52 protein-coding genes and 1 pseudogene (2 of these 53 cut by a window edge) are annotated in these 55,538 nt (G+C 74.4%); 27 read left to right on the top strand and 26 right to left on the bottom strand.

Annotated features, from left to right (window positions below; translation table 11 throughout):
• Positions 1-933: the 5' portion of an acyl-CoA carboxylase subunit beta gene (locus tag OG802_RS07375; protein WP_443055437.1), read on the bottom strand. Its footprint begins 642 nt before the window's first position; only the first 933 of its 1,575 coding nucleotides appear in the window; its start codon is at positions 931-933; its stop codon lies off the left edge, out of view.
• 294 nt (positions 934-1,227) lie between these two features.
• Here OG802_RS07375 and OG802_RS07370 point away from each other — a divergent pair, with 294 nt between their 5' ends.
• On the top strand, positions 1,228-2,310 hold the full coding sequence (locus OG802_RS07370; RefSeq protein ID WP_329408371.1) for a S1 family peptidase: 1,083 nt from the start codon (positions 1,228-1,230) through the stop codon (positions 2,308-2,310).
• 19 nt (positions 2,311-2,329) lie between these two features.
• On the opposite strand, the gene OG802_RS07365 is transcribed toward OG802_RS07370, so the two are convergent.
• Entirely contained in the window at positions 2,330-3,385 is a 1,056-nt protein-coding gene (locus OG802_RS07365) for a DUF3533 domain-containing protein (protein WP_329408369.1), read from the bottom strand.
• Between the two features lie 152 nt (positions 3,386-3,537).
• Between OG802_RS07365 and OG802_RS07360 the strand changes: the two genes are divergently transcribed.
• Both OG802_RS07360 and OG802_RS07355 read left to right on the top strand, forming a co-directional pair.
• Positions 3,538-7,158: a DNA polymerase III subunit alpha gene (locus OG802_RS07360; protein WP_329408367.1), complete on the top strand. Its 3,621-nt coding sequence runs from the start codon at positions 3,538-3,540 to the stop codon at positions 7,156-7,158.
• The gene (locus OG802_RS07355; RefSeq protein ID WP_329408365.1) at positions 7,155-8,159 is read left to right on the top strand and encodes a DNA polymerase Y family protein; all 1,005 of its coding nucleotides are present in this window, start codon (positions 7,155-7,157) and stop codon (positions 8,157-8,159) included. Before OG802_RS07360 ends, OG802_RS07355 begins: the two co-directional genes overlap by 4 nt.
• 12 nt (positions 8,160-8,171) lie before the next feature.
• Here the strand turns inward: OG802_RS07355 and OG802_RS07350 are convergent, their stop codons facing one another.
• Complete coding sequence (locus OG802_RS07350) at positions 8,172-8,546, bottom strand: cupin domain-containing protein (RefSeq protein WP_329416977.1); 375 nt, start codon at positions 8,544-8,546, stop codon at positions 8,172-8,174.
• Between the two features lie 138 nt (positions 8,547-8,684).
• Between OG802_RS07350 and OG802_RS07345 the strand changes: the two genes are divergently transcribed.
• Together OG802_RS07345 and OG802_RS07340 are read left to right on the top strand one after the other, a co-directional pair.
• Positions 8,685-9,128: a MarR family winged helix-turn-helix transcriptional regulator gene (locus tag OG802_RS07345; protein WP_329408363.1), complete on the top strand. Its 444-nt coding sequence runs from the start codon at positions 8,685-8,687 to the stop codon at positions 9,126-9,128.
• Between the two features lie 171 nt (positions 9,129-9,299).
• Positions 9,300-10,196 (top strand): esterase/lipase family protein, encoded by an 897-nt coding sequence (locus OG802_RS07340; RefSeq protein ID WP_329408361.1) that lies wholly within the window; start codon positions 9,300-9,302, stop codon positions 10,194-10,196.
• A gap of 84 nt (positions 10,197-10,280) precedes the next feature.
• Here the strand turns inward: OG802_RS07340 and OG802_RS07335 are convergent, their stop codons facing one another.
• Entirely contained in the window at positions 10,281-10,490 is a 210-nt protein-coding gene (locus tag OG802_RS07335; protein ID WP_329408360.1) for a hypothetical protein, read from the bottom strand.
• A 166-nt stretch (positions 10,491-10,656) separates the two neighbouring features.
• Between OG802_RS07335 and OG802_RS07330 the strand changes: the two genes are divergently transcribed.
• On the top strand, positions 10,657-11,133 hold the full coding sequence (locus OG802_RS07330; protein WP_329408358.1) for a GNAT family N-acetyltransferase: 477 nt from the start codon (positions 10,657-10,659) through the stop codon (positions 11,131-11,133).
• 56 nt (positions 11,134-11,189) lie between these two features.
• On the opposite strand, the gene OG802_RS07325 is transcribed toward OG802_RS07330, so the two are convergent.
• Positions 11,190-11,324: a hypothetical protein gene (locus OG802_RS07325; protein WP_329408356.1), complete on the bottom strand. Its 135-nt coding sequence runs from the start codon at positions 11,322-11,324 to the stop codon at positions 11,190-11,192.
• A gap of 151 nt (positions 11,325-11,475) precedes the next feature.
• On the opposite strand from OG802_RS07325, the gene OG802_RS07320 reads away from it, so the two are divergent.
• The gene (locus OG802_RS07320; protein WP_329408354.1) at positions 11,476-12,093 is read left to right on the top strand and encodes a class I SAM-dependent methyltransferase; all 618 of its coding nucleotides are present in this window, start codon (positions 11,476-11,478) and stop codon (positions 12,091-12,093) included.
• A 56-nt stretch (positions 12,094-12,149) separates the two neighbouring features.
• Here the strand turns inward: OG802_RS07320 and OG802_RS07315 are convergent, their stop codons facing one another.
• On the bottom strand, positions 12,150-12,653 hold the full coding sequence (locus tag OG802_RS07315; protein ID WP_329408352.1) for a DUF402 domain-containing protein: 504 nt from the start codon (positions 12,651-12,653) through the stop codon (positions 12,150-12,152).
• Positions 12,634-13,563: a GNAT family N-acetyltransferase gene (locus OG802_RS07310; protein WP_329408350.1), complete on the bottom strand. Its 930-nt coding sequence runs from the start codon at positions 13,561-13,563 to the stop codon at positions 12,634-12,636. Before OG802_RS07310 ends, OG802_RS07315 begins: the two co-directional genes overlap by 20 nt.
• A gap of 69 nt (positions 13,564-13,632) precedes the next feature.
• Here OG802_RS07310 and OG802_RS07305 point away from each other — a divergent pair, with 69 nt between their 5' ends.
• Positions 13,633-14,001 carry a GntR family transcriptional regulator gene (locus OG802_RS07305; protein ID WP_329408349.1) on the top strand — a complete coding sequence of 123 codons (369 nt, stop codon included), beginning with the start codon at positions 13,633-13,635 and terminating at the stop codon, positions 13,999-14,001.
• Between the two features lie 468 nt (positions 14,002-14,469).
• On the opposite strand, the gene OG802_RS07300 is transcribed toward OG802_RS07305, so the two are convergent.
• A complete protein-coding gene (locus OG802_RS07300) occupies positions 14,470-15,243 on the bottom strand; it encodes a DUF72 domain-containing protein (RefSeq protein WP_329408346.1) in 774 nt (257 codons plus the stop codon).
• Between the two features lie 45 nt (positions 15,244-15,288).
• The gene (locus OG802_RS07295; protein WP_329408344.1) at positions 15,289-16,383 is read right to left on the bottom strand and encodes a DUF5925 domain-containing protein; all 1,095 of its coding nucleotides are present in this window, start codon (positions 16,381-16,383) and stop codon (positions 15,289-15,291) included.
• 320 nt (positions 16,384-16,703) lie between these two features.
• On the opposite strand from OG802_RS07295, the gene OG802_RS07290 reads away from it, so the two are divergent.
• Positions 16,704-17,510 carry an SGNH/GDSL hydrolase family protein gene (locus tag OG802_RS07290; RefSeq protein ID WP_329408343.1) on the top strand — a complete coding sequence of 269 codons (807 nt, stop codon included), beginning with the start codon at positions 16,704-16,706 and terminating at the stop codon, positions 17,508-17,510.
• A gap of 15 nt (positions 17,511-17,525) precedes the next feature.
• Here OG802_RS07290 and OG802_RS07285 read toward each other — a convergent pair whose 3' ends face one another.
• From OG802_RS07285 to OG802_RS07270, 4 genes are all read right to left on the bottom strand, one after another.
• Positions 17,526-19,172, bottom strand: coding sequence for a serine/threonine-protein kinase (locus OG802_RS07285; RefSeq protein WP_329408341.1), 1,647 nt, complete (start codon positions 19,170-19,172; stop codon positions 17,526-17,528).
• A gap of 60 nt (positions 19,173-19,232) precedes the next feature.
• A complete protein-coding gene (locus OG802_RS07280; protein WP_329408339.1) occupies positions 19,233-20,960 on the bottom strand; it encodes a nickel transporter in 1,728 nt (575 codons plus the stop codon).
• Positions 20,957-22,885: a tetratricopeptide repeat protein gene (locus tag OG802_RS07275; RefSeq protein WP_329408337.1), complete on the bottom strand. Its 1,929-nt coding sequence runs from the start codon at positions 22,883-22,885 to the stop codon at positions 20,957-20,959. Before OG802_RS07275 ends, OG802_RS07280 begins: the two co-directional genes overlap by 4 nt.
• A 149-nt stretch (positions 22,886-23,034) precedes the next feature.
• Positions 23,035-24,543: a DUF4331 domain-containing protein gene (locus OG802_RS07270; RefSeq protein ID WP_329408335.1), complete on the bottom strand. Its 1,509-nt coding sequence runs from the start codon at positions 24,541-24,543 to the stop codon at positions 23,035-23,037.
• 211 nt (positions 24,544-24,754) lie between these two features.
• Here OG802_RS07270 and OG802_RS07265 point away from each other — a divergent pair, with 211 nt between their 5' ends.
• The 3 genes from OG802_RS07265 (at position 24,755) to OG802_RS07255 (ending at position 26,553) form a co-directional block, all read left to right on the top strand.
• Positions 24,755-25,297, top strand: coding sequence for a sigma-70 family RNA polymerase sigma factor (locus OG802_RS07265; protein WP_329408334.1), 543 nt, complete (start codon positions 24,755-24,757; stop codon positions 25,295-25,297).
• Positions 25,294-26,142 carry an anti-sigma factor gene (locus tag OG802_RS07260; protein ID WP_329408332.1) on the top strand — a complete coding sequence of 283 codons (849 nt, stop codon included), beginning with the start codon at positions 25,294-25,296 and terminating at the stop codon, positions 26,140-26,142. Before OG802_RS07265 ends, OG802_RS07260 begins: the two co-directional genes overlap by 4 nt.
• 126 nt (positions 26,143-26,268) lie before the next feature.
• The gene (locus OG802_RS07255; protein ID WP_329408330.1) at positions 26,269-26,553 is read left to right on the top strand and encodes a hypothetical protein; all 285 of its coding nucleotides are present in this window, start codon (positions 26,269-26,271) and stop codon (positions 26,551-26,553) included.
• Positions 26,554-26,588: 35 nt separating this feature from the next.
• Here the strand turns inward: OG802_RS07255 and OG802_RS07250 are convergent, their stop codons facing one another.
• From OG802_RS07250 to OG802_RS07240, 3 genes are read right to left on the bottom strand one after another with little or no spacing between them, the layout of a single operon-like run.
• A complete protein-coding gene (locus OG802_RS07250) occupies positions 26,589-27,842 on the bottom strand; it encodes a CaiB/BaiF CoA transferase family protein (RefSeq protein ID WP_329408329.1) in 1,254 nt (417 codons plus the stop codon).
• 33 nt (positions 27,843-27,875) lie between these two features.
• Positions 27,876-28,706, bottom strand: a complete 831-nt coding sequence (locus OG802_RS07245) for an ABC transporter permease (protein WP_329408328.1) — start codon at positions 28,704-28,706, stop codon at positions 27,876-27,878.
• Positions 28,703-29,647, bottom strand: a complete 945-nt coding sequence (locus OG802_RS07240; RefSeq protein WP_329408327.1) for an ATP-binding cassette domain-containing protein — start codon at positions 29,645-29,647, stop codon at positions 28,703-28,705. Before OG802_RS07240 ends, OG802_RS07245 begins: the two co-directional genes overlap by 4 nt.
• Positions 29,648-29,711: 64 nt before the next feature.
• Here OG802_RS07240 and OG802_RS07235 point away from each other — a divergent pair, with 64 nt between their 5' ends.
• Entirely contained in the window at positions 29,712-30,425 is a 714-nt protein-coding gene (locus tag OG802_RS07235) for a TetR/AcrR family transcriptional regulator (protein WP_329408325.1), read from the top strand.
• 3 nt (positions 30,426-30,428) lie between these two features.
• Here the strand turns inward: OG802_RS07235 and OG802_RS07230 are convergent, their stop codons facing one another.
• Genes OG802_RS07230 through hmgA form a run of 3 tightly spaced genes read right to left on the bottom strand, consistent with a single transcriptional unit; the run spans position 30,429 to position 33,732 of the window.
• Complete coding sequence (locus OG802_RS07230; RefSeq protein WP_329408323.1) at positions 30,429-31,577, bottom strand: type ISP restriction/modification enzyme; 1,149 nt, start codon at positions 31,575-31,577, stop codon at positions 30,429-30,431.
• A 35-nt stretch (positions 31,578-31,612) separates the two neighbouring features.
• Positions 31,613-32,362 carry a GntR family transcriptional regulator gene (locus tag OG802_RS07225; RefSeq protein ID WP_329408321.1) on the bottom strand — a complete coding sequence of 250 codons (750 nt, stop codon included), beginning with the start codon at positions 32,360-32,362 and terminating at the stop codon, positions 31,613-31,615.
• A 26-nt stretch (positions 32,363-32,388) separates the two neighbouring features.
• Complete coding sequence (gene hmgA / locus OG802_RS07220) at positions 32,389-33,732, bottom strand: homogentisate 1,2-dioxygenase (protein WP_443055194.1); 1,344 nt, start codon at positions 33,730-33,732, stop codon at positions 32,389-32,391.
• A gap of 158 nt (positions 33,733-33,890) precedes the next feature.
• On the opposite strand from hmgA, the gene OG802_RS07215 reads away from it, so the two are divergent.
• From OG802_RS07215 to OG802_RS07170, 10 genes are all read left to right on the top strand, one after another.
• Positions 33,891-34,439, top strand: coding sequence for a hypothetical protein (locus OG802_RS07215; RefSeq protein ID WP_329408317.1), 549 nt, complete (start codon positions 33,891-33,893; stop codon positions 34,437-34,439).
• 106 nt (positions 34,440-34,545) lie between these two features.
• The gene (locus OG802_RS07210) at positions 34,546-35,163 is read left to right on the top strand and encodes a TetR/AcrR family transcriptional regulator (RefSeq protein ID WP_329408315.1); all 618 of its coding nucleotides are present in this window, start codon (positions 34,546-34,548) and stop codon (positions 35,161-35,163) included.
• 84 nt (positions 35,164-35,247) lie between these two features.
• Positions 35,248-37,485 carry a molybdopterin oxidoreductase family protein gene (locus OG802_RS07205; protein WP_329408313.1) on the top strand — a complete coding sequence of 746 codons (2,238 nt, stop codon included), beginning with the start codon at positions 35,248-35,250 and terminating at the stop codon, positions 37,483-37,485.
• Between the two features lie 141 nt (positions 37,486-37,626).
• Positions 37,627-39,105 carry a CitMHS family transporter gene (locus OG802_RS07200; protein ID WP_329408312.1) on the top strand — a complete coding sequence of 493 codons (1,479 nt, stop codon included), beginning with the start codon at positions 37,627-37,629 and terminating at the stop codon, positions 39,103-39,105.
• Between the two features lie 19 nt (positions 39,106-39,124).
• Positions 39,125-40,411 (top strand): MFS transporter, encoded by a 1,287-nt coding sequence (locus OG802_RS07195; protein WP_329408311.1) that lies wholly within the window; start codon positions 39,125-39,127, stop codon positions 40,409-40,411.
• Between the two features lie 103 nt (positions 40,412-40,514).
• Entirely contained in the window at positions 40,515-41,282 is a 768-nt protein-coding gene (locus OG802_RS07190) for a hypothetical protein (RefSeq protein ID WP_329408309.1), read from the top strand.
• Entirely contained in the window at positions 41,269-41,994 is a 726-nt protein-coding gene (locus tag OG802_RS07185; RefSeq protein ID WP_329408308.1) for a class F sortase, read from the top strand. The genes OG802_RS07190 and OG802_RS07185 overlap by 14 nt, the downstream gene beginning before the upstream one ends.
• Before the next feature lie 236 nt (positions 41,995-42,230).
• Positions 42,231-43,574: an ABC transporter ATP-binding protein gene (locus OG802_RS07180; RefSeq protein ID WP_329408306.1), complete on the top strand. Its 1,344-nt coding sequence runs from the start codon at positions 42,231-42,233 to the stop codon at positions 43,572-43,574.
• Between the two features lie 87 nt (positions 43,575-43,661).
• Positions 43,662-45,050, top strand: coding sequence for an aldehyde dehydrogenase family protein (locus OG802_RS07175; RefSeq protein ID WP_329408304.1), 1,389 nt, complete (start codon positions 43,662-43,664; stop codon positions 45,048-45,050).
• Between the two features lie 14 nt (positions 45,051-45,064).
• Positions 45,065-46,147: a Zn-dependent alcohol dehydrogenase gene (locus OG802_RS07170; RefSeq protein WP_329408302.1), complete on the top strand. Its 1,083-nt coding sequence runs from the start codon at positions 45,065-45,067 to the stop codon at positions 46,145-46,147.
• A 778-nt stretch (positions 46,148-46,925) separates the two neighbouring features.
• Here the strand turns inward: OG802_RS07170 and OG802_RS07165 are convergent.
• From OG802_RS07165 to OG802_RS07155, 3 genes and pseudogenes are all read right to left on the bottom strand, one after another.
• A pseudogene (locus OG802_RS07165) lies at positions 46,926-47,849 on the bottom strand (DMT family transporter); the annotation flags it as partial.
• Between the two features lie 150 nt (positions 47,850-47,999).
• Positions 48,000-48,773 (bottom strand): ArsR/SmtB family transcription factor, encoded by a 774-nt coding sequence (locus OG802_RS07160; protein WP_329408301.1) that lies wholly within the window; start codon positions 48,771-48,773, stop codon positions 48,000-48,002.
• A gap of 47 nt (positions 48,774-48,820) precedes the next feature.
• A complete protein-coding gene (locus tag OG802_RS07155; protein WP_329408299.1) occupies positions 48,821-49,453 on the bottom strand; it encodes a TetR/AcrR family transcriptional regulator in 633 nt (210 codons plus the stop codon).
• 79 nt (positions 49,454-49,532) lie between these two features.
• Here OG802_RS07155 and OG802_RS07150 point away from each other — a divergent pair, with 79 nt between their 5' ends.
• From OG802_RS07150 to OG802_RS07140, 3 genes are all read left to right on the top strand, one after another.
• Positions 49,533-50,684: an acyl-CoA dehydrogenase family protein gene (locus OG802_RS07150; RefSeq protein ID WP_329416976.1), complete on the top strand. Its 1,152-nt coding sequence runs from the start codon at positions 49,533-49,535 to the stop codon at positions 50,682-50,684.
• A 58-nt stretch (positions 50,685-50,742) separates the two neighbouring features.
• Positions 50,743-51,030 (top strand): YiaA/YiaB family inner membrane protein, encoded by a 288-nt coding sequence (locus OG802_RS07145; RefSeq protein ID WP_190148644.1) that lies wholly within the window; start codon positions 50,743-50,745, stop codon positions 51,028-51,030.
• A 72-nt stretch (positions 51,031-51,102) separates the two neighbouring features.
• Positions 51,103-51,729, top strand: a complete 627-nt coding sequence (locus OG802_RS07140; protein WP_329408297.1) for a TetR/AcrR family transcriptional regulator — start codon at positions 51,103-51,105, stop codon at positions 51,727-51,729.
• Positions 51,730-51,750: 21 nt separating this feature from the next.
• Here the strand turns inward: OG802_RS07140 and OG802_RS07135 are convergent, their stop codons facing one another.
• A complete protein-coding gene (locus OG802_RS07135; RefSeq protein WP_329408295.1) occupies positions 51,751-52,212 on the bottom strand; it encodes a MaoC family dehydratase in 462 nt (153 codons plus the stop codon).
• Positions 52,213-52,343: 131 nt separating this feature from the next.
• Between OG802_RS07135 and soxR the strand changes: the two genes are divergently transcribed.
• The gene (gene soxR / locus OG802_RS07130) at positions 52,344-52,832 is read left to right on the top strand and encodes a redox-sensitive transcriptional activator SoxR (protein ID WP_329408293.1); all 489 of its coding nucleotides are present in this window, start codon (positions 52,344-52,346) and stop codon (positions 52,830-52,832) included.
• Between the two features lie 259 nt (positions 52,833-53,091).
• On the opposite strand, the gene OG802_RS07125 is transcribed toward soxR, so the two are convergent.
• From OG802_RS07125 to OG802_RS07115, 3 genes are all read right to left on the bottom strand, one after another.
• The gene (locus tag OG802_RS07125; RefSeq protein ID WP_329408291.1) at positions 53,092-54,159 is read right to left on the bottom strand and encodes an RNA ligase (ATP); all 1,068 of its coding nucleotides are present in this window, start codon (positions 54,157-54,159) and stop codon (positions 53,092-53,094) included.
• 144 nt (positions 54,160-54,303) lie between these two features.
• A complete protein-coding gene (locus tag OG802_RS07120) occupies positions 54,304-55,035 on the bottom strand; it encodes a 3-keto-5-aminohexanoate cleavage protein (protein ID WP_329408289.1) in 732 nt (243 codons plus the stop codon).
• Positions 55,036-55,180: 145 nt separating this feature from the next.
• A protein-coding gene (locus OG802_RS07115; protein WP_329408287.1) for a hypothetical protein crosses the window boundary here: on the bottom strand, positions 55,181-55,538 show its 3' portion. Its footprint extends 245 nt past the window's final position; the window shows 358 of its 603 coding nt (coding positions 246-603); its start codon lies off the right edge, out of view; its stop codon occupies positions 55,181-55,183.

The following is a 55,538-nucleotide window of genomic DNA, read 5'->3' as shown; positions in this document are numbered from 1 at the left end:
CTCCTGGATCTCCAGCAGTTCGCCGTTGTCGACGACCGCCCGCAGGACGTCGCGCATGTCGTAGGCCTGCGCGAGCCGGTCGGGCACGATCTCGTCGAGCGGCCGGCCCGCGCCCGCGGCGGCCGGGGCGTAGTGAGGCGGCGGTTCCAGGTTGTTGGCGGGCAGGTACGACAGCAGGTCGCGCACGGTGTCGAGGGCGTCGGCCTCGTCGGCGGCGAGGAAGTGGGCGTTGCCGTTGACGGTGTTGCTGGTGCGGGCGCCGCCGAGTTCCTCGGCTTCGGTGCGCTCGCCGGTGACCGCCTCGATGACGTCGGGTCCGGTGACGAACATGTGCGAGGCGCCGTCCACCATGACGGTGAAGTCGGTGATGGCCGGCGAGTACGCCGCCCCGCCGGCGCACGGCCCGAGCACGACCGAGATCTGCGGGATGACCCCGGACGCCTTGACGTTGCGCCGCACCAGCTCGGCGTAGAGGGCGAGCGAGGCGACGCCCTCCTGGATGCGGGCGCCGCCGCCGTCGTTGAGCCCGACGACCGGACAGCCGGTCTTCAGGGCGAGGTCCATCAGGGCGACCGTCTTCTCGCCGAACGCCTCGCCCATGCTGCCGCCGAAGACGGTGGGGTCCTGGGCGAACACGCAGACCGGACGTCCGTCGACCGTGCCGTAACCGGTGACCACGCCGTCGCCGTACGGCCGCCGGGCGCCGTCCCCGGTGGGGCGGCCCCGGACGAACTGGCCGGTCTCGGTGAACGAGCCCACGTCCAGCAGCAGGTCGATCCGTTCGCGTGCGCCGTGCTCGCCGCGTCTGCGCGGTCCGCCCGGAGCCAGCGCCCGGGCCCGCCGGCTCTCCAGGCCGGTGAGACGTTCGGCGGTGCCGTCGGGCACGCGCGTCGCCGTCCTCGGCCCCCGGGATGTCGTCGCCTCTGGCGTCACAGCCACCTCCGAAAGTGGCTTCGAATATGGCAGCGGCCAGGGGAAGGGCCGAGGGGATCGCCGCTTCGTGTGCGCGAGATGAGTCTCCCGGGCTGCGCGTTCGTCCCCGGGTGACAACACCCGGAAGGGGTGGTGAAGGAGCAGGGGGCGTGCGGTGCCCACCCTGTGCGCTTGTCGAGGTCGACCTTGTGCGCTCCGCGCGGGGTTGGGAAGAGTGGGCCGCCGCCGACCACCCCTCCGGCCCGCCGCGGCCTGCGACACCGCTGCGGACCGGCCCCCACAGGAGGACGCGAGTTGAAGCACCGACGGATATCCGGACGACGGGCGGTGGTCGCGGGCGCGGCCGCCGCCGCGCTCGTCACCGCGGGAGTCACCCTCCAGACCGCGAGCGCCGGCGAGCCGGCGAAGAGCCCGCGGCCGGCCGTCCTGTCGGCCCTCGCGGCCGGGAGGCTGGCCTCGACCCTGGGCGCGGACCTGGGCGACGACGCGGCGGGCACGTACTACGACGCCGAGCGTCACGCTCTCGTGGTGAACGTCCTGGACGAGGACGCCGCGCACACCGTCGAGGCCGCCGGCGCCCGGGCCAGACTCGTCGGGAACACCCTCGCCGAACTGACCGGCGCCCACGCCAGGCTGAAGGCGGACGCGAGCGTCCCGGGCACCGCCTGGGTGACCGACCCGACCACCGACAAGGTCGTGGTCTTCGCCGACCGCACGGTGTCCGACGCGCAGTGGGCCAAGCTCTCCGAGATCGTCGACGGGCTCGGCCCGGTGGCCGAACTGCGGCGCTCCAAGGGCGAGTTCACCCCCTTCATCGCCGGCGGCGACGCCATCGGCGGAGGCGGCGGGCGCTGCTCGCTCGGCTTCAACGTCGTCAAGGGCGGCAAGCCGTACTTCCTGACCGCCGGGCACTGCACCGACGCGATCTCCACCTGGTCGGACGCCTCCGGCGCGACGATCGGCGCCAACGAGGCCTCCAGCTTCCCGGGCGACGACTACGGCCTGGTCAGGTACACCGCCGACGTGCCCCACCCGAGCGAGGTGAACCTCTACGACGGCTCGGCCCGGCCGATCACCGGCGCCGCCGAGGCCACCGTCGGCATGAAGGTCACCCGCAGCGGCTCCACCACCCGCGTGCACTCCGGCACGGTCACGGGCCTGGACGCGACGGTCAACTACGGCAACGGCGACATCGTCGACGGGCTGATCCGGACCGACGTGTGCGCCGAGCCCGGCGACAGCGGCGGCTCCCTCTTCTCGGGCGGCAGCGCCGTCGGCCTGACCTCGGGCGGCAGCGGCGACTGCGCCTCGGGCGGGGAGACGTTCTTCCAGCCGGTGACGGAGGCCCTCGCGGCCACGGGGACCCGGATCGGCTGACGGCCGGCACGGCCGCGTCTCACGTCGCGTTCCGCGCGCCGCGCGTGCGCAGGACCGAGGCGAGCAGGGTGACGGCGACGCCCCCGACCGCCCACGCGGACAGCACCAGCAGGGACGCGGTCATGTCGTTGCCCTTGAAGTAGGCGATCGAGCGCGCCGCCCAGGTTCCCGCGCCGGGCGGCAGCGCCGGGCCGATCGCCTTCCAGAACGGCGGGAGCAGCGGGGGCGGCAGGGCGCCGCCCGCGCTCGGGTTGCCCAGGATCACCACGAGCAGGATGACGAGCCCGATGCCGGCGAGCCCGAAGACGCCCTGGAAGGCGAGCGTGGCCGCGCCGACGGCGAAGACGATCAGCGTCCCGAGCCCCCAGTAGGCCGCGACCCCGCCCGGCAGGGCGCCCAGGACCGGGCCGATGATCAGGGCGCCGCCGAGTCCGCCGACGGCGGCGACGACGGCCATGGCGAGCAGCCGGATCACCGCGCGCCGTGGGGTGGAGCGGCCGGCGCCCGAGCTGACGACCATGATCGAGGCGCAGAGGTAGCCGCCCACGCACCAGCCGACGGCCAGGTAGAAGGCCGTCAGTCCGTTGGCGTCCTCCTTGGCGGCGGGGACCACGTCGACGGTCCGCAGGGTGCGTGCCCGGGACTTCTCCAGGGAGGTGGTGAGCGTCGCCAGGGTGGCGGCCAGCACCTTGCCGCCGCCGGTGGCCACCAGGAGGGTGTCGGCGCCGTTCGCCGGGCCGACGACCAGGGCGCCGTCGATCTTCCGGTCGAGGATCTGCGCGCGCGCCGTCGCCGCGTCGGCCACCGCCCGCGGGTCGAGGGGGCCGCCGGGCACCTTCTCCAGCCGGGCCACCGTCTGCCGGGCGACGGCCTGGGGCGCCACCACGCCGAACGGCACGTCCTTGGGGCGCGGGTCGTGCAGGGCCCCGACGTAGGAGGCGATGAAGAGCAGATGGAGGGCGACCACGCCGACGACCAGCAGCGTGGCCCGCGGGGTGACGGCGTCCTTCACCTCGTCGAGGAAGGAGCCGCGGGAGGGGCCGCGGGGGGCGTCGGCGCCGGTGCTCTGTGTCATGTCCCCACGGTCCGGGGAGGGGCATGTTTCCGCAGGTGGGGGGCGTCCGAACGGCTGTCGTACATACGTTCGGAATTTGGTCTATGGTGGGGGTGGGAGAGTAGTGAACTGATGTTCGATTCGATCGGGCTCATGCGATGCGGGAGGTGCGGATGCCGGGGTTCACGCATCTGCACACCGTCTCCGGGTTCTCCCTGCGGTACGGGGCCTCGCACCCGGAGCGGCTGGCCGAGCGCGCCTCGGAGCGGGGCATGGACGCCCTCGCCCTCACCGACCGCGACACCCTCGCGGGCACGGTCCGCTTCGCCAAGGCCTGCGCGAAGGCGGGCGTGCGCCCGCTGTTCGGGGTGGACCTGGCGGTGACGGCGCCCGAGCGCCCGCAGGGCGACGCGTCCGTGCGCCGGGACCGCCGCCGCACTCCCGTGCGCGGCGGCGCCTTCGTCGACGAGTCGACGCCCCGCGTCACCTTCCTCGCCCGCGACGGCGCGAAGGGCTGGGCCGACCTGTGCCGGCTGGTCACGGCCGCGCACGCGCGCGGGGACGGGGACGGCGCGGCCCCGCCCGCGCTGCCCTGGGCCGACAACCACGGCGACGGCCTGACCGTCCTGCTCGGCCCGGCCTCCGACGTCGGCCGCGCACTCGCCGCGGGCCGTCCGGACCGGGCCGCGCGGCTCCTCGCCCCCTGGCGCGAGGCGTACGGCGACGCCCTGCGCCTGGAGGCCGTCTGGCACGGGCGCACCGGCACCGGCCCCGGCTCCCTGCGGCTGGCCGCCCGCACCGTCGGCTTCGCCGCCGAACAGCGGATCCGGCCCGTCCTCAGCAACGCCGTCCGGTACGCCGACCCCGGCCAGGGCCCGGTCGCCGACATCCTGGACGCGGCCCGCCGGCTCGTCCCCGTCGACCCCGCCAAGGAACTGGACTCGGGCGAGGCCTGGCTCAAGGGCGCGGACGCCATGCTCGGGGCGGCGCAGCGGATCGTGGAGGCCGCGGGCTTCCGGCGGGACGTCGCCCACCGGCTGCTGGAGCAGACCCGGGCCGCGGCCGCCGAGTGCCTGGTCGACCCCGAGGACGACCTGGGCATGGGCGCCGTCCACTTCCCCGAGCCGCGTCTCGTGGGCGCGGACCGCCGCACCGCCCAGCGGACGCTGGCCTCACGGGCGGCGGCGGGGATGGTGCTGCGCGGCTACGACCGCTCCGCGACGGCGCGGGCGTACTGGGAGCGGATGCACGACGAACTCGACATCATCGCCCACCACGGATTCGCCTCCTATTTCCTGACGGTCGCTCAAGTCGTGGACGACGTACGGAAGATGGGCATCCGGGTCGCCGCGCGCGGTTCGGGCGCGGGCTCCCTCGTCAACCACCTCCTCGGCATCGCCCACGCCGACCCCCTGGAGCACGGGCTGCTGATGGAGCGCTTCCTGTCCCGGGAGCGGGTCGTGCTGCCCGACATCGACGTCGACGTCGAGTCCGCGCGCCGGCTGGAGGTCTACCGCGCGATCATCGGCCGCTTCGGGGCCGAGCGGGTGGCGACGGTCGCGATGCCGGAGACGTACCGCGTCCGGCACGCGATCCGGGACGTCGGCGCGGCCCTGTCCATGGACCCGGCCGAGATCGACCGCGTCGCCAAGTCCTTCCCGCACATCCGGGCCCGGGACGCCCGCGCGGCCCTCGCGGAACTGCCCGAACTCCGGGCGCTGGCAGGGGAGAAGGAGAGGTACGGGCGGCTGTGGGATCTGGTCGAGGCTCTCGACGCCCTCCCGCGCGGAGTCGCCATGCACCCGTGCGGGGTGCTCCTGTCCGACGCCTCCCTGCTCTCCCGCACGCCGGTCGTGCCCACCAGCGGCGAGGGGTTCCCGATGGCCCAGTTCGACAAGGACGACGTCGAGGACCTCGGGCTGCTCAAGCTGGACGTGCTGGGCGTGCGGATGCAGTCGGCGATGGCGCACGCGGTGGCGGAGGTGGAGCGGGCCACGGGCGAGCGCGTCGACCTGGACGCGGTCGAGGAGGGCGACCCGGCGACGTACCGGCTCATCCGGTCCACCGAGACGCTGGGGTGCTTCCAGATCGAGTCGCCGGGCCAGCGGGACCTGGTGGGCCGGTTGCAGCCGGCCGCCTTCCACGATCTCGTCGTCGACATCTCCCTCTTCCGGCCCGGCCCGGTCGCCGCCGACATGGTGCGGCCGTTCATCGAGGCCCGGCACGGGCGCGCGCCGGTCCGGTACCCGCATCCCGACCTGGCGGAGCCGCTGCGGGAGACCTACGGCGTCGTCGTCTTCCACGAGCAGGTCATCGACATCGTCGCGATCATGACCGGCTGCGGGCGGGGCGAGGCGGACCGGGTGCGGCGCGGGCTGTCCGACCCGGAGTCCCAGGGGCGGATCAAGGTGTGGTTCGCCCAGCACGCGGCGGCCCGGGGCTATGACGCAGAAACGATTCAGCGGACCTGGGAGATCGTCGAGGCCTTCGGCTCCTACGGCTTCTGCAAGGCGCACGCGGTCGCCTTCGCCGTCCCGACGTACCAGTCGGCGTGGCTGAAGGCGCACCACCCGGCGGCCTTCTACGCCGGACTGCTCACGCACGACCCCGGGATGTACCCCAAGCGGCTGCTGCTGGCGGACGCCCGGCGGCGCGGGGTGCCGATCCTGCCGCTGGACGTGAACCGGTCGGGCGTCGCCCACCGTATCGAACTGGTGTCTGAATCAAGCCCGGTGTCTGCATCGAGGGAGTCGACGGCACCGACGAAATCCCCGAACACGGCCGGTCCCGGCGATCCGGCTGGTTCCGCCGGACGCTGGGGGCTGCGGCTGGCCCTCTCCGACGTCCACGGCATCAGCGAGGCCGAGGCGGCGCGGATCGCGGACGGGCAGCCGTACGCCTCGCTGGTGGACTTCTGGGAGCGGGCGCGTCCGAGCCGGCCGCTGGCGGGGCGGCTCGCCCAGGTCGGCGCACTGGACGCCTTCGGCGGCAACCGGCGTGACCTGCAACTGCACCTGACCGAGCTGCACCGGGGCGGACGCGGGGCGGGCGGCGGGCAGCTCCCCCTGGCCGGCGGGCGCCGGACGGCCCCGGCTGGCCTGCCCGACCTGACCTCCGCCGAGCGGCTCAGCGCCGAGCTGGGCGTGCTGTCCATGGACGTCTCGCACCATCTGATGGACGACCACGGCGACTTCCTCGCCGAGCTGGGCGTGGTCTCGGCCCGGCGGCTGCGGGAGGCGCGGCACGGGGAGACCGTGCTGGTCGCGGGCGCCAAGGCGGCCACCCAGACCCCGCCGATCCGGTCCGGCAAACGGGTCGTCTTCAGCACCCTGGACGACGGCACCGGCCTGGTCGACCTGGCCTTCTTCGAGGACTCCCACGACGCCTGCGCCCACACCGTCTTCCACTCCTGGCTGCTGCTGGTGCGCGGGGTGGTGCAGCGGCGCGGGCCGCGCAGCCTCAGCGTGGTGGGCTCGGCCGCCTGGAACCTCGCCGATCTGCTGGAGGTGCGCCGGGACGAGGGGCTGGAAGGGGTCGCGGCCCGGCTGGCCGCCCCGGAGGGTCCCGGCGCGGGCGCCCCCGGCGACGGCGACGGCCCGGCGCGCGGCCGGCTCGCCGGTTCGGACGGACCGCCCGCGCCGGCGGGCTCGGCCGCCCAGGACGCGATGAAGCGGCGTCGGCTCCGCATGCCCACGGGGTACGAGATGCACCCCTGGGCCGATCTGCGCCCCGCGGGCGAAGGGCCCGCGGTGGGAAGGAAGTTGTGGCACCAGAGTCCGGGGAGTGCGGGATGACCATCCTCTGCGTACGTTTCCAGCTCCCTCCGGCGCGCGAGGCCGCCCTGCCGGCGCTGCTCGGGCTGCTGGAGGAGTTCACACCGGTCGTCGAGGCGCTGCCGCCGGACGGAGCGCTGGCGGATCTGCGGGGCGCCGAGCGGTACTTCGGGCGCAGTGCGGTGGAGCTGGCCTCGGTCGTCCGGGTGCGGGCGCTCGCGCTGCACGGCGTCGACTGCGTGATCGGCGCCGGCCCCGGCCCGCTGACGGCCCGCATGGCGCTGCGGGACGCCCGGCCCGGGGTGACCCGCGCGGTCCCCGCGGACGGGGTGCGCGCGTTCCTCGCCGAGCAGCCCGTCACCGCGTTGCCCGGGGTCGGCGCGGCGACCGCCCGCGTCCTGTGCGAGTACGGCCTGGACACCCTCGGCCGGGTCGCCGCCGCACCCCTGTCCACGCTCCAGCGCCTGGCCGGCGCGAGGGCGGGCCGGGAGCTGCACGAGAAGGCGAACGGCGTCGACCGGGGCCGGGTGGTGCCGAACTCCGTGTCGCGGTCGCTGGCCGCGGAACGCCCCTTCGACCGCGACGAGGTGGACCCGGACCGGCACCGCCGGGCCCTGCTCTCGGCCGCCGGGGAACTGGGCGTCCGGCTGCGCGCGACGGGGAAGGTGTGCCGCACCCTGACCCTCACCGTGCGCTACGCCGGAGCCCCCCGCTCCCGGCCGGGCTCGATCGGCGGGACCGCCGCCTCCACCACCCGCAGCCGCACCCTGAAGGAGCCGACCGCGCATTCGGCGGCCCTGACCGGGGCGGCGTACGGACTGTACGAGGCGCTCGGCCTCCAGCGTGCCCGGGTCCGTGCGGTCGTCCTGCGCGCCGAGGCGCTGGGCCCCGCCGAACAGGCCTCCCACCAGCTCACCTTCGACCCCGTCGACGAGAAGGTCCGCCGGATCGAGGAGGTCGCCGACCGGGTGCGGGCGAAGTTCGGCCCCGACGCGGTGAAGCCGGGGACGCTGGCGGCGTGAGGGGCGGCGGGGTCAGTTGGCCCACGGGGGAGCGATCCGGGTGCCGTCGGCGAGTTCCGCCTCCAGTCCGATGGACGTGGTGACCCAGGACAGCGCGGTGTGGTCGGTCGGGTTCTCGACGGCCAGGGTCGCCCCCGGGTTGACGATCACCGTGTCGCCGGCCCTGATCCGCTCGGCGCGGCCGTCGAGGGTGAGGATCAGCTCGCCGACGAGCAGATGGAAGATCTCCTCCCGGCTGACGGTGTGCGCGGGCGCCCTGGTCCCGGCGGGGATCTCGCCCCGCCAGGCGCACAGCTCCTTGCTGCCGGTGAGGGGGGTGGCGTACGAGACGAAGCGGGCGCCGTGGATCTCGTGGGTGACGGCTTCGGCGGAGCGGACGACGGGCACGGGTGCCTCCAGGAAGGAAATGGTCGAGCAGGAGATGGTCGAGCAGGAGATGGTCGAGCAGATGGTCAAGAAGCTTGACTAAGTTCCTCTATGGTCAAGCTGCTTGACCATGTTGTCAAGGGTGTTTCAATTGCGGCCGTGCATGATTCCGAAGCCCTCGCCCTGTCCGCCGTCCTGCTCGCCGCCGCCGGGGAGCTGACCCGGCGCATCGACGACGGCGTCACCGCCCGCGGCTTCGAGGCGCGGCCCTCCTACGGCTTCGCCTTCACGCGGCTCGCCCGGGGCGGCGCGACGGTCACCGAGCTGGGCGTCCATCTCGGCGTCACCAAGCAGGCGGCGAGCCAGCTCGTCGAGGAGCTCGTGCGCCAGGGGTACGTCGAGCGCCGGCCGCATCCCGGGGACGCGCGCGCCCGGCTGATCGTGCTCACCGAGCACGGCCGCGACTGCACCCGGGCGGCGGAGGAAGCGGCCGCCGAGGCGGTGCGGGCCTGGGGCGAGGTGCTCGGCGAGGAGCGACTGAGCGCTCTGTACGCCCATTTGGCGCGCATCGCCCCCGAGGGCCCCATTCGCCCCGTCTGGTGATCGCCTATCAGTAGCAGCGGGCCGCCGTGGTTATCACTGGAAGTTTTTACCGACGCGTAACTTCACACTTCACTTACTCGCCCGTAACTTGACGAGTGAACAGCATCCTCGTGATCCGGATCACAGGCGTAAGGCCATCGCACCTCCCTTGATCCGCAAGGAGATCAACCGATGCTGCCCTGGAAGCGTGTGTTCCGACCGTTCGCCGCCCTGCTGCTGGCCGCCGCGGCCCTCACCGTCCCCGCCGTCTCCGCCGCCCACGCCGACCCCGTCGGCGCCGGCGCCGAGGCCGCCGCCGTCAACGCCGCGGCGAGCGGCTGGAACGACTACCGCTGCAAGCCCTCCGCCGCCCACCCCCGCCCCGTCGTCCTCGTGCACGGCACGCTCGGGAACTCGGTCGACAACTGGCTGGCCCTCGCCCCCTATCTCACGGTCCGCGGCTACTGCGTCTTCTCCGTCGACTACGGCCAACTGCCCGGCGTCCCGCTCTTCCACGGCCTCGGCCCCATCGACGCGTCGGCCGGACAGCTCTCCGCCTTCGTCGACAAGGTGCTCGCCGCCACCGGCGCGGCCGAGGTCGACCTCGTCGGCCACTCCCAGGGCGGCATGATGCCGCGCTACTACCTGAAGTTCCTCGGCGGCGCCGCCAAGGTCGGCGCGCTCGTCGGCATCGCCCCCGACAACCACGGCGCCACCCTCAGCGGACTCACCAAGCTGCTCCCGTACTTCCCCGGCGCCGAGGACCTGATCACGGCCGCCACCCCCGGCCTCGCCGACCAGCTGCCCGGATCGGAGTTCCTCACCAGGCTCAACGCGGGCGGCGACACCGTCCCCGGCGTCCGCTACACGGTCATCGCCACCAGATACGACGAGGTGGCGACCCCCTGGCGCAGCCAGTACCTCAGCGGCTCCGGCGTGCGCAACGTCCTGTTGCAGGACCTGTGCCCGGTGGACCTCTCCGAGCACGTGGCGATCGGGCTGCTCGACCGGATCGCCTTCCACGAGGTGGCCAACGCCCTCGACCCGGCCCACGCCACCGCCACCACCTGTGCGTCCGTGCTGAGCTGACACCGGGCCCGCCGCGGGCCCCGCGCCGCCGGGGCCCGCTCTGCAGGATCGTTCCGCCGGGGCCTGTCCGGCCTGAGCCGCCGGTCAGGCCCCGGAGTCGTGCGGCCGCCTCAGCGGCCGTGGCCGCCGGCCGCCGCCCGTCTGCGCACCGACGCGAACAGCAGCCCGCGCGACCCGGCTGACCGGACCGATCGTCGAGCCGTGCGCGGCCGCCGGCCCGGCGGCCAGCGCGGTCAGGGCCAGCGGGGCCAGACCGGCGGCGGCGACGGCGGCGGCCTTGCGGCGTGCGGGCATGAGAGGTCTCCTGGGAACCGGGGCGTCGGGCGGGCGGACGGTTGCGGCGAGAACCGCGCCGCAACCAGGAAACCGTGAAAACCCCTGCTGGAGACGGTTCGAGGCGATCTTTAGGGTCGCCTTAAGGAAGAGCTGAGGCAGAGATCAGACAGGGGGCGTCCACCGCATGACGAACGAGGAGATCAGGCCCGGCACGGCGGCCGACGTCCCGGCCGTGAAGGCCGTCACGGACGCGGCGTACACGCCCTACATCGAGCGCATCGGGCTGGTGCCCCGGCCCATGGAGGCGGACCACGCGGCGGACGTCGCCGTGGGGAAGGTGTTCGTCACCGGCGCCCCGGCCGCGGACGGTGCGCCCGGCCGCGCGGTGGCCGGTCTCGTGGTCGTCGAGGCGTGCGCGGACCATCTGTTCCTCGACAGCATCGCCGTCCACCCCGAGGTCCGCGGCACAGGTGTCGGGGGGCGGCTGCTGCGCTTCGTCGACGCACACGCGCGTGCCCTGGGCCTGCCCGAGGTCAGGCTGTACACGCACGTGATGATGTGGGAGAACCAGAAGATCTATCCGCGCCACGGCTACGAACTCGTGGAGCGGCGGGCGGACGGGGCGTACGAACGCTTCCACTACCGCAAGCGGCTGGACTGAGAGCGTCCTCGGGCGGGCCGGCGCCGCCAGGGGCGCGCGCCCGGGCCGCCGGAACGTCAGCCGTCCGGCCACCAGGTGCGCGCGATGTCCTTGCGCACCTCCGGGCGTCCGGCGGGCCGTTCGTCGGCCTCCTCGCGGATCCTGCGGGTGTCCGTCTTCTTCAGGGGCTTCTGCACGGTCGTGCGGCGCATGGCTGCCTCCTTGAGGAGCTACCGAGTTCCGCGTTCTCACGGAGGTAGACCCTTTCGGGGAGAGTTCCTCATCGTCCCCCGGTCTGTCAGTGGCGGGTGTCACGATTCGACCGTCATTCGAGTGTCAGTGGCAGGTGTCACTGTGGGGCACATGAGTGAGAAGAGTGACGCGACGACTTCGCCCGGTGTCGACTGGGACGCGGCGGCTGCCGCCTTCGACGAGGAGCCCGACCACGGACTGCGCGACCCGGACGTGCGCGCCGCCTGGGCCGGCCGGCTGCGGGCCTGGCTGCCGGACCGCCGCTGCGACGTGCTCGACCTCGGCTGCGGCACCGGCAGTCTGTCGCTCCTCGCCTCCGAACAGGGACACCGGGTGACGGGAGTCGACCTGTCCCCGGCCATGATCGGCCTGGCCCGCGCCAAACTCGCCGGCCGCGACGCCGCGTTCCTGGTCGGTGACGCCGCTGCGCCGCCCGTCGGGGAGGAGCGCTTCGACGTCCTGCTCGTCCGGCACGTGCTGTGGACCCTGCCCGACCCCGCCCGGGTCCTGCGCCACTGGCGCGCCCTGCTGCGTCCGGGAGGGCGGCTCGTGCTGGTCGAGGGCCTGTGGGGGACCGTCGCACCGGTGGGCATACCGGCGGACCGGCTCACCGCGCTGCTCGCCCCGCTGAGCGACCACGTGCGCGTGGAGCCGCTGTCGCAGGACGTCCGCCTGTGGGGCGGCCCCGTGACCGACGAGCGGTACGCGGTGGTGGCCCTCGTCTCATGAACCAGTTCAAGCGTTGAGGTCCTGAGCGGCTTGACCTGACGGCCCCGACAGGCCGCTCAGGCCAGGAGCGACTCCAGGCCGCCTTCCACGCGGGCGAGCGCCTCCAGTTCGTCCAGGGCGGCCATCGCGGCGGCGGCCGCCGCGGGGTCCCGCCGCGTGAGCCCGCTCTCGGCGAACTCGTCCTCGTCCAGCCGCCGTACGTCGCTGCCGTCGGCGGAACGCCACAGGTCCAGGTCGAGATCCTCCACGACCAGCTCACCGCCGGACAGGACGGCCGGGCGGGTGACGTCGCAGTACCAGCCCTTCAGGCCGCCCGCCGCGTCGCGCACCTCCTTGACCGCGTACCAGCGCTCACGCCAGTAGTGCTCCGTGAACACGTCGCCCGCCTCGAAGCGGACGAAGCCGAAGTCCCGTACGCCCGCACCGGCCCAGGGCGCGCGCACCGTGATCCGCGAGCCGTCGTCGGACAGCACCTCGGCCGCGTAACGGATCTTCGTCCGCCCGGCCTTGACCAGGACGACGTCCACCTGACCCACCGGCTCAGCCGAGTTCGCGGACATACCGCACCTCCGACGCGCAGATCTCGTACCCGAACCACCGGTTGACCGCGAGCATCGCGTCGTTGCCCGCGTCGTTGCCCGTGTGCGCCTGCGTGTACCCCGCGGCGCGGGCCCGGTGCAGGGAGTGGTTCTTCACCAGCTTGGCCAGACCCCGGCCCCGGTGGGCACGGGCGGTCCCGGTCATCCCCGTGGAATACCTGCCCGCTGTGCCGGTGTGGGCCACGCTGAAGGCCACCGGGCGGCCGTCGGCCACGGCGACCGTGGTCAGCTCCCGGTTCAGATGCGGGTGCCTCCAGTACTCGTCGACCCAGGCCTCGTAGTCGCTCAGCTCGGTGGCGACGTCGCCCGGCTCGTCGGAGCCCGCCTCCGCGTCCAGTTCGAACAGCGGGCGCGGATCGTCCGCGAAGTCGGCGGCGGTGCGCAGCCGCACACCGGGCGGCGGATCCTGCAACGGCGGCAGCGCGGCCCCGGCCAGGTCCAGCCGGAGGAAGTGGGCGCCGCGCCCGGCCCGGTAGCCGCGCCGCTCGGCGAAGGCCCGGTCGCCCGGCGTGTCCAGCACCCAGGCGAACAGCTTCGTCGCCCCGTGCGCCGCGAGGTGCTCCTCGGCCGTCCTGACCAGCAGCGCGCCCGCCCCGCGCCCGGTGTGCGCCGGATCCACGTACACGTTGAGAGCGCCCTGGCCCGGCTCCGGGCTGTCATGGACGACGTTCACCTGGGCCGTGCCGACGATCTCGCCGTCCGCCACGGCCACCAGCTTGCGGGCGTGGGCGCCGGGGTGGGAGAGCGTGAGGCCGTGCAGCACGGAGGCCGGGCTGAAGAACACGTAGGGCAGAGCGCGGTGCCGGACCCGGACGAAGCCCTCGATGTCGGCGGTGGACTCGGGACGCAGGTCGCGCACGGTGACGGTCATGGGCCGCACGCTACGGTCGGCCGGCCCGGGGACGCCTCCCATTTTCCGCCGGTGCGGGACAATCGGCCCGTGACCTTGAAGATCCATATCGATGACGGCGCCGCACCCTACGAGCAGGTGCGCGCGCAGATCGCCGAGCAGGCCCGGTCGGGAGCGCTGCCGGTCGGCTACCGGCTGCCGACGGTGCGCGGCCTCGCCGAGTCGCTCGGCCTCGCCGCGAACACCGTCGCCAAGGCCTACCGGGCGCTGGAGACCGACGGGGTGATCGAGACGCGGGGCCGCAACGGCACGTTCGTCGCCGCCTCGGGCCCGGCCGCGCACCGGGAGGCCGCCGGCGCCGCGGACGCCTACGCCGAGCGCGCCCTGCGGCTGGGGCTCACCGAGGAAGAGGCCACGGCCGCCGTCCGCGAGGCCCTCCGGGCGGCCTACCGGGCATGACGGACGACGCTTGACCGCTGGCGCGGCGCGGGCCGCGCGGTGCCTGGCCGGTGGTGCGGGCCGTGCGGTGCCTGGCCGGTGGTGCGGGTCGTGCGGCGCTTGACCGGCGGCGGGCCGTGCGGTGCTTGACCGGTGGTGCGGGCCGTGCGGTGCCTGGCCGGTGGTGCGGGTCGCGCGGTGCATGACCCGTGGCGAGGGCCCGGCGGTGCTTGATCCGTGTGCGGGCCGCGCGCTGCCTGACCGGCGGTGCGGGCCGCGCGGTGCCTGACCGGCGGTGCGGGTCGTGCGGCGCTTGACCGGTGGTGCGGGTCGCGCGGTGCCTGACCGGTGGTGAGGGCCCCGCGGTGCGGGCCGGGTCGGGTGCGTCCTGGCGCGGGAGGGCACGTCGCGGGAGGGCACGTCGTGGGAGGGCCCGGCGCGTGACGTGCCCGCGGGGGAGGGGCCGGCGGGGCGGCGCGGCGGGTGTGGTCAGCCGCGGGCGGCGAGTGCGCGTGGTGTGCGCGTCACCCGCAGGCCCGCCCGCTCCGCCGTCCGGCCGAACAGCGCCGCGTCGCCGACGGCCGCGCCGCCCGGGTCGTTGTTGAAGTACGCGTAGACGTCGGCGTCGCGCGCCCAGGTCGTCGCGACGCGGTCGACCCAGGTCTCCAGCGCCCGGTGCCCGTAGCGCGGCCAGGGCCGGGCCCGGCCCTGGTGGAAGCGGACGTACCCCCAGTCGGCGGTGCGCCACAGCGGGGTGACGGGCCGCGACGCGACGTCGGCCCAGCACAGGGCCGCGCCCCGGGACCGCAGCACCTCCCGCACCTCCGCCGTCCACCAGGAGTCGTGCCGCGGCTCCACCGCGACGCGGACGCCCGCCGGGAAGCAGGCCAGGCAGGCGTCCAGCAGCCCCGGATCGCCGCGCAGCGTCGGCGGCAGCTGGAGCAGCACCGGCCCCAGGCGCGGCCCGAGCCCCGCCGCGTGGGCCATCAGCCGGTGCACGGGCTCCTCGGGGTCGCGCAGCCGTTTGATGTGGGTCAGAAAGCGGCTCGCCTTCACCGCGACGGTGAAGTCGGACGGGACGCGCTCGGCCCAGGACGCGAAGGTCTCCCGCGAGGGCAGCCGGTAGAACGCGTTGTTGATCTCGACGGTGGCGAAGTGGGCGGTGTACTCCTCCAGCCACCGCCGCACGGGCACGTCCGCCGGGTACAGCACGCCCTTCCAGTCCTTGTACTGCCAGCCCGACGTACCGACGTACAGCGTCATACCTCCATCAAAACACCCGGGCCGCGTGCGTGTGCCCCGGAGCGGTCAGAGGTACAGCCCCGCGTCCGCCCCGCCCCGCGGCTCCGGCAGCGAGGCGGGGGAGACCCCCCGGCGCAGCGCGTACAGCTCCGCCAGGGTGGCGCCCTCGCGGCCGACCCCCTCCTCCGTGCCGAGCCAGTCCGCCGCCTCCGCGCGGGTCAGCGGGCCGACCTCGATACGGGCCATGCAGCGGCCGGGGCGCACGACGGCCGGGTGCAGCCGCTCCAGGTCCTCGTTGGTGGTGACCCCCACCAGGACGTTGCGGCCCTGCCCGAGCAGGCCGTCGGTGAGGTTCAGCAGCCGCGACAGGGCCTGGCCCGCCGTGTGCTTGGCCTCGCCGCGGATCAGTTCGTCGCAGTCCTCCAGGAGCAGCAGCCGCCAGCGGCCCTTGCCGGTGCCGTCCTCCTCGCCGATCGCGATGTCCATGAGGTAGCCCACGTCGGAGAAGAGCCGCTCCGGGTCCAGGACGCAGTCCACCTGGCACCAGTCCCGCCAGGAGCGGGCCAGGGTGCGCAGCGCGGAGGTCTTGCCGGTGCCGGGCGGGCCGTGCAGCAGGAGCAGGCGGCCCGCGATGTCCTGCGGGGTCGTCGTCATCAGGCCGTCCATCGCCTCGGCGACGGGGGCCGTGTAGTTCGCGCGCACCTCGTCCCAGGTGCCCGCGCTGATCTGACGGGTCGTGCGGTGCGGTCCGCGCCGCGGGGAGACGTACCAGAACCCCATGGTCACGTTCTCCGGCTGCGGCTCGGGCTCGTCGGCCGCGCCCTCGGTGGCCTCGTCGAGCACCTTGGCGGCCAGTTCGGCGGTGGTCGCGGTGACCGTGACGTCCGCGCCGCGGTTCCAGCGGGACACCAGCAGCGTCCAGCCGTCCCCCTCGGCGAGGGTCGCGCTGCGGTCGTCGTCGCGGGCGACCCGCAGCACCCGGGCGTGCGCGGGCAGCAGGGTCGCGCCGGAGCGTACGCGGTCGATGTTCGCGGCGTGCGAGTACGGCTGCTCGCCGGTCGCGAAGCGGCCGAGGAACAGCGCGTCGACGACATCGGACGGCGAGTCGGAGTCGTCGACGGTGAGCCGGATCGGCAGAGCGTCCTGTGGCTGGGCAGACATGCGGCCATGATCGGGCACCGGGGGCCCGTGCGCACCCGGTTTCCGTGGTCCGCGCGGTGTGTCGGCAATGCCGGACGTGTCGCGTGCGGGCGCTCTTCACCCCTTCTCCCGACGGCGGGTCCTCTCCCGACGGCGGGTCAGGAACCCTTCCGCACCCGCCCTTCCGCACCCGCCCTTCCGCACCGGCCCTTCCGGGTCCGGACGGCCCCGGCCGGTGCCGAACGGCGTGCGGGGCCTAAAGGGTCTTGGCATGGACACTTCCCGTCAATGCGGGTGCTTGCTACGAAAGTTGTGGCAGAGAACCTGCTAAAGGAGGTTCCATGAGACGTTCCCGACTTGTCGTATTCGTCAGCTCAGTCCTCCTCGCCCTCGGCGCCACCCTCACCGGGGCGGGCGCCGCGCAGGGATCCCAACTCGCCGCCACCGGCGGCTATGTGGCCCTCGGCGACTCCTACTCGTCCGGCGTCGGCGCGGGGAGCTACCTCAGCTCCAGCGGCGCCTGCAAGCGCAGCACCAAGGCGTATCCGTACCTCTGGAACGCCGCCCACGGCCCCGCCTCCTTCACCTTCGCGGCTTGTTCGGGAGCCCGTACGGGTGATGTTCTGGCGAGTCAGCTCGGCGGCCTGAACTCCTCCACCGGCCTCGTCTCGATCACCATCGGCGGCAACGACGCAGGCTTCGCCGACGTCATGACGACCTGTGTCACCAGCTCCGACAGCGGCTGCCTGAGCCGCATCGCCACCGCCCGGGCCTACGTCGACTCGACGCTCCCCGGCAAACTCGACGGCGTCTACTCGGCGATCAGCTCCCGGGCTCCGCACGCGCGCGTCGTCGTCATCGGCTATCCCCGCTTCTACCGGGTCGGCGCCCTGTGCCTCGGCCTGTCCGACACCAAGCGCTCCGCCATCAACGGCGCGGCCGACTACCTCGACGCCGCCGTGGCCCGGCGGGCCGCCGCCCACGGCTTCGTCTTCGGCGACGTCCGCACCCCGTTCAGCGGCCATGAGATCTGCTCCGGCAGCTCCTGGCTGCACAGCCTCGACCTGCTGAACATCGGCGAGTCCTACCACCCGACCGCCTCCGGGCACTCGGGCGGCTACCTCCCGGTCCTCAACAGCGCGGCCTGACCGCCCGCCCCCGGCTCACTCGGACGGAGAGGAGGAGGGGGAGGCCCCGCCCGACGGGGTCTCCGTCTCGCAGGTCACCGAGAACGGCACGGGCTGCGACGTCGCCTTCACCGGATCACGCACCTCGACGGCGATGGAGTTGCGGTAGGTGCCGCTCCCGGCGTACGTCGACACGATCACCTTGTCCTGCTTCGACTTCGCGCCGCCCGAGGGGAAGTCGAGCGTCTTCCAGGTCTGCCCGGACAGCTCGCCGTCCTTCGTGACCCAGCGGTAGGACACCGTCGCGGGCAGCCGCCCCACCGTGATCGTCGCGGTGAACGCGGGTGCGTCGGAGTCCTGCGGCGGACACACGCCGGTGTAGTCCGTGTGCGAGCCGGCGACGACGACCGAGACCGTCTGCTCCGGCGCGGCGGACGAGGGGCTCCCGCTCGGGCTCGGGCTCTGGCTCGGCGACGCGGCGGCCGACTCGCTCGCCTGCCGCTGCGGCGCTGGCGAACTCACCGCCTCCGAGGCGCTGTTCGTGACGTCGCCGGAATCGCCCTCGCGGCCGTCGTTCCGGTGCAGCAGCCCGTACGTCAGTCCCGCGACCGCCAGCGCCAGCACCGCGACCCCCGCGACGAGGAGCACGCCGGCCCGCCGGCCCCGGTCAGGCTCCGCCGGAGAGGGCGACCGCCCCGGCGCGCCGTCCGGTCCCGTCGCCCACGGCTGCGGCGCGGTCGGGCCCGTGGCGCCCGCGGAACCGTGCCGGAAGGGTTCGGCGCGGGTCGCCGCCGTCGGCGGAAAGGGCGCGTACGCCCCGCCGGCCGTACCGGGATCGCCGGCCGCGGAGGGCGTGCCCCCGGCCGCGACCAGCCGCAGGTCCCGCTCGGCCCGGTCGGCGGGCAGGCGTTCGGCCGGGTCCTTGCGCAGCAGGCCCTCGATCACCGGCGCGAGCGGTCCCGCACGCCGCGGCGGCGGCAGCTCCTCGTCGACGACCGCCCGGAGCGTGCTCAGCGGAGTGTCGTACCGGAAGGGGGAGTTGCCCTCGACGGCCGCGTACAGCAGCACGCCGAGCGACCACAGGTCCGACTCGGGCCCCGGCGTACGGCCCAGCGCGCGCTCCGGCGCGAGGAACTCGGGGGAGCCGATGACCTCGCCGGTCATGGTCAGCGCGGAGGTGCCCTCGACGGTGGCGATGCCGAAGTCGGTGAGCACCACCCGGCCGTCGTTCGACATCAGCACGTTGGCCGGTTTGACGTCCCGGTGCAGCACGCCCGCCTCATGGGCGGCCCGCAGCGCGGCCAGCACCTCGGCGCCGATGTGCGCGGCCCGTGCCGGTTCGAGCGGCCCCTCGGCGTCGAGCAGTTCGGCCAGCGAGATGCCGTGCACGATCTCCATGACGATCCAGGGCCGCCCGTCCTGGACGGCCACGTCGTACACGGTGACGACGTTGCGGTTCGCGACCCGGGCGGCCGCCCAGGCCTCGCGCTCCAGCCGGGCGTACAGGCGCTCGACGTCGGCGGCGGCCAGACCGTGCGGCGCGCGCACCTCCTTGACCGCGACCTCACGGTGCAGCACCTCGTCCCGGGCCCGCCACACCGTGCCCATGCCGCCCTCGCCGAGCGGCGTCAGCAGACGGTAGCGGCCCGCGATCAGACGTTCACTGCCCGGTTCTTCGGACACCGCGCCCCCATTTCGCTCTTCGCATCCGGGCGAAAACCTCCGCAACCCCACCAACGTAGCTCAGCCCAGTACGGATGCGGCCCCCCTGAGCACCAGTCCGGCGCCGAGGACCACCACGAGGAACGCGGACCACAGGGGCAGGTTGCGCCGCACGGTCGTCACGGCCGGGTGGGCCGTCCAGCGCGGCTGCCGGTCCAGCAGGCGGGTCGCCCCCGCGCCGAGCCGGACGACGGCGAACCCGGCGGCGGTCAGGGTCAGCGCGAGGCCGACGCCGTACGCGACGACGAGCAGCAGCCCGAACCAGGCCTGCCCGAGCGCGGCCGCGCCGACCAGCACGACGACCGCCGACGGACTGGGCACCATGCCGCCGGCGAACCCGAGCAGGAGCGTGCCGCGCAGAGTGGGGGCGACGGCATGGGTGTGGGTGTGGCCGCCGTGCGTGTGGGTGTGGGTGTGTCCGTGGTCGTGCTCGGGCCCGTGTGCGTGACCGTCTTCGTGCCGGTGCTCGTGCTCGTGCTCGTGCGGACGGCCGTGGCCGGGACCGGGGTCGTGGCTGTGGCCGTGCCCGTGGCCGGACGCGTCCTCGGAACCGGGATGCGTATGGGTGTGCGCGGTGGTGGCCCCGACGAGGGCGAGTTGACGGTCCGCGGCTTTCGCGGGCTCGCGGTCGGGCGAGTGACCGCCCTGCGGGTGCGGGTGGGGATGCGGGTGAGGGTGGGTGTGTCCGTGTCCGTGCGCGGCGCCGCCCCGGCCGCGCCAGGCGCGGCGGGCCAGGGTCACGCCCGCGAAGAGCACCAGCGCGCCGCTCGCCAGTCCCAGCCAGGCGATCACCGAGGGCGCCGCGGCCGAACCGGCGGTGACGAGGAGGCCCAGGGCGACGACGCCGAGCGTGTGCGTGACGGTGACCGATGCGGCGAGCGGCAGCACGTCCTTCATCCGCGCCCGGCCGCCGCGGGCGGCCGCCGTCGCGGCCATGATGGTCTTGCCGTGCCCGGGGGCGACCGCGTGCAGCGCGCCGAGACCGACGGCGATCACCAGGGCCAGCGCGGCGAAGCCGAGCGTGAGGTGCTGCCGGGCGACCAGGTCGTCCAGGGCCCGTGTCCAGCGGTCGGCGCCGCGCGGCAGCACGGAGGCGGCCGGTGCGTCCCGGTCCTGTTCGACGAGCGCCGCGCCACCCGGCCGCACCCGCACGGACGCGGTCGACGTGTCCGCCGGGGAGGAGAGCAACTCCTTCGGATAACTGATCAGTTCGCCCGACAGCGACTTCTTCGGGACGTCGGACGCGGTGAGCGTCATCCGGTCGCCGCGCGCGGTGATCTCCCGCCAGCCGGGCCCGGAGGAGACGCCCGCGCTGTGGAAGTCGACGGATACGGCGTCCCCGGCGGCGACGTCGGGCAGCGGGGCGGTCAGCCGGCACTCCACGCGCAGCGTGTCGAGCCCCGCCTGGCCGGGCCGCACGGACGCCTTGCCCGCGCCCGCGGCGAGGGCCACGGCACGGCCGTCGACGGTGAGCCTGCTGCCGGCGGCGGCCGTCGCGCAGCGCTCCCGCGCCCAGGCGTCCATCCCGAGCCGCTCGATGTCCGGCTTCGCCTGGGTCGCCGGGATCTCGGCGAGGTCCTCGACATGGTCGACGCGCAGCTGCCCCGGGGCGGCGACGAGGCCGTCGTAGCGGTTGACGGTGAAGTTGCCGAGCGGGTGCGCGCTCGCGCCGGTGGAAGGGACCAGCACGAGCGCGCAGCCGGCCGTGAGCACGGCCGCGCAGGAGGCGAACAGACGACGGGTGCTCACTTGCCCGCCTCCAGCGTCTTGAGGGCCGCGCGGGCCTGGCGGGCGCCCAGCGGCGAGAACCCGGGGTTCAGCTTCAGCGCGGCGGACAGATGCGTCCGGGCGTCGGCCCGGTGGCCGGTCGCCTGCTCGATCACGCCGCGGTGGTAGAGGAAGGCCGCGTTGCGGTAGCCGGTGGCCGTGGCCTGACGGGCGTAGGGGAGGGCCTCGGCGTCCTTGCCGTTGACGTGCAGGGCCCAGGCGAGGGCGTCCGCCGTGTGCACGGTGTGCCGGCGGGACCAGTCGTCGCGGGCCGCGCGCAGGGCCGTCGCCCGGTCGCCGTGGTCGGCGGCGGCGAGCGCGGTGTCCAGGTCGGCGTTGACGCCGTTGGCACGGGCGATCGCGGTCCACGCGTCGACGAGCGCGTACTGCTCCCCGGCCTTCGCGCGGTCTCCGGCGCCGCCCCGGGCCTCGTACAGCTCGCCCAGCTCCACCAGCGGTGCGGGGAGCGGGTAGCGGGCGACGATCAGCTCCAGCCCCTTGACGGCCTCGGCCCGCTGTCCGCTCGCGGCCTGCGCGCGGGCGCGGCCCTCGAGTGCGGGAAGGTAGTTCTCGTCGGCGGCGAGGGCGCGGGCGTAGTGGGTGAGGGCGGTGGCGTAGTCGCCCTGGTTCCAGGCGAGTTGGCCCAGCTGGGCGGCGACGTAGGCGATGTCGCCGGGCGAGGTGGCCGCGGTGAGCGCCCGCTCCAGGACCCGGCGGGCGGTGGCGACGTCGCCGCGCAGTTCGTGGACGTAGGCGTAGCGGGTGAACACCGGTACGCCGGGCCGCCGCTGGTCCGCGACGCGGACGGCCGCCTCGGCTTCGTCGTAGCGGCCCAGCTCGACGAGGGCGTCGACACGGGAGCACAGCGCGCGCTCGTTGTAGGGGTTCTGCTCCAGGACCCGGTCGGCCAGCTTCAGGGCGTTCGCGAAGTCGTGCCGGGCGGCGGCGAGGGCGGCCCGGCCGGCCAGCGCCTCGTCGTTGCCGGGACGCAGGGAGAGGGAACGCTTCAGGGCCTGCTCGGCCTGCGGGTAACGGGAGGGGTCTCCGTTGGTGCGGGCCTGCTCGACGTAGGCCAGCCCCAGGGTGGCCCAGCCGCCGAAGTCCCTCGGCTGGACGCGCAGATGACCTTGCAGGGCGGTGATGCTCGCGTCGAGGTCGCCGCCGGCGAGGAGGCCGGGGGAGACCGCGGCGGCGGTCGCCACGGGCATGTCCCGTCCCTCGTGGGCCGCGCCGAACGCGATCGCCCCGGCGGTCAGCGCCACGGCCAGCATGGCGGCGCAGGCGGTGAGCTGGGCGGCCCGCCAGCGACGCCCGGCGGCCCCCGCCCGCCGCACGGCGACGACCCGCTCGTCGACCTCGACGCCGCAGGCCTCCGTACCGGCGGGGGCCTTCGCACCGGCGGGGGCCTCCACACCGGCGGGCGCTTCCGCATCTGCGTCAGCGTCCGCACCGGCGCGCGTGTCTGCGTCGACGCCCTGCGCGCCCGCGAGGGCCGCCGCACCGGCGGCGTCCGCACCGACGGGGGCGTCCGAGTGGGTGTCGGCCTCCGCCCCGGCAGGGGCGTCCGCGCCTGCGCCGGCGTCCGCGTCCGTGGCGACGACGGCCGTGTCCGCGTCGGCGCCGCATTCGTCCCCGGCGCCGGCGGAACCGACGGTTCCGGGGCCGGTGGCGGTGTCGGCGTCGACGGCGGTCTCCGCGGTCACGCCCGTCTGCGGGGCGGTCGCCGTTCCCGGTGCGGCCCCGGTCGCGTGCCGCGGGCCGGGGGCCTCCGCGGAGGCGGCGGTCGGCGCCGGCTGGTCCCGGTGCGAGACCGGTGCACCGGAGTCCGGTTCGCCGGTGACCGGTGCCGGTCGGGCGCAGACCGGTGGGGTGTGCTCCGGTTCGCCGTCGTTCGTCCGCGCGGACATGCCCTCTCCTAGGTCGCCTGGGGTGGTTCCGTCTGCTCACGTGGGGGCGGCGCGGCCCGCGCCGTGGGGGATGAGTACGCGGGCCGCGCCAGTCGGTGGGACAGGGCCGGGGAGCGCAGGATTCTCCCCGGCCCGTTCAGGGGGAGGGCCTAGTAGGCCCGCCGCCGGCCACGCCACCACATCAGGCCGCCGCCGATGAGGAGGATGCCCGCAGCGCCCGCGCCCGCGGAGGACGCGATCAGCGTGGTGTTGTCGGTCGAGCCGGTGAGGGCGTCGCCGAGCTGGCTGCGGACGTCGGCGCCGCTCTTGGCGCTCGCGCCGCGCGAGCCCTCGGTGGGCAGGGCGACGTAGGGGAAGGACGTCTCGAAGCCCTTGTCGTTCTTGTCGACCGCGTCGCCCAGGTCGTTCTTGGAGCCGACCAGTTCGCCCTCGACCACCTGGAGCGAGGCGTCGATCACGTCGTCGGTGAGGCGGCGGCCGTTCGGGAAGCCCGCGTTGTCACCGTCGAGGACGCCCAGCCGCTTCGGGTGCATGGACGGCTTGATCGAGGTGTTGAGGCGCAGCTCCTCCGAAGGCGTCACGTACGGGGGCTGGTTGAGGCCCTTGACGCCCTTCAGGAACACGTCGACGAGGTCGTTGCGCGGCTCGGCCGGCGCCTTGATCTTGTAGATCGCCTCGATGAGCTTGGGCAGCTCGGGGTTGGTGACGTTCTTCAGGAACTGGCCGTCGTCCTTGGGCTGGGACGCGTTGAACCGGTCCTTGTCCTTGATCGGGTTGACGACCTCGTTGACCAGCGGGTTGCCCAGCCGGGAGACCTGCGAGTAGTAGCCCTGGGCGTTCTGGCGCTGGGTCGTCGACCAGATGCCGACGATCGGCTGGTGCTTCGACTCGGCGATCATGTCGCTCGGGACCTGGAGCGCGATGGAGTTGACGTTGTAGCCCTTGAGCGTGTCGTTGCCGACCTCGGAGAGGTCGCCGCCGTAGAGCAGGTCGAAGACGCGCAGGTCCAGGAAGAACGGGTCGTCGGCCTGGCCGGCGAACGTCTTCGCGCCGTTGGGCAGCTTGTAGATCGCCTGGTCGCGCAGCTTCTTGTAGTTCGGCATCGACGCCTTGCCCACGTTCGACGGCGCCACCGGCACGTCGTCCGCGATCTTCGTCCTGTGCTCGACCTTCCCCTTCTTCAGCTTGAGCAGTTCGAGGTCGTACGACTGCGTCACGTTCAGGTCGGGGTCGTACAGACTGTCGACGGCGCCGGTGTTGTAGAGGAACGTCTTCTTGTTCTTCGTGTGCGTCTTGAACGTGTAACGGAAGGTCAGGTCCTCCTTCGCGTCGCCGTTGTTGTCGATGTGCAGGTCGTACTGGGCGTCCTCGGCGAACGGGAAGAAGTTCGGGCCGCCCGCGGGCTCCTCGAACGGGATCCAGTTCGCGACGATCGTCGTCGTGTCCGGGTGGTCCGGGCTGACGAACGCGTACACGTCGGTGTTGTCGTACTGCGGTGTGCCCGAGATGAGAGGAGCCTCCCGGTGGCTGGAGGCGTAGGCGGCCCCCGGGGCCAACGCGGCGGCGCCGGCGGCTGCGAGCCCCCCGGCGGCCAGCGCACCGCATATGAGGGTCGCGACGCTCCTGCGTCCGTTGCCGCTCCTGGAGAAAGCTGTCATGCCGTCCGTCCTCTGTGCCAAGTTGCCTGACGGACAGTGATACGGAGCGGAGGGCGGGTTCGGATTGGTCCGGAGCGAAAAACTTTTTCTTTCCTGATCACCCGCGTTTTCGCCGCTCGGATCCGTACACATCCACCGGAGGTGTGTTCGTTTGCGGATGCCTGGTGTGACGGGACGGCCCGGGTGCGGGGGCCGCAGGGAGGGGGACGGCATGGAGGCGGACGAGCTTCTGGTGCTCGTGGCGGGGGGCGACCAGCGGGCCTTCGAACGGCTCTACACCCTCGTCTGCGGACCGGTGTTCGGACTCGTGCGCCGGGTCGTCCGCGATCCCGCGCAGTCCGAGGAGGTCGCCCAGGAGGTGCTCCTGGAGGCCTGGCGCTCCGCGGGCCGCTTCGACCCGAACCGCGGCAGCGCCCTGTCCTGGATCCTCACCCTCGCCCACCGCCGCGCCGTCGACCGGGTGCGCAGCGCCCGCGCGGCCGTCGACCGGGAGCAGCGCGAGGCCTCCCGCTACCACGACCCCGCCTTCGACCAGGTGGCCGAGGAGGTCGAGGCGGGCCTGGAACGCCAGTTGGTCCGCCGCTGCCTGAACCGGCTGACGGAGCTTCAGCGTCAGTCCGTCACCCTCGCCTACTACGACGGCTACACGTACCGTGAGGTGGCCGACCGGCTGTCCCTGCCGCTGGGCACGGTGAAGACACGGATGCGTGACGGGCTCACGCGGCTGCGCGACTGCCTGGGAGGCGCCGCATGAGTCTGCTCGGCCTGTTCCGCCGCGAGGACCCGCACTCGCTGGCCGCCCCCTACGCGCTGGACGCCCTCGAGGCCGACGAGCGCCGCCGTTTCGAAAGACATCTCAAGGGCTGCGACCGCTGCTCCGCCGAGGTGCGGGAGCTGGCCGAGGACGCCGTGCGGCTGGCCTGGTCGACGGCCGCCCCGCCGCCGGCCGCGATGCGCGAGCGGGTCCTGGCCGCCGTCCAGCGCACCCCGCAGGAGGCGTCGCGCGCGCCGTTGCGCGAGCACGCGCCCCAACTGCCCCCGCACGTGTGGGGCGTGCAGCCGCCGCCCCGCCGCTCCGGCGGCAGCTCCCACGCGTCCGGGCGCGGCGGGAAGTCCCGCGCGCGCCGTCCGCTGTTCGTGCCGCTGGTGACGGCCACGGCCGCCGCGGCCCTCGTGGTGGCGTCCCTCTTCGCCGTCCAGGCCGGGCGGACCCAGGACCGGCTGGACGCCGAGCGCGCCCAGGCACGTGAGATCGCCCACGTTCTCGCGGCTCCGGACGCGCGGGCGGGCAACGGGAAGGACGCCGAGGGCCGGAGTATCGGAGTGATCGCTTCCGTTTCAGAGGGGCGGGCGATCGTCACCTTGAGCGGATACGACGCGTTGCCCGCCGGGCGGGCGCATCAGCTGTGGCTCATGCGCCCGAACGCGCAACCGCGCTCCCTCGGGCTCTTCGCGGGCGACACGCCCCTGGTCGCCACCGGTCTCGACCGGGCGGCCACGTCACTCGCTGTGACCGTCGAGCCGGCCGCCGGATCGCCACAGCCCACTACTCAGCCGGTTGTCCAACTCACCCTGAAATCGGTTGGATTCGGAGAGTGATCACGGAGGCGTCGTCAACCCCCTTACGGGGAAGGTGAATCAGGTGAGCTCGATACACGGGTGCCGCGACGGGGCGATAGGGTTACCCTGCCCGGGCCGGGTGGACTCGTACGGGTGGGGAGTGACATGGAACAGATAACGATGCACAGCAGGGCGCGGGTCCCTGCGATCACCTGCGGGAGCAGCGCGACCAGTTCGCGCCTGGACCGCCATCTCTCGGTGCTGGCGGGTCCCGCCGTTCCGCAGCGGGAGACGGCCGAGGCGACCTCGCTGATGCGGGAGCTGACCGCGCGTGAGCCCGTGCGCGACCACGGTTCCGGCAAGACGACGCGGGCGAGGGTCAGCCGCGTCTCGCTCTTCGCGCCCCTGCGCCGACTGCGCCGTTCGCTCTTCGGCGGTCACCGGCACTGACCCGCCGGCACGTCGTCATGTACTGAGTCCCGCGCTCAGGCGGCCACACCGTCCCGGCGCAGCGCTGCGATCTCCTCGTCCGTCATCCCCACGGCACGCAGCAGTGCTTCGGTGTGCTCCCCGAGCGCGGGCACGTCCCCCATCCGTGCCTCCGCCCCGCCCGGCAGCGTGATCGGGGGCAGCAGCGCCCGCAGCGGTCCGACCGGCGTCCCCACCTCCCGCCAGCGGTCGCGCGCCGCGAGCTGCGGATGCTCGGCCACTTCGTGCAGATCCCGCAGCCGCGCGCAGGCGATGCCCGCCGCCTCCAGCCGCGCCAGCGCCTCGTCGGCGTCCAGCGCGCCCAGCGCCCGCGCCACCAGGGCGTCGGTGCGCTCGCGGTTCCGCACCCGTGCCGCGTTCGTGGCGTACGCCGGATCCGTCCCCGACGCGGGCCGCCCGACGACCTGTTCGGCCAGCCGCCGCCACTCACGGTCGTTCTGCACCGACAGCAGCACCCGTCCGCCGTCGGCCGTGGCGTAGGCGTCGTAGGGCGCGATCACCGCGTGCGCGAGGCCGGTGCGGGCCGGGGCGGAGCCGCCGTGCATCGTGTGGTGCAGGGGATGGCCCATCCACTCCGCGAGCGCCTCCAGCATCGACACCTCCACCGGGCCGCCGCGTCCGGTCGTGCCGCGCCGCACCAGCGCCGCCAGCACGCCGGAGAAGGCGTACATGGCCGCCGCGACGTCCGCCGCCGGGATCCCCGCCTTCACCGGCTGCTCGGGCGTGCCGGTCACCGACACCAGCCCGGCCTCGCACTGCACGAGCATGTCGTAGGCCCGCTTGTCCGCGTAGGGGCCGGCCGGCCCGTAGCCGGAGATGTCGACGGCGACCAGCCGCGGGTGCGCCGCGCACAGGGTGGCCGCGTCCAGGCCGAGCCGGGCCGCGGCGCCCTGCGCGAGGTTCTGCACGAACACGTCGGCGCCCGAGATCAGCCGTCGTACGACGTCCAGGCCGCGCGGGTCCTTCAGGTCCAGCGCGACGGACTCCTTGCCCCGGTTGCACCACACGAAGTGCGAGGCGAGACCGCCGGCGGCGGTGTCGTAGCCGCGCGCGAAGTCGCCGCCGTCGATCCGCTCGACCTTGATCACCCGGGCGCCGAGGTCGGCGAGCTGCCGGGTCGCGAACGGCGCCGCGACGGCCTGCTCGACGGCGACCACCGTGAGACCTTCCAGGGGCAGGGGCAGGGGCAGGGGCTGCTGCTGCGGGGGAAGGGGAAGGGGCGGCGGCGAGGGCCGGAGGGGCTGGTCCATGGAAGGGATCATGACCCCTGACCGGCGGCCCTGTCAGCAGGCCCCGCCTCCGCACGCCGATCCGAACGGCAGGCCCTGGCCTTCGCCCCGCGCGTACCGCCGTACCGCGAGCGGGGCGAACACCGCGAGCAGCAGGGCGCACCAGGCCAGCGACCCGGCCACCGGATGCGCCACGGGCCAGGCGGAGTGCGGGGGGACGGGCGCGTTGCCGAACAGGTCCCGCAGGGCCGTGGTCACCGCGCTGAGCGGGTTCCACTCGGCGAGCGTGCGCAGCCGGCCCGGCAGGCCGTCGGTCGGGATGTAGGCGTTGGACATCAGGGGCAGCAGGAACGTCGCGCTGCCCAGCTGGCCGGCCGCCTCCTCGCTGCGCGAGAGCAGCCCGAGGTGGATCCCGATCCAGGTGCAGGCGAACCGGAAGATCAGCAGCAGGCCCAGTGCGCCGGCCGCGGCCGCGGCCGAGCCCTCCACCCGCCAGCCGACGGCCAGTGCCACCAGGAGGAAGGGCGCCGTCCCCGCCGCGGTGACGACGAGGTCGGCCGCGGCCTGTCCGAGCGGCACCGCCGCCCGGCTCACCGGCAGCGTGCGCAGCCGGTCGGTCACGCCGCGGTGGACGTCCTGGGCCGCCTGGAACATGCCGGTCATGATGCCGTTGGCGGCGGTGGCCACCAGCAGGCCGGGCACGAGGAAGGAGCGGTACTCCGCGCCGGGCATCGACAGGGCGCTGCCGAAGAAGTAGCCGAAGAACAGCAGCATGGTGATCGGCATGCTCTGGGTGAGGATCACCAGCGCCGGGTTGTTGCGGACCCGCAGCAGTTGCCGGCCCAGCATGGCCGTTCCGTCGTACGTCAGGGCGGCGGCGCTCATGCGGCGATCTCCTGTTCGGCCGTGAGGTGCAGGAACACCTCGTCGAGGGTCGGGGGGCGCAGCGTCGCGTCGAGCAGCGGCACGCCCGCCGCGTCGAGTTCGCGCACCAGGCGGGGCAGGGTGAGCGTGGTGTCGCGGGAGACCGCGCCGACGGCGGCGCGGGCCGGGTCCGGCGCGGGTTCGGCGCCCGTGATCCGGGCCAGCGCCGCGGCCGCCACCGGCAGGGCTGCCGGATCGGCGACGACGGCTTCGGCGTAGGAGCCGATCAATGCCTTGAGGTGGCGGGGCGAACCGGTGTGCGCGACGCGGCCGCGGTCCACGAGGGCTATGTCGTCGGCGAGGTGGTCGGCCTCCTCCAGGTACTGGGTGGTCAGCAGGACCGTCGTGCCGTCCCGCCCGAGTTCGCGCACGGCGTCGTGGACCTCGCCCCGGCCGGCCGGGTCCAGTCCGGTGGTCGGCTCGTCGAGGAAGAGGACCCGGGGCCGGCGGATCAGGGCGGCGGCGAGGTCCAGGCGGCGGCGCATGCCGCCCGAGTAGGTGGCGGCGGACCGGTCGGCGGCCTCCTCCAGCCCGAACCGGGCGAGCAGGTCGTCGGCGCGCGCCGCCGGGCCGCGCACCCGGTGCAGACGGGCGAAGAGCCGCAGGTTCTGCCGCCCGGTGAGGTCGCCGTCGACCGTGGCGTACTGCCCCACGACGCTGATGGCGCCGCGCACGGCCGCGGCCTCCCGGACCAGGTCGTGGCCGGCGATCCGGGCCGAGCCCGCGTCGGGGCGCAGCAGGGTGGTCAGCAGCCGGACCGCGGTGGTCTTGCCCGCGCCGTTGGGTCCCAGGACCGCGCAGACCGTGCCCCGTGGGACGGCGAGGTCGAGGCCGCGCAGGGCGCGCACCTCGCCGAACCGCTTCTCCAGACCTTCACTAAGTACATCGTACGTAGAAGTCATGCCGCGACCATAGCGCACTACGTACGGTGTACGTAACTACCATGGTCGACGAGGTGATGTTTCGATGGCGGGCCGAGCGGCCGTACCCGAAGTGATCTGGGCCCGTCCCGAGCGGACGGGCCGCGGACCCAGACCCGCGTACACGCGCGCCGACATCGCGGCGGCCGCCGTGCGCACGGCCGACGAGGGCGGCCTCGACGCCGTGTCCATGCGGCACGTCGCCGCCGCCCTGGGCTGCGGGACCATGTCCCTGTACAACTACGTCCCCCGCAAGGAGGACCTCTACGAACTGATGGTGGACGCCGTCAGCGGCGAGCACGAGCTGTGGGAGCCCGGCGGGGACTGGCGGGCGGACATGCGCCGGGTCGCCCACGACACCCGGGCCCTGATGCGCCGCCACCCCTGGCTGCCGAAACTCATGTCACCGGCCTACGGGTTCAGCCCCAACGCCCTGCGCTACCTGGAGCACTGCCTCGCCTGCCTGGACCCGCTGGACATGAAGTACGGCATGAAACTCCAGCTCGTCGCCATGCTCAACGCGGTCGTGACGACCTATGTGGCGAGCGAGCTGGCCACCGCCGAGCGGGTCCGCTCGCTGCCCTGGTCCGAGGAGCAGGAGAACGCGGTGCGGATCGCCTACCTGGGGAGCCAGGTGGCCGGCGGGGCGTTCCCGCGGATGGCGGCGGCGTTCATGGAGGACGCGGGGCCGATCGATCTGGAGGCGGTGTTCGCGACGGCCGTGGACCGGGTGCTGGACGGCTTCGTGCCCCGGGGGTGACCCTCACAGCAGCGCGAACTGGCCCTCCGGGCCCTCCTCGTGATGGTCCAGCACGGTCGCCGGGCGGCGCGCGGAGGCCGGGACGGGCAGCACGCCCGCCGCGCGCAGCTCCGCCGTGGTGAGGGCGTCGGGCACCGTCCACCGCGCCTGCCGGGCGCGGACCTCGGCCAGCAGCGTCAACACGGTGACCAGCTCCAGGAGTTCGGACGTCCAGGCCTGCTGCCAGACCGCCGGCCGGATCGCCGCGAGGCCGCCAGGACCCGCGTCCCGCGCGGCGCGCGCCGCGAACCACCGCTCCAGCACCCGCTCCCCGCCGGTCTCGAAGTCCCAGGCCTCCGGCGGAACGGGGGAGACGCGGCCCTCGTCGAGGTGGAGGGTCTCGGCGTCGCGGTCGTAGCGCAGGGTCAGCGGGCGGGACGGGAGCGGGGCGCGGACGTAGGGCCGCCGCCCGCCGGGGAGCCGCGGGCGCTCGCCGTCGCGGCGCAGCAGCCACAGCGCCCGCCGGCCCGACGCCACGCCCTCGGCCCAGACCCCGGGATCGCGGGTGAGCGGGACGGTCAGGTCGGGGCGGACGGCGGTCAGGGTCCAGGCCAGGAAGTCCACCGGGTCGCCGGAGAGGCCGAGCCGGCGCAGCAGGTCCGGCAGGCCCGGCGCGAGGTTGGGCTCCTCGCCGCCGGGCCGCCGGTACAGGGGCCGGATCCGGCCGGGCCGCACCAGCGGCAGCAGCGAGGTCGCCAGCAGGGGCGGCTCGGGCGTCTCCACCACGAAGACCTGCCGTTCGTCCGTGACCCGCCACAGCTCGGGGCGGGCCGCGTCGATGAGGCGCTGGTCGGGGATCAGCCACTGCTCGTCGAAGGGCGCGGCCAGCACCCGGACCGGCTCGGGGCACGGGCCCGAGGCGCGCGCCAGCTTGCGCGTCCCGCCGCGCGGGCCGGGCAGCTGTCCGACCGCCGAGTGCAGGGTGCGCGAGCGCGTCGGCTCGAAGAGGGCCTCGCGGTCCGCGCCGTCGGCCTTCAGCAGGGCGTCCCAGCGGGCCTTCAGGGACGCCGGGTCGGGCGCCGTCGGCCACCCCCGGCCGAGCCGCGGCGGTGCGACGGACCACGGCATGAGGTCCGCCAGCGGCGGAGCGTCGTCGTGCGTCACGCCGGGCATCGTACGACGGCTCGCGGACCGCGCGGCACGGCGCGTCACGTCGCGTCGAGCGTGACCGTGAACGAGAAGCGGTCGCCCCGGTAGTGGATGACGGCCGCGTCGAGCACCCGGCCCTCGGCGTCACGGGTGACCCCCGTGTAGTGCAGGATCGGGCTGAGCAGCGGGACCTGGAGCAGCCGGGCCGTCTCCGGGTCCGCCAGCCGCGCCTCCACGGTGTCGGTGATCCTGCCGATGTCCGCGCCGACGACGTCCCGCAGCACCTTCGTCATGGGCCAGCGGACCAGGTCCTCGGGATCGATGCGGGCCGCCAGTTCGGGGCGGACGTAGTTGCGGGCGTGGTTGGTGGGCTCGCCCGTCTCCTCGTCGCTCCTGAGGCGGTGGTAGGCCGCCACCTCGGCCAGGTCCGGGAAGTGTTCGGCGACCTCGGCGGGGACGGCCGTGCGGCCGTGCTCCAGCAGCTCGGTCGTCATGCCGGACTGCTGGGCCACGATCGCGTCGACCGAGCCCAGCAGCCGCACCGGGGCCCCGCGCCGGGCCGTCGGCTCGATGAACGTGCCCCGGCGCCGGTGCCGGGTGATCAGCCCCTCGTCCTCCAGCTCCTTCAGCGCCTGCCGCATGGTCAGCACGCTCACCCCGTAGTGCCCGGCCAGCTGCTCCTCGGTGGGCAGCCGGAGCGGGTCGCGGGGCGAGCGGCCCAGTATCGAGGCGCGCAGCGACTGCGACACCTGGTACCAGAGCGGCAGCTTGCGGGTGAGGACGATCGAGTCCGGCGCGAAGGAGGTCACGGGCTATCCGTACCGGTCGGCACCGTTCAGTGCAATGTGTCGTCGGTGGGCCGGAAGTGCCGTTCGAGGCCCTGCCAGACGTCGTCGTAGCGCTGTTGCAGATGGTCGGCCCGGGCGGCCTGCGGCGTGAGGACGACCGGCCAGCGCGTCTCGAACATGAACGCCAGCCCGTCGTCGACGCGCTGCGGCCGCAGCTCGGCGGCGCTGGCGCGGTCGAAGGTCTCCCGGTCCGGGCCGTGCGCCGACATCATGTTGTGCAGCGAACCGCCGCCCGGCACGAAGCCCCCCTTGCCGGCCGTCTTGGCGTCGTACGCGCCCTCGACCAGGCCCATGTACTCGCTCATCACGTTGCGGTGGAAGTACGGCGGCCGGAAGGTGTCCTCGCCGACCAGCCAGCGCGGCGCGAACACCACGAAGTCGACGCCGGCCAGGCCGGGGGTGTCCGAGGGGGAGGTCAGCACGGTGAAGATCGACGGGTCCGGGTGGTCGTAGGAGATCGTCCCGATGACGTTGAAGCGGCGCAGGTCGTACACGTACGGCGTCAGGTTGCCGTGCCAGGCCACGACGTCGAGCGGGGAGTGGCCGTAGGTCGCGCTCCACAGGTGGCCGCAGAACTTGTTGACCACCTCGACCGGGCCCTCGACGTCCTCGTAGGCGGCGACGGGCGCGCGGAAGTCGCGCGGGTTGGCGAGCCCGTTGGCGCCGATCGGCCCGAGGTCGGGGAGGCGGAAGAGCGCGCCGTAGTTCTCGCAGACGTAGCCGCGCGCGGAGGCGTCCAGCAGATCGACGCGGAAGCGGACCCCGCGCGGGATCAGCGCCACCTCGCCGGGCCCGGCGTGCAGCAGCCCGAACTCCGTGCGCAGCAGCAGCCCGCCCTCCTCGGGGACGATCAGCAGCTCGCCGTCCGCGCTGCTGAAGACGCGGTCCATGGAGGCGTTCGCGTGGTAGAGGTGCACGGCCATGCCGGTGCGCTGGGCCGCGTCGCCGTTGCCGCCGAGCGTCCACAGGCCGGCGAGGAAGTCCGTGCCGGCGGGCGGCTCGGGCAGCGGGTCCCAGCGCAGCCGGTTGGGGTCGGGCACGGTCTGCGCGAAGGGGCCGGTGCGGATCGCGCCGTCACCGCACCGGGTGAACGCCGGATGCGCGGCCGAAGGGCGGATCCGGTACAGCCACGAGCGGCGGTTGTGGGCGCGCGGCTCGGTGAACGCCGTGCCGCTGAGCTGCTCCGCGTACAGGCCGAGAGGCGCCCGCTGGGGGGAGTTGCGGCCCTCCGGCAGGGCGCCCGGCACCGCCTCGGAGGCGTGCTCGTTGCCGAACCCGGAGAGGTAGGGCAGCCCCTCGGCCGTCTTGCGTGCGTCCCCGCTGCTCATCATGGCTCCCTTGCCGACTGAATCCTGTGCATCACCGTAGGATTGCGTTTTCCCGGATGCAAGAGGGCCGGGGGTCCTCCTCTCGGAGGACGATCACGGCCCGCCCGGAACCAGACTTCAGGGGGATCCGCGTGCCGCACCGGTGCTCTAGTGTCCCGATCATGTCGTGGACGCGCACCCTTCCCGCCGCGCTCGCGGTCTGTGTCCTGCTGCTGACCGGATCCGTGGGCTGCGGCTCCGGCGGTACGCGGGACGCGGGGCGGACGGACTCGCCCGCGCCCGCGGGCAAGGTGCTGGACCACACCGACGACGACGGGCGCCACTACCGCGAGGTGGCGAGGAAGGGCGCCCCCGAGGTCGGCGTGGAGGTCCAGCCGGACGCCCGCGGCGGCTGGGACGTGCGCGTGAAGCTGGCGCGATTCGCGCTCTCCCCGTCGGGAACGGCGCAGAAAGCGGTCGCCGGACGCGGCGTGGCCCGGCTCTACGTCGACGGCCAGCAGGTCGCCGACCTGCGCAGACCCTCGTACCGCATCCCGGCCGGCTACCTCCCGCACGGCACCCACGAGGTCACCGTCCGCCTCTACGCCGACGACACGACGGTGTGGGCGGTGGAGGGCCGGCCGGTGGAGGCCACGGCGGACGTCACGGCGTCGGAGCGGTCGCCCGCCGCGTCCGAGCCCGCCTCGCCGTCCTCACCGCCGTCCTCCTGAGCGGATCGGGGTGAGCGCGTCGGGCTGAGTGCACCGAGCTGAGTGCACCGGGCGCTTTCGCGCGTACACAGGGGCGAGGTTCACCTCGACGCGGGGGAAAGGCATCATGAGGTCCGTGCCCCAAGCGACATCGCTCCGTCGTGCGCCCGTGCAGCGGCGCAGTGCCGAACGGCTGACCAGAATCCTCGACGCCTGCGCCGACCTCCTGGACGAGGTGGGCTACGACGACCTGAGCACCCGGGCCGTGGCCGAGCGCGCCGGGGTCCCCATCGGCTCCGTCTACCGCTTCTTCGGCAACAAGCGGCAGATGGCCGACGCGCTCGCCCAGCGCAACCTCGAACGCTACGCCGAGCGCGTCACCGAGCGGCTGAAGGGGGCCGGCCGGGGCGATTGGCGGGCCGCCATGGACGCCGTGCTCGACGAGTACCTCGCCATGAAGCGCACCGCGCCCGGCTTCTCCCTGGTCGACTTCGGCAACCAGATCCCGGTCGGCGCCCGGCACGCCGAACCCAACCACCGCGTGGCCGACCGCCTCACCGACCTGCTCTCGGAGCATCTCGTCCGCGCCCCCGACGACGACCTGCGCCGGGTCTTCCTGATCGCCGTGGAGACCGCCGACGCCCTCGTCCACCTGGCCTTCCGCGTCGACCCGGAGGGCGACCCGAAGGTGATCGAGGAGACCCGCGAACTGCTGCGCGCCTACCTGGCGCGGGTCCTGGACTGACGGCAGCGGCCGACCCCTCCCCACGGGCCATACCGGTCGGTATGCTCACCCGGGAGAAGGCGCCGCCGCCCCCCAGGAGGACCCGTGTCCCGCACCGCCCTGCGAATCTGCCCGTTGTGCGAGGCCACCTGCGGGCTCACGCTCACCATCGAGGGGACGCGGGTCACCGGCGCCCGCGGCGACCGGGAGGACGTCTTCAGCAAGGGCTTCATCTGCCCCAAGGGAGCCTCCTTCGGCGCCGTGGACGGCGACCCCGACCGGTTGCGGACCCCGCTGGTGCGCAAGGACGGGGAACTGCGCGAGGCCACCTGGCAGGAGGCCTTCGACGCCGTGGCCGCGGGCATCCGGCCGGTCGTCGAGCGGTACGGGGCGAACTCCGTGGGCGTCGTCCTCGGCAACCCCAACGTGCACACCATGGCCGGCGCGCTCTACCCGCCCGTGCTGATCGCCGGACTCGGCACCCGCAGCCTCTTCACCGCCTCCACCGTCGACCAGATGCCCAAGCACGTCTCCAGCGGACTGCTCTTCGGCGACGCCAACGCGATCCCCGTCCCGGACCTCGACCGCACCGACCACCTCCTGCTCATCGGCGCCAACCCCCTGGAGTCCAACGGCAGTCTGTGCACCGCCGCCGACTTCCCGGGCAAGCTCAAGGCGCTCAAGGCGCGCGGCGGCACGCTCACCGTCATCGACCCGCGCCGCACCCGCACCGCCGCCCTCGCCGACCGCCATATCCCCGTGCGGCCCGGCACGGACGCGCTGCTCCTCGCCGCCATGACCCACGTCCTCTTCGACGAGGCCCTCGTCGCCCTCGGCGCGCTGGCCCCGCACGTCGAAGGCCTCGACGAACTCGCGGCGGCCGTCGCCGAGTTCACCCCCAAGGCGGTCGCCGACGCCTGCGACGTGGAGGCCGCGCTGATCCGCACCCTGGCCCGCGAACTCGCCGCCGCCCCCACCGCCGCCGTCTACGGCCGCATCGGCAGCTGCACCGTGCCCCACGGCACCCTCGCCAGCTGGCTCGTCGACGTCCTCAACATCCTCACCGGCAACCTGGACCGGCCCGGCGGAGCGCTCTTCCCACAGGCCGCCACCGACCGCACCCCCCGCCCGGCCGGCCCCGGGCACGGCTTCCGGCTCGGACGCTGGCACTCCCGCGTCAGCGGGCACCCCGAGGCCAAGGGCGAACTGCCGCTCTCCGCGCTCGCCGAGGAGATCGACACCGCCACCGACGAGGGCGAGCCGATCCGGGCGCTCATCGCCGTGGCCGCGAACCCCGTCCTGTCCGCCCCCGACGGCGACCGGCTCGACAAGGCCCTCGACGCCCTCGACTTCATGGTCAGCGTCGACCCCTACCTCAACGAGACCTCGCGCCACGCCGACGTCGTGCTGCCCCCGCCGCCGCCCTCGCAGAGCCCGCACCACGACTTCGCCTTCAACACCCTCGCCGTGCGCAACCAGGTCCGCTACACCCGCCCGGCCGTCCCGTTGCAGCCCGGCCGGATGGCCGAGACCGAGATCCTTGCCCGGCTGACCCTCGCCGCCACCGGCATGCACGGCGCCGACCCCTCCGCCGTGGACGACCTCGTCGTCGGCCAGACCCTCGGCAAGGCGGTCGCCGACCCGCACTCGCCCGTGCACGGCCGCGACCCGCACGACCTCGCCGCACAGCTCACCGGCGACACCGGCCCCGAGCGCCGCCTGGACATGATGCTGCGCCTGGGCCCCTACGGCGACGGCTTCGGCGCCCGCCCGGACGGACTGGGCCTGGCCCGGCTGCTCGCCGCGCCGCACGGCATCGACCTCGGCCCGCTGCGCCCGCGCCTGCCCCAGCCGCTGAAGACGCGCAGCGGCCGCGTCGAACTGCTGCCCCGGCCCATCGCCGACGACCTTCCGCGCCTGCGGGAGGCCGTGCGCCGGCCCGCGGACGGACTCGTCCTCGTCGGCCGCCGGCACCTGCGCTCCAACAACAGCTGGATGCACAACGTCCCCGCCCTCACCGGCGGCACCAACCGCTGCACCCTGCACATCCACCCCGAGGACGCCGAACGGCTCGGGGTGCGCGACGGCGCGCCGGTGCGGATCAAGGGCGCCGGGGGAGAGGTGACCGCGCCGGCCGAGGTCACCGACGGCGTGCGCCGCGGGGTCGTCAGCCTGCCGCACGGCTGGGGGCACGACCGCCCCGGCACCCGCCTGAGCCACGCGGCGACCGTCCCCGGCGTCAACGTCAACCAGCTCCTCGACGGCAGCCTGCTGGACCCCCTGTCGGGCAACGCCGTCCTCAACGGGGTGCCGGTGGAAGTGGCCGCCGTCCCGGCCCCGTGAGGTGAGCAAAGCTGTGACCTGGACTTCTGCGCTTATTGCTCGCGGGTCAACGTCTTGTTAACGCGGTTTGAACGGACCTAACGTCGACCCACCGCCGACCCCCAGGTGGGATGTTCAAGGGCGAACGTTAGGTATCCACTCATGCTGACCATCCTCGGCTTCGCCATGATCGCGACCTTCCTGGTCCTGATCATGCTGAAGAAGATGTCGCCGATCGCGGCGCTCGTGCTGATCCCGGCGCTGTTCTGCGTCTTCGTCGGAAAGGGCGCCAAGCTCGGCGACTACGTCCTCGACGGCGTCACCTCCCTCGCCCCGACCGCGGCGATGCTCATGTTCGCGATCGTCTACTTCGGTGTGATGATCGACGTCGGCCTCTTCGACCCGGTCGTGCGGGGCATCCTCAAGTTCTGCAAGGCCGACCCGCTCCGCATCGTCATCGGCACGGCCCTGCTCGCCGCGATCGTCTCCCTCGACGGCGACGGCTCGACCACCTTCATGATCACCGTCTCGGCGATGTACCCGCTGTACAAGCGCCTGAAGATGAGCCTGGTCGTGATGACCGGCGTCGCGGCCATGGCCAACGGCGTGATGAACACCCTGCCCTGGGGCGGCCCGACCGCCCGCGCGGCCACCGCCCTCAAGCTCGACGCGAGCGACATCTTCGTGCCGATGATCCCGGCCCTGGCCGTGGGGCTGCTCTTCGTCTTCGTCCTCGCCTACGTCCTCGGCCGCCGCGAGCGCACCCGGCTCGGCGTGCTGACGCTGGACGAGGTGCTGGTGGGGGGCCACGTCCAGGAGAAGGAGACGGAAAAGGACCGGGAGCAGGCCGAGTTGGGCGAGACGGTCCTCGTGGGCGCCGGCGGCTCCGGCGCGGGCAGGACCTCCGCGCCCGCCACGCCGTCCGCGGGCTCCGGTGCGGCCGCCGTCGGCGACGGCGGGAGCGACGGCGGCGCCGACGACGACACGAGTGACGACGGTTTCCAGGGCCTCGACCCGCGACGGGCCACCCTGCGCCCCAAGCTGTACTGGTTCAACGCGCTGCTCACGGTCGTCCTGCTGACTTCCATGATCATGGAGTGGCTGCCCATCCCGGTGCTGTTCCTGCTCGGCGCCGCGCTCGCCCTGACCGTCAACTTCCCGCACATCCCCGACCAGAAGGCGCGGCTCGCCGCCCACGCCGACAACGTCCTCAACGTCTCCGGCATGGTCTTCGCCGCCGCCGTCTTCACCGGCGTCCTCCAGGGCACCGGCATGGTCGACCACATGGCCACGTGGATGGTGGACGTCATCCCCGCCGGCATGGGCCCGCACATGGCGCTCGTCACCGGCGTCCTGAGCCTCCCGCTCACGTACTTCATGTCGAACGACGGCTTCTACTTCGGCGTGCTGCCGGTCCTCGCCGAGGCCGGCGCGGCCCACGGCGTGACCCCGCTGGAGATGGCCCGCGCCTCCCTCGTCGGCCAGCCCCTGCACATGTCGAGCCCTCTCGTGCCGGCCGTCTACGTCCTCGTCGGCATGGCACGGGTCGAGTTCGGCGACCACACCCGGTTCGTCGTCAAGTGGGCCGCCTGCACCTGCCTCGCCATCCTCGGCGCGGGCGTCCTGTTCGGGATCATCTGAGCCTGGCGTGGAGGGACTTGTGAGGCCCGGTGGGAACCGCGGCTGGCTGCTCCGCCTCGTCATCGCCTTCGGCTTCGCGCAGGGGGCGGTGTCGATGGCCCGGCCCGCCGTGTCCTACCGGGCCCTCGCGCTGGGCGCGGACGAGCGGGCGATCGGCGTCATCGCGGGCGTCTACGCCCTGTTGCCGCTGTTCGCCGCCGTGCCGCTCGGCCGGCGCACCGACCACGGCCGCTGCGCACCCCTGCTGCCCGTCGGCGTGGCCTTGATCTGCGGCGGCTGCGTGCTGAGCGGCGTGGCGGGTTCGCTGTGGGCGATGGCGCTGTGGAGCGGGGTCATGGGGCTCGGCCACCTCTGCTTCGTCATCGGGTCCCAGTCGCTCGTGGCACGGCAGTCCGCACCGCACGAACAGGACCGCGACTTCGGCCACTTCACCATCGGCGCCTCCCTCGGCCAGCTGGCCGGCCCGGTCGCGGCCGGGGCGCTGATCGACGGCGCGGACATGGCGCGCAGCAGCGCCCTGGCCCTGCTCGTCGCGGGCGCGGGCTGCGCGACGGCGTTCACCTCGCTGTGGCGCGTCGAGCACCGCGGCGCCACGGCCGGCTCCCGCGGCGGGCCGGGCGGCCGCGTCCCCGTCGGCCGCATCCTGCACACGCGCGGTGTCCCGGCCGGCATCCTGATCAGCCTCTCCGTGCTGTCCGCGACCGACGTCCTCACCGCCTACCTGCCGGTGGTCGGCGAACACCGGGGCATCGCCCCGGCCGTCGTCGGCGTGCTGCTCAGCGTCCGTGCAGCGGCCTCCATCGCGTGCCGGCTCGTGCTCACCCCGCTGCTGCGGCTGCTCGGCCGCACGGCGCTGCTCGGCGTCACCTGTCTGCTGGCCGCGCTGCTGTGCGCCGCGATCGCGCTCCCCGCGCCGGTCTGGGCGCTGGGCGCGATCCTCGCGGCGCTCGGGTTCTGCCTCGGGGTCGGACAGCCGCTGTCGATGACGACGGTGGTCCGGGCGGCGCCGGACGGCGCCCGCTCCACCGCCCTCGCGCTTCGCCTCACCGGCAACCGGCTCGGTCAGGTCGCCGCGCCGGCCGCCGCCGGACTGGTGGCCGGTGCCGCGGGCGTGGCCGCGCCGTTCGTGATGCTCGGGGCGCTGCTGCTGCTGTCGTCGGGGGTGGCCGTGCGGTCCTCGGGAGGCGGACGCGGGGACGGGGGCGGGGACGGGGGCGTTACGCCGACCCAGCGCGGCCGTCGGCCGGGGGCGGGGGTGCGCGGCCGCGGGGCCGGGGCGGGGTTGCGCCGGTCGGGCGATGTCTGACGGCGCGTCGGGCGGCGCTCCCACTGCCGGGAGCGCCGATGTGAAAGAGAGTCAGGTGCAAGAACGATTTGTATGAAAATCGTCCTGACTCGGAGGAATGCGCATGTCCAGCTCGACGCTCCCGCCCGCCTTCGGCGCCCGCCTCGGCGCCACGGCTCTCACGGTGCTCGCCGCCGCGGGTTTCACCTGCCTCGCGGCACCGACCGCCGTGGCCGTAGGGGAGGCCGGCGACATCAGGATCCACCGCGAGCAGGTGCCTCCCGGCGTCTCCAAGGACGACCCGGTGGCCTGCCGGTTCTACCTCGACGCCGCCAACTTCGGTGAACTCCCGACCGTCGGCTACACCATCAAGGCCCGGCCGCCGGCCGCCGACACCGCCACCGTCACCGGCACCATCGCCCTGACCGACGGCGCCGGGCACACCGACACCCTGGGGCTCGCCGAAGGGTCCTACACGCTCGAGTGGACCCTCCCCCCCGCCACCCCCGGCACCCCTCCGGCCCCCTCGCCCAAGGTGAAGGTCTTCAAGATCAACTGCCCCGAGGGCCGGCGCGGCGGCAACCAGGGCCCGAACCGGCCGATCACCGACGACGGCCGTGAGGTCGCGGCCCCCAACGGCCAGAGCGGCGACGGCCAGGGAGGCGGACGCCAGAGCGGCGCCGGGCAGGCCGGCGCCGGGCAGGGCGGCGACGGCTGGAGCGGTGAGAAGGGCGGCGGCCCGGCGGGCGGCGTCCACGCCGGCGGCGGCGGTCTCGCCGACACCTCGCACTCCTTCACCCCGCTGGCGGGGGCCGCGGCGGTCGGCTTGGTGGCCGTCGGCGGCGTCGCCTACTTCCGACTGACCCGCCGGCGCAACCATGGTGCCGCGTAGGCGCGTACGCAGGCCCTGGTACCGGACGCGTGTCTTTCGCCTCACCAGGACGGCCGCCCTCACGGCCGTCCTGGTGACGGTCGCAGTCCGGTGCGGGGGACACGGCGTCCCGGCCGCTCCGCCCGCCCCGGCCCGGGCGGGCGGAGCGGCCTCCCACGCCGCGGCCGCCGCCCCGGTCCCCGGGGGCGACGGCGAACACGACCGGTCGCAGGGGGAGAAGGGGTCCGAGCGGCCCGAGCCCCCGCCGCGTCCGCTCGACCGGTCCCCGGCGACCACCCTGCGGGTGCCCTCCCTGGGCATCGACGCACCGATCGTCCCGCTCCGGCTCGGCCCCGACCGCCACCTCGGCACACCGCCGGTCGACGAACCCAAGCTCGTCGGCTGGTACGCGGGCGGCCCGACCCCGGGGGAGCGGGGCACGGCGGTCGCCGTCGGCCACCGCGACACCAAGACCGGCCCGGCGGTTTTCGCCGGCCTCGCCCGCGTGGCGCGCGGCGCCACGATCGAGGCGCGCCGCGCCGACGGCCGCACCGCCGTCTACACCGTGGACCGGGTGCGGGTCTTCGACAAGGCCACCTTCCCCGACAAGGAGGTGTACGGCCCGAGCAAGCGGCCCGAGCTGAGGGTCCTCACCTGCGGAGGCCTCTTCCGCCGCACCACGGGCTACACGAGCAACGTCGTCGTCTTCGCCCATCTGACGCGCACCCGCTGACCCGGCGCCGGGCCGCGCCCGTCCCCGCCCGGCCCGGCGTCCGGCGCGTGCGCCGCCCGGTGAACCAGCGCGTCCGGTCTCTCACCAGCCGGACACCGGCGTCCGATCCGGCCCCCTCTCTTCCCCCGGCCGGGCACGGTCCGTTAACTTCCGTGACGCAAAGCCCCGTCGACCCGCACGGGGCGGACCGGACCGCGGAGCACCAGCGCCCTAGTGAGTTTCCGGGGACACCTCTCATGACACGCGCCATCTCCCTGCACGACGTCAGCAAGGTCCACGACAACCGCGGCCCACGGGTGGTGGACCGGCTGTCGCTGGACGTCGCCCCCGGCGAGTTCCTCGTCCTGCTCGGCCCCTCCGGCTGCGGCAAGTCCACCGTGCTGCGGATGATCGCCGGCCTGGAGCACATCACCGAGGGCGAGCTGCGCCTCGACGGCGCCTACGCCAACGACCTGGCGCCGTCCGACCGGGACATCGCGATGGTCTTCCAGAACTTCGCGCTCTACCCGAACATGACCGGCCGCGACAACATCGGCTTCCCGCTGCGCATCGAGGCCCCCGGCGCCGACCCGGGCCCCCGCGTCGACGCCACCGCGCGGATGCTCGGCATCGAGGACCTCCTCGACCGCTTCCCCGGACAGCTCTCCGGAGGCGAACGCCAGCGCGTCGCCATGGGCCGGGCCATCGCCCGGCACCCCTCCGCCTTCCTGATGGACGAACCGCTGTCCAACCTCGACGCCAAGCTCCGCAACCGTCTGCGCGCCGAGATCTCCAAGCTCACCCGCGACCTCGGCGTCACCACGGTCTACGTCACCCACGACCAGGCCGAGGCCATGTCGCTCGGCGACCGGGTCGCGGTGCTGCGCGGCGGGGTCCTCCAGCAGGTGGGCTCCCCGCGCTCGGTCTACGCGCTGCCGCGCAACATCTTCGTCGCCGCCTTCATCGGCACCCCGCGCATCAACCTCCTGCGCGGCCTGGTCCGGGCCCCGCTCGACGGGGCGATGACGATCAGCCTCGGCAAACAGGCCCTGCGGCTGCCCGAACCGCTCTCCCCCGACCACAAGCTGCTGCGCGTGCAGCAGGGGCGCGAGGTGATCGTCGGCCTGCGCTCGGAGGCCGTCCGCATCGCCACGCCGGCCGAGGCCCGGCCCGAGGAGACCCACATCACGGGGCTGGTGGAGCACGTGGAGTTCCAGGGGCACGAGGTGCTCGTGCACTTCAACACGGGTTCGCGGTCCGCCCTGGTGCCGGACCTGGAGGCGCCCCGGCCGCTCCCGAGGCCGTCCCGGCGGCGCAAGCGCGAGGGCGGGGTGCTGGGCCGGCTGCGGGAACGCGCGGGCGGTCTGCGGGCCGGGCCGGTCGTCGTCCTGGACGAGTCCTCGGAGCAGGACGGCGCCGCGCCCGCGCCCGACGGGCACCGCCCCCTCGGCGACCTCGTCGTGCGCACCACCCCCGACTTCGACCTGCGCCACGGCATGCAGGTCCCGCTCCTCGTCGACACCGCCCACGTCTTCGTCTTCGACCAGCACGGCGACCGCGTCAGCCCGGCACCGGCCCGGCTGCCCGACCTCGACGAGTGAGCGGACGCCGTCCCGTATCCCCTGGTGCCGGAAAACTAACGACGCTAGTTTAGGTCGCGGACGACGACGCCCGCCGGAGGGAACGCGATGAAGGCACATGACGGCATCTACCTCGACGGCGCATGGCGCCCGGCCCGCGGCCAGGACGTGATCGACGTCGTCGACCCGGTGGACGAGCAGGTCATCGGCCGCGTCCCGGCGGCCGGGGCCGACGACGTCGACGCCGCGGTGCGCGCCGCCAGGGCCGCCCTGCCCCGCTGGGCCGCGACCCCGGCGGCCGACCGCGCGGCCCGCCTGGCCGCCCTGCGCGACGTCCTGACCGCCCGCAAGGACGAGATCGCCGAGACCGTCACCGCCGAACTCGGCTCCCCCCTGGCCTTCTCCCAGGCGGTCCACGCGGCCGTCCCGATCGCGGTGGCCGCCTCCTACGCCGAACTGGCCGCGACCCACGCCTTCGAGGAGAAGGTCGGCAACTCCACCGTCTACCACGAGCCGATCGGCGTGGTCGGCGCGATCACCCCCTGGAACTACCCGCTCCACCAGATCGTCGCCAAGGTCGCCCCGGCGCTCGCCGCGGGCTGCACGGTGGTCCTCAAGCCCGCCGAGGACACCCCGCTCACCGCCCAGCTGTTCGCCGAGGCGGTCCACGAGGCGGGCGTCCCGGCCGGCGTCTTCAACCTGGTCACCGGGCTGGGCCCGGTCGCCGGCCAGGCCCTGGCCGAACACCCCGAGGTCGACCTCGTCTCCTTCACCGGCTCCACGGCCGTGGGCCGCCGCATCGCGGCCACCGCGGGCGCGGCCGTCAAGAAGGCGGCCCTCGAACTCGGCGGCAAGTCCGCCAACGTCATCCTGCCGAGCGCCGACCTCGCCCGGGCCGTCAACGTGGGCGTCGCCAACGTGATGTCCAACTCGGGCCAGACGTGCAGCGCCTGGACCCGGATGCTCGTCCACCGCGATCGCTACGACGAGGCGGTCGCGCTCGCCGCCGCGGCGGCCGCCAAGTACGCCGACCGCATCGGCCCGGTCGTCAACGCCCGCCAGCGCGACCGCGTGCGCGGATACATCGACCAGGGGGTCGCCGAAGGGGCCCGGCTGGTGGCGGGCGGTCCCGAATCCCCGCGCGAGCAGGGCTACTTCGTGCGCCCCACCGTCTTCGCCGACGTCACCCCCGACATGACGATCGCCCAGGAGGAGATCTTCGGCCCCGTCCTGTGCCTGCTGCGCTACGAGGACGAGGAGGACGCCCTGCGGATCGCCAACGGCACGGTGTACGGACTCGCCGGCGCGGTCTGGGCCGGCGACGAGGCCGAGGCGGTGGCCTTCGCCCGCCGGATGGACACCGGCCAGGTCGACATCAACGGCGGCCGCTTCAACCCCCTTGCCCCCTTCGGCGGTTACAAGCAGTCCGGCGTCGGCCGCGAGCTCGGCGCGCACGGCCTCGCCGAGTACCTCCAGACCAAGTCCCTCCAGTTCTAAGGGAGTCATCGACCATGGCTGTCCGCGCCGCCGTACTCCCCGCCGTCGGGGCCCCGTTGGAGATCACCGGGATCGAGCTGCCCGAGCCGGGGCCCGGCCGGGTCCGCGTCCGGCTCGCCGCCGCCGGGGTGTGCCACTCCGACCTGTCCCTGTCCGACGGCACCATGCGGGTGCCGGTCCCCGCCGTCCTCGGCCACGAGGGCGCCGGCACCGTCGTCTCCGTCGGCGAGGGCGTCGGGCACCTCGCCCCCGGCGACCAGGTGGTCCTCAACTGGGCGCCCTCCTGCGGCGCCTGCCACGCCTGCTCCCTCGGAGAGGTCTGGCTGTGCGCCAACGCCCTCGCCGGGGCCGGCGAGGTCCACGCCCGCACCACGCGGGGCACGGAGCTGCACCCCGGCCTCAACGTCGCCGCCTTCGCCGAGGAGACCGTCGTCCCCGTCTCCTGCGCCCTGCCCCTGCCGGACGGCGTCCCCCTGACCGACGCGGCCCTCCTCGGCTGCGCCGTCCTCACCGGCTACGGCGCCGTCCACCACAGCGCCCGCGTCCGGCCCGGCGAGACGGTCGCCGTCTTCGGCGTCGGCGGCGTCGGCCTCGCCACCCTCCAGGCCGCCCGCATCGCCGGGGCCTCGACGATCGTCGCCGTCGACGTCTCCCCCGAGAAGGAGGCGCTGGCCCGTGCGGCGGGGGCCACCGAGTACGTCGTCGCCTCCGACCGCACGGCACGCGACATCCGCGGCCTCACCGGCGGACAGGGCGTCGACGTGGCCGTGGAGTGCGTGGGCCGCGCCGTCACCATCCGCACGGCCTGGGAGTCCACCCGGCGCGGCGGCCGCACCACGGTCGTCGGCATCGGCGGCAAGGACCAGCAGGTCACCTTCAACGCCCTGGAGCTGTTCCACTGGGGCCGCACCCTGTCGGGCTGCGTCTACGGGAACTGCGACCCGGCGAGGGACCTCCCGGTCCTGGCCGGCCACATCCGCTCCGGCCGCCTCGACCTGAGCGCCCTGGTCACCGAACGGATCGGCCTGGAGGACATCCCGGCGGCCTTCGACAACATGGTGGCGGGCAAGGGCGGACGGGCGCTGGTCGTCTTCTGACGGCGAGCCGGCCGGCCGAGGGCCGGTCGGGGGCGGGCGGCCCTGGGGAGGACGGCGGGAGGACGACGGGGGGACGACGGGAGGGAGACGGGGAGGACGCCGGGGACGAGGGCAGGGACGCGGCCTCGCGCAGCCCGGCCGGGCGCGCGGACTGGTCGATCCGGCCGGGCAGCGAGTCCTTCTCCGTCCCGGTCGCGGCCCCTCAGACCCCGGTCTCCGTACCCGCCGCCCCCGCGGCGGTCGTCCCCGCGCCCGCCGCCCCCGCGGCCGTCGTCCCCGCGCCCGCCGCCCCCGCGCCCGCCGCCCCCGCGGCCGCGGTCCCCGCGCCCGCCGCCCCCGCGGCCGTGCTCTCCGTGCCCGCCGCCCCCGCGGCCGTGCTCTCCGTGCCCGCCGCCCCCGCGGCCGTGCTCTCCGTGCCCGACGCCCTCGCGGCCGTCGTCCCCGCGCCCGCGGTCCCGGTGGGCGGGGTCCCGCCCGGCCCGGTCCCTCCGGTCAAGGTCCCCGCGGCTGCCCCCGTGCCCGCGGTCCCCGTGCCCGCGGTCCCCGCGCCCGCCGCCCCCGTGCCCGCGGTCCCCGCGCCCGCCGCCCCCGTGCCCGCGGTCCCCGCGCCCGCCGCGCCCGCGGCCGTGCTCTCCGTGCCCGACGCCCCCGCGGCCGTGCTCTCCGTGCCCGACGCCCCCGCGGCCGTCGTCCCCGCGCCCGCGGTCCCGGTGGGCGGGGTCCCGCCCGGCCCGGTCCCTCCGGTCAAGGTCCCCGCGGCGGCCCCCGCGGCCGTTCCCGGGCCGGTTCCCGCCGTCGCGGCCGGCGGCGTCGCTCGCGGTCCGGAGCGGGACACGGCCACGCCCGCCAGGCACAGCGCCCCGCCCGCCAGGGTGAGCAGGCCCGGCACCTCGCCCAGCGCGAGCCACGACATCCCCACGACCAGCGCGGGCACCGCGTAGGTGGTCGCCCCCATCCGGCCCGCCGTCGTCCGGGCCAGCGCGTACGCCCACGTGGTGAACGCCAGTGCGGTCGGGAAGACGCCCAGGTAGACCATGTTCAGCGTCGCGGAGAGCGGCGCGCCGGCCGCGTCGTGGACCAGGCTTCCCGCGAACGGCAGGCACACCACCGCCCCGATCGCGCACCCGAACGTCGTCACCTGAAGCGCGCTCGCCCGCGCCAGGGCCGGTTTCTGCGCGACGACCCCGCCCGCGTAGCCGACGGCGGCGAGCAGGCACAGCACTACGCCCAGCACCGACGATCCGCCCTCGCCGGACATCGACAGCCCCACCGCCACCGCGCCCGCGAAGGACACCGCCATGCCCGCCAGCAGCCGGGGCGGCAGCGGGTCGCCGAGCAGCCGTGCGCCGAGCAGCGCGATGAGGATCGGCCCGATGTTGACGACGAGGGCCGCCGTCCCGGCGTCCACCTGCTGCTCGCCCCAGTTGAGCACCACCATGTAGAAGCCGAACCACAGCACCCCGGACACGGCGATGCCGCGCCACGCCGACCGCGGCGGCCACCCCTCGCGCCGTATCGCGCAGACGGCCCCCAGCACCGCCGCGCCGGACAGCAGCCGTCCGAGCGCCAGCGCCCCGGGGGAGTACGCGTCCCCCGCGCTGCGGATCGACACGAAGGCGGACGCCCACAGCACGACGCTGACCGCCGCCGCCCCGGCGGCCGCCCCACGCGTACGACGTCCCGCACTCCGCGGACTGTTCATCATGGTCTCCAGCCTGGGAAGGAAAGGTCGGGAAGGAAAGGTCGGGAAGGAAAGGGCCGGCCGGGAGAGGGGCCGGGGTCTCGCGGTTTCCGGACGAGGAGCCGGCGGCCGCCGGCGAGGGTCCGGCGCGCGGCGTCGCCGGGGCGCCGGTCAGCGCAGGGCCGCCGCCTCGATGCCGAGCAGTTCGGCCAGCGCCCGTTCGCCGGCGGGCGTCACCTTCACCGCCCGCTCCGAGCCGATGCGCACGCACCAGCCGGCGTCGAGCGCGTGCCGGCACAGGGCCGCGCCCGCGGCGCCCGCGAGGTGGGGGCGGCGCTCGGTCCAGTCGAGGCAGGCGCGGGCGAGCGGCCGCCGGGCCGTCCGGTCGAGCGCGATGCCGTTGCCGGCGAACCAGCGCGCTCCGGCCTCGGTCAGCTCGAAGCCTGCGGCCCGGTCCCCCCGGCCGCGCTCCCGGCCGTCCGCCCCGGTCAGCAGCCCTCGCGCGGTGAGGCCGTCGGCGAGGGCGATGCCGAGCCGCCCGGCGAGGTGGTCGTAGCAGGTGCGGCCCCGGGCCATCGCCGAACCGGCCGTCGAGGCCCGCAGGCCGCGCGGACGGCGGGCGGTCTCCGGGGCGACCTGCGCGGCGAGGTCCTCCAGGAGCTGGGCGACCCGGGTGTCGTGGAGTCTGACGTACCGGTGCCGCCCCTGGCGCTCCTCGGCCAGCAGCCCGCCCGCAACCAGCTTGCCCAGGTGTTCGCTCAGCGTCGACGCGGCCACGCCCGCGTGCCGGGCCAGCTCCCCGGCGGTCCAGGCCCGCCCGTCGAGCAGCGCCAGCAGACAGGCGGCCCGCGTCTCGTCCGCGACCAGTCCGGCGAGCGAGGCCAGCCCCGGCGCCCGCACGTCCCGATGATCACCCGTGTGTGTGTCGCTCACGGGATCCAGCATGCGCGACGAACGGTTCGGCGTGCACCGAACCATGTGCGCCCGTCCCGCTAGGGCAGCTGCTCGAACTGCCCGGCGAGTCCGTCCAGCAGGGCGGTCAGGCCGGTCTCGAAGGCGCGCTCGTCGATCTTCTCCTGCCGGTCGGCGAGCAGGTGGGCCTGACCGAGGTGGGGATAGTCGGCGGGGTCGTAGGCGCTCACGTCGTCGACGAAGCCGCCCGCGAACGAGCCGAGCGCGGAGCCCATGACGAAGTACCGCATCAGCGCGCCGATGGAGGTGGCCTGCGCGGGGGGCCAGCCGGCGCGGACCATCGCGCCGTAGACCGCGTCGGCCAGCCGCAGGCCGGCGGGGCGCCGGCCGGGGCCCCGGGCGAGGACGGGGACGATGTTCGGATGGTCGCGCAGGGCGGCGCGGTAGGAGGCGGCCCAGTCGTGCAGCGCGGTGCGCCAGTCGCGGTCGTCCTCGAACATCGACAGGTCGACCTGGGCGCTCACCGAGTCGGCGACGGCCTCCAGGATCTCGTCCTTCGTGCGGAAGTGGTTGTAGAGCGAGGGCCCGCTCACGCCCAGTTCGGCGGCGAGCCGGCGCGTGGAGACGGCCGCGAGCCCCTCGGCGTCCACGAGCGCCCGTGCGGCCTGGACGATCCGGTCGGTGCTGAGAAGGGGCTTGCGCGGTCGGGCCATGGCGCACATAGTAGGGCTGCATCATGGAAACTAGCAGTGCTAATTTAAAGTCGGACGTCGGCGGTGGGGTGATCTCGTGGTGAATCTGGGGCTCAGCGAGGAGCAGGTGGCCGTCCAGCGGCTCGCCAGGGACTTCGTGGACCGAGAGATCGCCCCCCATGTCGTGGCCTGGGACCGGGCCGAGGAGGTCGACCGGTCGATCGTGGCGAAACTCGGCGAGGTCGGCTTCCTCGGTCTGACCGTCGACGAGGAGTACGGCGGCTCGGGCGGCGACCATCTCGCCTACTGCCTGGTCACGGAGGAGCTGGGCCGCGGTGACTCCTCCGTGCGCGGCATCGTCTCCGTCTCCCTGGGCCTGGTCGCCAAGTCCGTCGCGGCCTGGGGGAGCGAGGAGCAGAAGCGCCGCTGGCTGCCGGGGCTGACCTCCGGCGAGTACGTCGGCTGCTTCGGCCTGACCGAACCCGGCACCGGCTCCGACGCCGGCAACCTCGTCACCCGCGCGGTCCGCGACGGCGACGACTTCGTCATCAGCGGCGCCAAGACGTTCATCACGAACGGCACCTGGGCCGACGTCGTCCTGCTCTTCGCCCGCTCCACGGACGCGCCGGGCCACAAGGGCGTCTCCGCGTTCCTGGTGCCCACCGACACCCCCGGCCTGACCCGCCGCGCCATCCACGGCAAGCTCGGACTGCGCGGCCAGGCGACCGCCGAACTGGTCCTGGAGGACGTCCGGGTCCCCGCCTCCGCGATGCTGGCGCCCGAGGGCAAGGGGTTCTCGGTCGCGATGTCCGCGCTGGCCAAGGGGCGGATGTCGGTCGCGGCGGGCTGCGTCGGCATCGCGCAGGCCGCCCTGGACGCGGCGGTGCGGTACGCGGGCGAGCGCGAGCAGTTCGGCAGGACCATCGCCCACCACCAGCTGGTCCAGGAGCTGATCAGCGACATCGCGGTCGACGTGGACGCGGCCCGGCTGCTGACCTGGCGCGTCGCCGACCTGATCGACCGCGGCCTGCCCTTCGCCACCGAGTCCTCCAAGGCCAAGCTGTTCGCCTCGGAGGCCGCCGTGCGCGCCGCCAACAACGCCCTCCAGGTCTTCGGCGGCTACGGCTACATCGACGAGTACCCGGCGGGCAAACTCCTGCGCGACGCCCGCGTGATGACCCTCTACGAGGGCACGAGCCAGATCCAGAAGCTGCTCATCGGGCGGGCGCTGACGGGGGTCTCCGCGTTCTGAGTACCCCCTGAGTATCCGCACGGATGTGGCGGCGGCCGTCTCCGGCGAGTCTTCTCCCATGAGCGACACACCGGTCAAGCACCAGAGCACGGCGGCGTTCTACGGACAGGCCGTCGCCTCCTTCGGCATCGCCATCGCGGCCACCGCGATCGGCATCTACAACCTCCACACCGACGCCTGGGTGCGCGGCTTCCTGGCGATCGCCGTCCTCTATCTCGTCACCTCCGCCTTCACGCTGGCGAAGGTGATCCGCGACCGCCAGGAGGCCGGGCAGATCGTCAGCCGGGTGGACCAGGCCCGCCTGGAGAAGCTCCTGGCCGACCACGACCCCTTCGAGAAGATCTGAGCAGGCACGCTAAGCGACCGCTCAGCTTCGGCGGTATGGTGTAGCTCCTGTACCGAGAGGGGCGAACGAGCGATGAGTACCGCGGAGGAGACGGCCGGCGGCGAGATCGAGCCGTGGGACGAGGTCACCCCTGACGCGGCCCGGCGGCTGCTGGTCGCCGCCGTGGAGGCCTTCGCCGAGCGCGGCTACCACGCCACGACGACCCGGGACATCGCGGGCCGTGCCGGCATGAGCCCGGCGGCCCTCTACATCCACTACAAGACCAAGGAAGAGCTGCTCCACCGCATCAGCCGGATCGGCCACGACCGCGCCCTGGACATCCTGCGCACCGCGGCCGCCGGCGAGGGGGACGCCACCCGGCGCCTCGCCGACGCGGTCGGCTCCTTCGTCCGCTGGCACGCCGGGCGGCGCACCACGGCACGGGTCGTCCAGTACGAACTGGACGCGCTCGGCCCCGAGGCCCGCGCCGAGATCCTCGGCCTGCGCCGCCAGGTCGACGCCGAGGTGCGCGGCATCATCGAGGACGGCGTCGCCGCGGGCGAGTTCGACGTGCCGGACGTGCACGGCACGACCCTCGCCGTGCTGTCCCTGTGCATCGATGTGGCCCGCTGGTTCAACGTGGACGGCCCCCGTACCCCCGACGAGGTCGGCGCGCTGTACGCCGACCTCGTGCTGCGGATGGTGGGCGCGGCTAGGTAGCCGCGCCGGCCGCCGCCCCGGTCAGAGGTAGTACCGCGACACCGACTCGGCCACGCACACCGGCTTGTCCCCGCCCTCGCGCTCCACCGTGAAGGCGACGGCGACCTGCACGCCGCCCGCGACGTCCTCGACGCCGGTGATCCTCGCCGTCGCGCGCAGGCGCGAGCCGACCGGGACGGGCGCCGGGAAACGGACCTTGTTCGTCCCGTAGTTGACGCCCATCTTCACGTTCTCGACCGTGATCAGCTGCGGTCCGAAGAGCGGCAGCAGGGACAGGGTCAGATAGCCGTGCGCGATGGTCGTGCCGAAGGGGCCGGCGGCGGCCTTCTCCGGGTCGACGTGGATCCACTGGTGATCGCCGGTGGCCTCCGCGAACAGGTCGATCCGCTTCTGGTCGACCTCGACCCAGTCGGTGTACCCCAGCTGCTCGCCCACCGCCGCCTTCAGGTCGTCGGCGGACGTGAAGATCCTCGGCTCTGCCATGTCTGCGGCCCTCTCGCGTCACCCGTCGCCCATGTCACCGTGCCATGGGCCTAAGCGACTGCTTAGCATGGTCCGTCGCCGGGTCGATGTCAACGGACCCGGCGGCGGGCGGGGTGGGTAGGGTTCGAGGGGTGCCGCAGATTCCCGAGAAGATCCACGAGCTCACGGTCGGTCAGCTCGCCGCGCGCAGCGGCGCCGCCGTCTCCGCCCTGCACTTCTACGAGTCCAAGGGCCTCATCAGTAGTCGCCGCACGGCGGGCAACCAGCGCCGGTACCACCGTGACGCGCTGCGCCGGGTGGCCTTCGTGCGCGCGGCGCAGCGGGTCGGCATCCCGCTGGCCACGATCCGCGAGGCGCTGGCCGAGCTTCCCGAGGAACGGACCCCGACCCGGGAGGACTGGGCCCGCCTCTCCCGTGCGTGGCGCGCCGAGCTGGACGAGCGGATCCGGCAGCTCAACCGGCTGAGGGACCACCTCACCGACTGCATCGGCTGCGGCTGCCTGTCCCTGGCGACCTGCGTCCTGTCCAACCCCGACGACGCCTTCGGCCGCCGGGCCTCCGGCTCACGGCTGATGGTGGAACGGAGACAACCGGACGACCGTGCGTGCGAGGACCGCTGAGCGATCCCGCCCGCCCGTAGGCCCGTCGGAGGCCCGCCAGCGACGCACGGAGGGCGTCAGCCCGGGCCCATGAGAAGCCCTGAAGCCCCCGGGCGTCCCCCCGCTGGGTCCCGCAAGGGCCCCCGTGGGCGCGGCCCTCCGCCCATGCGACCGTCGGCTCCTCGCTGTGGCGACCTCCAGTGACGGTCGCGTCGTGCGACTGCCTCCGCCGCGGCCTCCCGCACGCACGTCGTGTCCCGCGTCGTGTCCCGACCGGGCCTCACTCGTACTCGGTGCCGCCCTTGCGGGTCAGATACGCCCCGCTGACCGCCTTGGCGATCGCCCTGCCCCCGGTGACGGGGCTGTACCGCTCGACGGCCGGCCGGATCACCACGCCCTCGCGCAGATGCAGCCCGCGCCCCGACACCGTCTCGCGGCCGGTCGCGATCTCCAGGATCCGCGCGCTGTCGTAGGGCCCCTCGAACAGGCGGGGAACCAGCGGCAGTTCGCCTTCCAGCAGCCGCGCCGCGTCCAGCCAGCGGACCGTGCCGTCGATGTCCGCGCAGACGTCGAACACGGCGTACCCGAGGGTGTCGCGCCGGCCGTCCGCGCCGTACGTCAGGTCCTGCACGCCCGCTCCGTAGACCTCCCCGAAGACGCCCACCCGGCGGGCGCCGAGCCGGGCGGCGAGGCGGGCCGCCGCCTCGGGGACGCCGTGGCCGCGCACGGCCCGCCAGTACAGGTTGCGCGGATCCTCTCTCAGTGCGAGGGACTTCGCGCCGAAGCCCTTCGACGAGACGTGCACGCGCTCCGGGTCCGCCGCATACGTCAGCAGGCAGGCGGAGCCGTGCAGCTTCTCGGTCACGACGACGGGCTCGCCGGCCGCGAAGACGCCGGGGTAGCGCTGGATGTTCTCGATGTCGACCCAGGGCAGCAGGTCGGGCGCGGCCTCGACCTCGCCGTCCATGGTCGGCGGGATCGGCGGCACCCACTTGACGATGCCGAGCCGCTCCGCGAAGTCGGTCCCCTCGGCCGCCGCGCGCGCGAGGTCGACGCCGGCGAGCGCATCGGGCCGGCACACGATCCCCTGCGACAGCTCGCCCCGCAGCCGCACCGCCTTGACCCGGTCCGACCCGCTGCCCGCCAGCCGCCCGGTCAGCCCCAGTTCCTCGATCAGCGCGGCGGGCAGCACCGACTGCTCGGGGATGTACAGGGCCGCCTCGCCGGTCCGGTAGGCGCCCTTGGCGACCACGGCGCGGTACAGCCCGACCTGGGCCAGTTCGAGGGCGTCGGCGTTGGGGTGTTCGTGGACGGTCAGCACCTCGGCGGTGACGCGCAGCGTCGACATCAGGGCTCCTCAGGGACTCGACGGGCTTCGGTCGTGTGTCATCGGCCCTACTGTCCCCACGAGAAACGGGTGGAGCGACCGGATTGACGACTGCTACCGTCCACGGGGACTTCGGCGTTCAAGTGCGTTACTCCCAGGTCCACTTCACCCGACGCCCGGCCGCCTCAGGTCGTGCCGGGTCGTCGCCCGTGCGACCAACTCGGCGTTGGACGAGGCCCGTTGTCCGTCCGGCAGGTGCAGCGTGTCCTCCAGGCCGATGCGGGTGGACAGTCCCAGCCGTTGCGCCAGTCGCAGCACCGGCCAGGCACCGCCGTCCTCGCCGTGCAGCAGGACGGGGCGGCCGAACGCGGGCCCCAGCTCGGCCAGGAGAGCCCGTGCGGCCGGCACGGCCGTGTCCTCGGCGGTGTCCGTCACCTCCGCGAGCACCCGCAGCACGCGCGGGCCGAGCGGCGAGGCCGCGAAGCGTGCCGCCCCGTCCGTCCCCGACCAGATTCCCGCCTCCACGCCGACGCCCCGCTCGACCAGGGCCGCGGCCAGCTCCTCCGCGCCCGGCTCGTGCCAGTTCACCGAGGCGTGGTCGGGCAGCGCCGTCCAGCCGCGTATCAGGGCGAGCCGCCGCGCGGGGTCCGGCTCGGCCCACGCGCCGGTGGTGACGCCGACCGGCACCGCCACCCGCGCCCGTATCGCGTCGAGGACCGCCGCCACCACGCGGGGAGACAGCGAGTCCCGGCCGCACGGCGTTCTGGGGTGGACATGGATGTCGGTGGCCCCCGCGGCGACGGCCTCCGCCGCGGACTCGGCCAGCGTTTCGGGCGTCAGCGGCACGACCGCGCCGTCCGCCGCGCCCCGGGTTCCGTTCAGACAGACCTGCACCATGCCCCGATGGTGACACCCGCCACCGACAACGGGCCGAGGCGGGCCTCGGCTCCCCCCGCCGACGGAAGGGGGAGGTGCGGCATCCCCGGCGCACCGCCCCGCCGTGCTCCCCGCCCCCGCCGTGCCCTCGGATCGCGCCGTGCTCTCAGGCGGACATCAGCAGTCGTCCACGCCTGGCGTACGCCAGGGCCTCGGGGGTGAGCACCGGGCGCGGCACGAGGATCCCGCAGTCCGCGCACACCGGGCCCGCCGAGGGCTCGTGGTCCAGTTCGTACTTCCAGGGCAGGTCCGCGCCGCCGCACACCGGGCAGTCGGCCCCCGGCTCGCGCTCCAGGGCGGCGATCAGCCTGCGCAGCACCTCGGCGAGCGGCTCACGGGGGTGGACCCGCGGGTCGTCGCACCATGCGACGCCGAAACCGCCCCAGGTCAGCCGGTGCCAGTCGTCCACGGTGCCGGGTCTGCGCAGCCCGTCGTGCTTCTCCTTCCTGCGGCGCTCGGCGAAC

The organism is Streptomyces sp. NBC_00704 (assembly GCF_036226605.1).
Classification (GTDB): domain Bacteria; phylum Actinomycetota; class Actinomycetes; order Streptomycetales; family Streptomycetaceae; genus Streptomyces.
Note: the sequence above shows the minus strand (reverse complement) of the source record. Positions and strands in the feature narration are given on the sequence as shown.

Bases quoted from the DNA above. Each gene is read 5' to 3' on its own strand.
- OG802_RS07145 (WP_190148644.1), top strand. From the start codon at position 50,743: ATGAGCGACACACCGGTCAAGCACCAGAGCACGGCGGCGTTCTACGGA.
- OG802_RS07260 (WP_329408332.1), top strand. From the start codon at position 25,294: ATGAGTCTGCTCGGCCTGTTCCGCCGCGAGGACCCGCACTCGCTGGCC.
- hmgA (WP_443055194.1), bottom strand. From the start codon at position 33,732: ATGATGAGCAGCGGGGACGCACGCAAGACGGCCGAGGGGCTGCCCTAC.
- OG802_RS07330 (WP_329408358.1), top strand. From the start codon at position 10,657: ATGACGAACGAGGAGATCAGGCCCGGCACGGCGGCCGACGTCCCGGCC.
- OG802_RS07360 (WP_329408367.1), top strand. From the start codon at position 3,538: ATGCCGGGGTTCACGCATCTGCACACCGTCTCCGGGTTCTCCCTGCGG.
- OG802_RS07215 (WP_329408317.1), top strand. From the start codon at position 33,891: ATGTCGTGGACGCGCACCCTTCCCGCCGCGCTCGCGGTCTGTGTCCTG.
- OG802_RS07365 (WP_329408369.1), bottom strand. From the start codon at position 3,385: ATGACACAGAGCACCGGCGCCGACGCCCCCCGCGGCCCCTCCCGCGGC.
- OG802_RS07320 (WP_329408354.1), top strand. From the start codon at position 11,476: ATGAGTGAGAAGAGTGACGCGACGACTTCGCCCGGTGTCGACTGGGAC.
- OG802_RS07210 (WP_329408315.1), top strand. From the start codon at position 34,546: ATGAGGTCCGTGCCCCAAGCGACATCGCTCCGTCGTGCGCCCGTGCAG.
- OG802_RS07125 (WP_329408291.1), bottom strand. From the start codon at position 54,159: ATGTCGACGCTGCGCGTCACCGCCGAGGTGCTGACCGTCCACGAACAC.
- OG802_RS07315 (WP_329408352.1), bottom strand. From the start codon at position 12,653: ATGTCCGCGAACTCGGCTGAGCCGGTGGGTCAGGTGGACGTCGTCCTG.
- OG802_RS07175 (WP_329408304.1), top strand. From the start codon at position 43,662: ATGAAGGCACATGACGGCATCTACCTCGACGGCGCATGGCGCCCGGCC.
- OG802_RS07335 (WP_329408360.1), bottom strand. From the start codon at position 10,490: ATGCCCGCACGCCGCAAGGCCGCCGCCGTCGCCGCCGCCGGTCTGGCC.
- OG802_RS07170 (WP_329408302.1), top strand. From the start codon at position 45,065: ATGGCTGTCCGCGCCGCCGTACTCCCCGCCGTCGGGGCCCCGTTGGAG.
- OG802_RS07340 (WP_329408361.1), top strand. From the start codon at position 9,300: ATGCTGCCCTGGAAGCGTGTGTTCCGACCGTTCGCCGCCCTGCTGCTG.
- OG802_RS07190 (WP_329408309.1), top strand. From the start codon at position 40,515: ATGTCCAGCTCGACGCTCCCGCCCGCCTTCGGCGCCCGCCTCGGCGCC.
- OG802_RS07295 (WP_329408344.1), bottom strand. From the start codon at position 16,383: ATGTCTGCCCAGCCACAGGACGCTCTGCCGATCCGGCTCACCGTCGAC.
- OG802_RS07230 (WP_329408323.1), bottom strand. From the start codon at position 31,577: ATGCCCGGCGTGACGCACGACGACGCTCCGCCGCTGGCGGACCTCATG.
- OG802_RS07160 (WP_329408301.1), bottom strand. From the start codon at position 48,773: ATGCTGGATCCCGTGAGCGACACACACACGGGTGATCATCGGGACGTG.
- OG802_RS07265 (WP_329408334.1), top strand. From the start codon at position 24,755: ATGGAGGCGGACGAGCTTCTGGTGCTCGTGGCGGGGGGCGACCAGCGG.
- OG802_RS07275 (WP_329408337.1), bottom strand. From the start codon at position 22,885: ATGTCCGCGCGGACGAACGACGGCGAACCGGAGCACACCCCACCGGTC.
- OG802_RS07155 (WP_329408299.1), bottom strand. From the start codon at position 49,453: ATGGCCCGACCGCGCAAGCCCCTTCTCAGCACCGACCGGATCGTCCAG.
- OG802_RS07270 (WP_329408335.1), bottom strand. From the start codon at position 24,543: ATGACAGCTTTCTCCAGGAGCGGCAACGGACGCAGGAGCGTCGCGACC.
- OG802_RS07235 (WP_329408325.1), top strand. From the start codon at position 29,712: ATGGCGGGCCGAGCGGCCGTACCCGAAGTGATCTGGGCCCGTCCCGAG.
- OG802_RS07255 (WP_329408330.1), top strand. From the start codon at position 26,269: ATGGAACAGATAACGATGCACAGCAGGGCGCGGGTCCCTGCGATCACC.
- OG802_RS07240 (WP_329408327.1), bottom strand. From the start codon at position 29,647: ATGACTTCTACGTACGATGTACTTAGTGAAGGTCTGGAGAAGCGGTTC.
- OG802_RS07185 (WP_329408308.1), top strand. From the start codon at position 41,269: ATGGTGCCGCGTAGGCGCGTACGCAGGCCCTGGTACCGGACGCGTGTC.
- OG802_RS07140 (WP_329408297.1), top strand. From the start codon at position 51,103: ATGAGTACCGCGGAGGAGACGGCCGGCGGCGAGATCGAGCCGTGGGAC.
- OG802_RS07290 (WP_329408343.1), top strand. From the start codon at position 16,704: ATGAGACGTTCCCGACTTGTCGTATTCGTCAGCTCAGTCCTCCTCGCC.
- OG802_RS07180 (WP_329408306.1), top strand. From the start codon at position 42,231: ATGACACGCGCCATCTCCCTGCACGACGTCAGCAAGGTCCACGACAAC.
- OG802_RS07120 (WP_329408289.1), bottom strand. From the start codon at position 55,035: ATGGTGCAGGTCTGTCTGAACGGAACCCGGGGCGCGGCGGACGGCGCG.
- OG802_RS07200 (WP_329408312.1), top strand. From the start codon at position 37,627: ATGCTGACCATCCTCGGCTTCGCCATGATCGCGACCTTCCTGGTCCTG.
- OG802_RS07325 (WP_329408356.1), bottom strand. From the start codon at position 11,324: ATGCGCCGCACGACCGTGCAGAAGCCCCTGAAGAAGACGGACACCCGC.
- OG802_RS07300 (WP_329408346.1), bottom strand. From the start codon at position 15,243: ATGACGCTGTACGTCGGTACGTCGGGCTGGCAGTACAAGGACTGGAAG.
- OG802_RS07135 (WP_329408295.1), bottom strand. From the start codon at position 52,212: ATGGCAGAGCCGAGGATCTTCACGTCCGCCGACGACCTGAAGGCGGCG.
- OG802_RS07245 (WP_329408328.1), bottom strand. From the start codon at position 28,706: ATGAGCGCCGCCGCCCTGACGTACGACGGAACGGCCATGCTGGGCCGG.
- OG802_RS07250 (WP_329408329.1), bottom strand. From the start codon at position 27,842: ATGGACCAGCCCCTCCGGCCCTCGCCGCCGCCCCTTCCCCTTCCCCCG.
- OG802_RS07310 (WP_329408350.1), bottom strand. From the start codon at position 13,563: ATGACCGTCACCGTGCGCGACCTGCGTCCCGAGTCCACCGCCGACATC.
- OG802_RS07355 (WP_329408365.1), top strand. From the start codon at position 7,155: ATGACCATCCTCTGCGTACGTTTCCAGCTCCCTCCGGCGCGCGAGGCC.